This is a genomic window from Streptomyces sp. NPDC087263 (assembly GCF_044744645.1).
GTDB lineage: Bacteria > Actinomycetota > Actinomycetes > Streptomycetales > Streptomycetaceae > Streptomyces.
Window position 1 is genome coordinate 877,626 of sequence record NZ_JBIUYT010000001.1, and the last position, 47,999, is coordinate 925,624.

40 protein-coding genes and 2 tRNA genes are annotated in these 47,999 nt (G+C 69.5%); 8 read left to right on the forward strand and 34 right to left on the reverse strand.

Translation table 11 applies throughout. From position 1 onward, the window contains the following. Positions 1–142: 142 nt before the first annotated feature. Complete coding sequence (gene rpsT / locus ACIPC1_RS03905; protein ID WP_384393638.1) at positions 143–409, forward strand: 30S ribosomal protein S20; 267 nt, start codon at positions 143–145, stop codon at positions 407–409. Between the two features lie 412 nt (positions 410–821). On the opposite strand, the gene holA is transcribed toward rpsT, so the two are convergent. From holA to leuS, 8 genes are all read right to left on the reverse strand, one after another. Continuing rightward, positions 822–1,808, reverse strand: a complete 987-nt coding sequence (gene holA, locus ACIPC1_RS03910) for a DNA polymerase III subunit delta (RefSeq protein ID WP_402512967.1) — start codon at positions 1,806–1,808, stop codon at positions 822–824. Positions 1,809–1,878: 70 nt separating this feature from the next. After that, on the reverse strand, positions 1,879–2,124 hold the full coding sequence (locus ACIPC1_RS03915; protein WP_402512969.1) for a hypothetical protein: 246 nt from the start codon (positions 2,122–2,124) through the stop codon (positions 1,879–1,881). 290 nt (positions 2,125–2,414) lie between these two features. Then, entirely contained in the window at positions 2,415–3,248 is an 834-nt protein-coding gene (locus ACIPC1_RS03920; protein ID WP_402512970.1) for an arylamine N-acetyltransferase, read from the reverse strand. Between the two features lie 4 nt (positions 3,249–3,252). Beyond that, positions 3,253–5,961, reverse strand: coding sequence for a ComEC/Rec2 family competence protein (locus tag ACIPC1_RS03925; protein WP_402512972.1), 2,709 nt, complete (start codon positions 5,959–5,961; stop codon positions 3,253–3,255). 101 nt (positions 5,962–6,062) lie between these two features. Then, positions 6,063–7,130, reverse strand: a complete 1,068-nt coding sequence (locus tag ACIPC1_RS03930) for a helix-hairpin-helix domain-containing protein (RefSeq protein WP_402512974.1) — start codon at positions 7,128–7,130, stop codon at positions 6,063–6,065. 429 nt (positions 7,131–7,559) lie between these two features. Further along, the gene (locus ACIPC1_RS03935; RefSeq protein WP_402512976.1) at positions 7,560–8,405 is read right to left on the reverse strand and encodes a DegV family protein; all 846 of its coding nucleotides are present in this window, start codon (positions 8,403–8,405) and stop codon (positions 7,560–7,562) included. 72 nt (positions 8,406–8,477) lie between these two features. Then, positions 8,478–9,209 carry a hypothetical protein gene (locus ACIPC1_RS03940; RefSeq protein WP_402512977.1) on the reverse strand — a complete coding sequence of 244 codons (732 nt, stop codon included), beginning with the start codon at positions 9,207–9,209 and terminating at the stop codon, positions 8,478–8,480. A gap of 156 nt (positions 9,210–9,365) precedes the next feature. After that, the gene (leuS, locus tag ACIPC1_RS03945; RefSeq protein WP_402512978.1) at positions 9,366–12,254 is read right to left on the reverse strand and encodes a leucine--tRNA ligase; all 2,889 of its coding nucleotides are present in this window, start codon (positions 12,252–12,254) and stop codon (positions 9,366–9,368) included. A gap of 417 nt (positions 12,255–12,671) precedes the next feature. On the opposite strand from leuS, the gene ACIPC1_RS03950 reads away from it, so the two are divergent. Together ACIPC1_RS03950 and ACIPC1_RS03955 are read left to right on the forward strand one after the other, a co-directional pair. Continuing rightward, positions 12,672–13,973, forward strand: coding sequence for a cytochrome b/b6 domain-containing protein (locus tag ACIPC1_RS03950; protein ID WP_402512980.1), 1,302 nt, complete (start codon positions 12,672–12,674; stop codon positions 13,971–13,973). Continuing rightward, the gene (locus ACIPC1_RS03955) at positions 13,970–15,589 is read left to right on the forward strand and encodes an NADH-ubiquinone oxidoreductase-F iron-sulfur binding region domain-containing protein (protein WP_402512982.1); all 1,620 of its coding nucleotides are present in this window, start codon (positions 13,970–13,972) and stop codon (positions 15,587–15,589) included. Before ACIPC1_RS03950 ends, ACIPC1_RS03955 begins: the two co-directional genes overlap by 4 nt. A gap of 49 nt (positions 15,590–15,638) precedes the next feature. Here ACIPC1_RS03955 and ACIPC1_RS03960 read toward each other — a convergent pair. After that, a tRNA-Ala gene (locus ACIPC1_RS03960) sits at positions 15,639–15,711 on the reverse strand. A 148-nt stretch (positions 15,712–15,859) separates the two neighbouring features. Between ACIPC1_RS03960 and ACIPC1_RS03965 the strand changes: the two genes are divergently transcribed. Next, the gene (locus tag ACIPC1_RS03965; protein WP_402512983.1) at positions 15,860–17,041 is read left to right on the forward strand and encodes a glycosyltransferase 87 family protein; all 1,182 of its coding nucleotides are present in this window, start codon (positions 15,860–15,862) and stop codon (positions 17,039–17,041) included. On the opposite strand, the gene ACIPC1_RS03970 is transcribed toward ACIPC1_RS03965, so the two are convergent. Both ACIPC1_RS03970 and ACIPC1_RS03975 read right to left on the reverse strand, forming a co-directional pair. Next, a complete protein-coding gene (locus ACIPC1_RS03970) occupies positions 17,010–17,243 on the reverse strand; it encodes a hypothetical protein (RefSeq protein ID WP_010986886.1) in 234 nt (77 codons plus the stop codon). The two genes, ACIPC1_RS03965 and ACIPC1_RS03970, sit on opposite strands and share 32 nt — an antisense overlap. 246 nt (positions 17,244–17,489) lie before the next feature. After that, positions 17,490–18,854 (reverse strand): MFS transporter, encoded by a 1,365-nt coding sequence (locus ACIPC1_RS03975; RefSeq protein WP_402512985.1) that lies wholly within the window; start codon positions 18,852–18,854, stop codon positions 17,490–17,492. Between the two features lie 225 nt (positions 18,855–19,079). Here ACIPC1_RS03975 and ACIPC1_RS03980 point away from each other — a divergent pair, with 225 nt between their 5' ends. Further along, positions 19,080–19,937: a helix-turn-helix transcriptional regulator gene (locus ACIPC1_RS03980; RefSeq protein WP_402512986.1), complete on the forward strand. Its 858-nt coding sequence runs from the start codon at positions 19,080–19,082 to the stop codon at positions 19,935–19,937. 79 nt (positions 19,938–20,016) lie between these two features. Here ACIPC1_RS03980 and ACIPC1_RS03985 read toward each other — a convergent pair. From ACIPC1_RS03985 to ACIPC1_RS04015, 7 genes are all read right to left on the reverse strand, one after another. Continuing rightward, positions 20,017–20,089, reverse strand: a tRNA-Ala gene (locus tag ACIPC1_RS03985). Positions 20,090–20,205: 116 nt separating this feature from the next. Further along, a complete protein-coding gene (locus ACIPC1_RS03990; RefSeq protein ID WP_402512987.1) occupies positions 20,206–20,877 on the reverse strand; it encodes a histidine phosphatase family protein in 672 nt (223 codons plus the stop codon). Further along, positions 20,874–21,317 (reverse strand): ribosome silencing factor, encoded by a 444-nt coding sequence (gene rsfS / locus ACIPC1_RS03995; RefSeq protein WP_402512988.1) that lies wholly within the window; start codon positions 21,315–21,317, stop codon positions 20,874–20,876. The genes ACIPC1_RS03990 and rsfS overlap by 4 nt, the downstream gene beginning before the upstream one ends. 215 nt (positions 21,318–21,532) lie before the next feature. Beyond that, entirely contained in the window at positions 21,533–23,362 is a 1,830-nt protein-coding gene (locus tag ACIPC1_RS04000) for a LytR C-terminal domain-containing protein (RefSeq protein ID WP_402512989.1), read from the reverse strand. A 19-nt stretch (positions 23,363–23,381) separates the two neighbouring features. Continuing rightward, positions 23,382–23,945: a nicotinate-nucleotide adenylyltransferase gene (gene nadD, locus ACIPC1_RS04005; protein ID WP_384390847.1), complete on the reverse strand. Its 564-nt coding sequence runs from the start codon at positions 23,943–23,945 to the stop codon at positions 23,382–23,384. A 303-nt stretch (positions 23,946–24,248) separates the two neighbouring features. Continuing rightward, on the reverse strand, positions 24,249–24,413 hold the full coding sequence (locus ACIPC1_RS04010; RefSeq protein ID WP_366825473.1) for a hypothetical protein: 165 nt from the start codon (positions 24,411–24,413) through the stop codon (positions 24,249–24,251). Between the two features lie 356 nt (positions 24,414–24,769). Beyond that, on the reverse strand, positions 24,770–24,928 hold the full coding sequence (locus ACIPC1_RS04015; RefSeq protein WP_402512990.1) for a hypothetical protein: 159 nt from the start codon (positions 24,926–24,928) through the stop codon (positions 24,770–24,772). Positions 24,929–25,024: 96 nt separating this feature from the next. On the opposite strand from ACIPC1_RS04015, the gene ACIPC1_RS04020 reads away from it, so the two are divergent. Beyond that, a complete protein-coding gene (locus tag ACIPC1_RS04020; RefSeq protein ID WP_402512992.1) occupies positions 25,025–26,203 on the forward strand; it encodes a M48 family metallopeptidase in 1,179 nt (392 codons plus the stop codon). A 149-nt stretch (positions 26,204–26,352) separates the two neighbouring features. Here ACIPC1_RS04020 and ACIPC1_RS04025 read toward each other — a convergent pair whose 3' ends face one another. The 11 genes from ACIPC1_RS04025 to rplU form a co-directional block, all read right to left on the reverse strand. Next, positions 26,353–27,417 (reverse strand): hypothetical protein, encoded by a 1,065-nt coding sequence (locus tag ACIPC1_RS04025; RefSeq protein ID WP_402512993.1) that lies wholly within the window; start codon positions 27,415–27,417, stop codon positions 26,353–26,355. 147 nt (positions 27,418–27,564) lie between these two features. Further along, the gene (locus tag ACIPC1_RS04030; RefSeq protein WP_402512995.1) at positions 27,565–28,197 is read right to left on the reverse strand and encodes a hypothetical protein; all 633 of its coding nucleotides are present in this window, start codon (positions 28,195–28,197) and stop codon (positions 27,565–27,567) included. A 206-nt stretch (positions 28,198–28,403) separates the two neighbouring features. Next, entirely contained in the window at positions 28,404–29,690 is a 1,287-nt protein-coding gene (locus tag ACIPC1_RS04035) for a glutamate-5-semialdehyde dehydrogenase (protein WP_402512996.1), read from the reverse strand. Between the two features lie 73 nt (positions 29,691–29,763). Then, on the reverse strand, positions 29,764–30,222 hold the full coding sequence (locus ACIPC1_RS04040) for a hypothetical protein (protein WP_384390849.1): 459 nt from the start codon (positions 30,220–30,222) through the stop codon (positions 29,764–29,766). 208 nt (positions 30,223–30,430) lie between these two features. Then, on the reverse strand, positions 30,431–31,537 hold the full coding sequence (gene proB / locus ACIPC1_RS04045; protein WP_402512998.1) for a glutamate 5-kinase: 1,107 nt from the start codon (positions 31,535–31,537) through the stop codon (positions 30,431–30,433). A gap of 222 nt (positions 31,538–31,759) precedes the next feature. Then, positions 31,760–33,946 carry a hypothetical protein gene (locus ACIPC1_RS04050; RefSeq protein ID WP_402513000.1) on the reverse strand — a complete coding sequence of 729 codons (2,187 nt, stop codon included), beginning with the start codon at positions 33,944–33,946 and terminating at the stop codon, positions 31,760–31,762. 138 nt (positions 33,947–34,084) lie between these two features. Further along, the gene (locus ACIPC1_RS04055) at positions 34,085–35,584 is read right to left on the reverse strand and encodes a D-ribitol-5-phosphate cytidylyltransferase (RefSeq protein WP_402513001.1); all 1,500 of its coding nucleotides are present in this window, start codon (positions 35,582–35,584) and stop codon (positions 34,085–34,087) included. 224 nt (positions 35,585–35,808) lie between these two features. Further along, positions 35,809–36,984: a hypothetical protein gene (locus ACIPC1_RS04060; protein WP_402513003.1), complete on the reverse strand. Its 1,176-nt coding sequence runs from the start codon at positions 36,982–36,984 to the stop codon at positions 35,809–35,811. 102 nt (positions 36,985–37,086) lie between these two features. Further along, positions 37,087–38,523: a GTPase ObgE gene (gene obgE / locus ACIPC1_RS04065; protein ID WP_402513004.1), complete on the reverse strand. Its 1,437-nt coding sequence runs from the start codon at positions 38,521–38,523 to the stop codon at positions 37,087–37,089. 136 nt (positions 38,524–38,659) lie between these two features. Further along, positions 38,660–38,914 (reverse strand): 50S ribosomal protein L27, encoded by a 255-nt coding sequence (gene rpmA, locus ACIPC1_RS04070; RefSeq protein WP_028802588.1) that lies wholly within the window; start codon positions 38,912–38,914, stop codon positions 38,660–38,662. A gap of 14 nt (positions 38,915–38,928) precedes the next feature. Further along, positions 38,929–39,249 carry a 50S ribosomal protein L21 gene (gene rplU, locus ACIPC1_RS04075; RefSeq protein WP_081221565.1) on the reverse strand — a complete coding sequence of 107 codons (321 nt, stop codon included), beginning with the start codon at positions 39,247–39,249 and terminating at the stop codon, positions 38,929–38,931. A gap of 360 nt (positions 39,250–39,609) precedes the next feature. Between rplU and ACIPC1_RS04080 the strand changes: the two genes are divergently transcribed. Beyond that, positions 39,610–41,643: a glycosyltransferase family 2 protein gene (locus ACIPC1_RS04080; RefSeq protein ID WP_402513006.1), complete on the forward strand. Its 2,034-nt coding sequence runs from the start codon at positions 39,610–39,612 to the stop codon at positions 41,641–41,643. Positions 41,644–41,689: 46 nt separating this feature from the next. Further along, a complete protein-coding gene (gene rfbC, locus ACIPC1_RS04085) occupies positions 41,690–42,283 on the forward strand; it encodes a dTDP-4-dehydrorhamnose 3,5-epimerase (protein ID WP_402513008.1) in 594 nt (197 codons plus the stop codon). A 57-nt stretch (positions 42,284–42,340) separates the two neighbouring features. Here rfbC and ACIPC1_RS04090 read toward each other — a convergent pair whose 3' ends face one another. The 5 genes from ACIPC1_RS04090 to ACIPC1_RS04110 all read right to left on the reverse strand — a co-directional run bounded on the left by ACIPC1_RS04090 (position 42,341) and on the right by ACIPC1_RS04110 (position 47,761). Beyond that, complete coding sequence (locus ACIPC1_RS04090; protein ID WP_402513010.1) at positions 42,341–43,135, reverse strand: class I SAM-dependent methyltransferase; 795 nt, start codon at positions 43,133–43,135, stop codon at positions 42,341–42,343. 132 nt (positions 43,136–43,267) lie between these two features. Continuing rightward, positions 43,268–44,707 carry an FG-GAP repeat domain-containing protein gene (locus ACIPC1_RS04095; protein ID WP_402513011.1) on the reverse strand — a complete coding sequence of 480 codons (1,440 nt, stop codon included), beginning with the start codon at positions 44,705–44,707 and terminating at the stop codon, positions 43,268–43,270. 92 nt (positions 44,708–44,799) lie between these two features. Further along, positions 44,800–45,690 carry a dTDP-4-dehydrorhamnose reductase gene (gene rfbD, locus ACIPC1_RS04100; protein ID WP_402513013.1) on the reverse strand — a complete coding sequence of 297 codons (891 nt, stop codon included), beginning with the start codon at positions 45,688–45,690 and terminating at the stop codon, positions 44,800–44,802. Beyond that, positions 45,687–46,697, reverse strand: coding sequence for a dTDP-glucose 4,6-dehydratase (rfbB, locus tag ACIPC1_RS04105; protein ID WP_402513015.1), 1,011 nt, complete (start codon positions 46,695–46,697; stop codon positions 45,687–45,689). The genes rfbD and rfbB overlap by 4 nt, the downstream gene beginning before the upstream one ends. After that, entirely contained in the window at positions 46,694–47,761 is a 1,068-nt protein-coding gene (locus tag ACIPC1_RS04110; protein WP_402513016.1) for a glucose-1-phosphate thymidylyltransferase, read from the reverse strand. Before ACIPC1_RS04110 ends, rfbB begins: the two co-directional genes overlap by 4 nt. Between the last annotated feature and the right edge of the window lie 238 nt (positions 47,762–47,999).

Here is a 47,999-nt window from a genome sequence, read left to right on the forward strand (position 1 = left end):
CGACCGGTTTGGGCCGCTCGCACGAGCACTGGTAGCCTGGGTAGCTGTGTCTCATGCCCTCTCTGCACGAGGCACACCCAAGGAAATCAAACGGCGTGTGAGACGTGCTGTCTCGCGTGCCTGAACCTGTAAAGGCTCATTCGTGGCGAACATCAAGTCCCAGATCAAGCGGATCAAGACCAACGAGAAGGCTCGGCTGCGCAACAAGGCCACCAAGTCCTCTCTGAAGACCGCGATCCGCAAGGCCCGCGAGGCCGCTGCCGCCGGTGACGTCGAGAAGGCCACCGAGTACACGCGCGATGCGTCGCGCGCGCTCGACAAGGCCGTCTCGAAGGGCGTCATCCACAAGAACCAGGCCGCCAACAAGAAGTCGGCGCTTGCTTCCAAGGTCGCTTCCCTCAAGGGCTGATCCAACCCGACTTAACCGCCGGAAAGGACCCAGCGGGCCCTCTCTTCCGCTCCTGCCCGGCACCCCGGACCCACGCACGACCTGCGTTCGCCACGCGGGCGTGGTTCCAACAACGTGATCCAAGGCCCCGCTCTTCCTCCCTTCCCCGGGAGGCGAGCGGGGCTTTTGGCGTTGGAGGGAAGCGGGGCTTGGGGCGTTGAAGGGGAGCGGGCTTTGGCCATCTTTCAGCCCGCCTGGTGTTGGAGGCCTTTCAGCCCGCCTGGTGCTTGAGGCATCTTCAGCCTGTCCGGCGTTTGAGGACGAGCGCGTTCAGCGCGACAGCGGGGGGCTGGGGGCGGCAGCCCCCAGGAACAAGGGACGGGCAGGGGCGGAGGGGGCGAATAACTCCCCGGCCGACGCCAACGCCGGGCACCTACCCCCGCCGGGACCGCGCAGCCCGAGCAATCACCACAACAGCCTTCTCCAGGGCGTACTCAGGATCGTCCCCACCACCCTTGACCCCGGCGTCAGCCTCGGCAATCGCCCGCAGAGCGTCAGAAACCCCATCCGGAGTCCACCCCCGCATCTGCTGCCGAACCCGGTCGATCTTCCACGGCGGCATACCGAGCTCACGGGCAAGGTCGGCCGGCCGCCCACCCCGCGCGGACGACAACTTCCCGATCGCCCGCACCCCCTGCGCCAACGCGCTGGTGATCAGCACCGGCGCGACCCCGGTCGACAGAGACCACCGCAACGCCTCCAACGCCTCCGCCGCCCGCCCCTCCACGGCCCGATCGGCCACGGTGAAACTCGACGCCTCGGCCCGCCCGGTGTAGTACCTCCCGACAACGGCCTCGTCGATCGTCCCCTCAACATCCGCGGTCAGCTGCGACACCGCGGAAGCCAACTCCCGCAGATCACTCCCGATGGAGTCCACCAGCGCCTGACAGGCCTCAGGCGTGGCGGCCCTGCCCACCGCCCGGAACTCACTCCGCACGAACGCCAGCCGATCCGCCGGCTTCGTCATCTTGGGACACGCCACCTCCCGCGCCCCCACCTTGCGCGCGGCATCGAGCAGCCCCTTGCCCTTGGCCCCACCCGCGTGCAACAGCACCAGGGTGATCTCCTCGGCGGGCGCCCCCAGATACGCCTTCACGTCCTTGACCGTGTCGGCCGTCAGATCCTGCGCGTTGCGTACGACCACGACCTTCCGCTCGGCGAAGAGCGACGGACTCGTCAGCTCGGCAAGCGTGCCCGGCTGCAACTGGTCGGGGCTGAGGTCTCGTACGTCCGTGTCGGCGTCGGAGGCCTTGGCAGCGGCCACCACCTCCTGCACGGCACGGTCGAGCAGGAGATCCTCCTGGCCCACCGCAAGCGTGACGGGGGCGAGAGGGTCGTCATTAGCAGTCTTCCTGGCCATCCCGACAAGCATCCCACGCGCCACTGACATCGCGGCGCGAGTGCCCGGCACCCGGCACCCCCGCGGAGCGCTACGGCTCCTCGCGCCAGCCGTCCCACTCCGCCACGAACTCGTCCAGTTCCTTCGGGTCGAGCCGCGCCTCGGTGTCCCGCAGCACCACCAGCCACTGCGCGTCCTCGGCGTCGTCCTCACCGGCCAGCGCGTCCCGCACGAGCTGCGGTTCCTCATCCAACCCGAACCTGTCACCCAGTGCCTGCGCGGCCTCTTCGGCGGCGTCACGGTCGGGCAGTACCAGCACATGTCTCACATCGCTCACCCAGACATTTTCCGATACGCCGGACCCCGACCGACACCAGGCCCGACCGACACCAGGCCCACCCGGTGCCAGACACGACCGGTGCCAGACACGACCGGTGCCAGACACGACCTACGCCACGGTCAGCCGGCTCCCACGACGAAGCCGTCACGGCACACTGCCGGCCCGCGCACTCCCCTGCGCCGACGCCGCCCACGAGTGCCTCTATGGGACCCGACCCTGGGCGGGCAGCCTCCCCACCCCGCGCCGCCGGTGCGATCAGCCCGCCTCTCTCGCCTCCCTCACCTCCCTCACCTCTCCGCCTTCCGTACCTCCGGCACCTCCCCCAGCTCGATCCCGAACTGCTCGCGATAGGTCGCCAGCACCTCCTCGTCCGTGGCCAGTTCCGACACCTCCTTCGCCCCGTCAGGCGCCGTCACCGTGAAGCTCCGACCGCTGAGCGTGATCCGGCCGCCGTCCCCGGTGACCCGCGAACAGACCAACGACCGCGCGAAATGCGACGTCGGCGAGGTGCTGTGCCACCAGACCCCCGTCACGAAGTCCTTGAGCACCCGCGGCCGTACCTCCAAGCGGTACTGCACCCTGCCGTTCCGGATGACATCGAGATCCTCCCTTTCACGCGACCCTCCGGCGCCCCGCACCCCCGCTGCGTCCGGCCCTGCCTCGACGACCCGGAACATGCCCCCGGGCTCCTCCTGCTCCCCTCGCTCCCCGAACGCCAGCGGGTAGAGGCTGAGCGCCCCGAACCCGACGTCGGTCAGCCAGTCACCCCCGTCCACCGTCCGCACACGCAGCGCGAGATGGTCGTACGGAATCCCGAGCCGCGCCTCGTCGTCGTACACCCGCCCCGCCAGCAGCGTCACATCGAAGCCCAGCGCTCCCAGCAACGCCCCGAACGCTCCGTTCAGTTCGTAGCAGAAGCCACCTCTGCGCGCCCCCACCAGCTTGTCCAGCAGCCTCTTCTCCTCCAGCACGATCTCCTCACCGAGGTGAATCGACAGGTTCTCGAACGGCACCGTCTCCAGATGGCGGCGGTGAAGCTCACGCAGCGCATCGGAGGTGGGCCACGCGGGGTACTGGGCCCCGATCCTGCGGAGGTAGGCGTCGGCCTGTGCGGAATTCATGGGCTCAGTGTCTCGCCACGCTCAGGCCGCCGCCCGCACCTACGACCGCCAGCGCCCCGTCCTCGTCGGTCCGCAGCACCACGGCACCCCCGGCGCGCAGCGCCGCGACGGTGCTGGGCGCCGGATGCCCGTACGGGTTGTCCTCGCCGCACGAGATGAGCGCGAGCCGCGGGGCCACCCTGCGTATCAGGTCGGGGTCCTGGTAGGCCGAGCCATGATGGGCGACCTTGAGCACGTCCACGGCTCTCAGCTCAACTGCCGCGGGCGATCTCAACAACGCCTGCTGAGCCGGAGGTTCGAGATCGCCGAGCAGCAGCATCCGCAGTCCCGCCGACCGTACGAGCAGGGTGACACTGGCGTCGTTCGGGCCATCCGGAGTGGGGGCCGAACTCGGCGGCGGCCACAGCACCTGCCAGTCGAGACCGCCCGTGCGGCGCCGTTCCCCCGACACGGCCCGCGTCACCGGGATGTGCCGTGCCGCGGCCTCCCGTCTCACGAACTCGGCCTGGTCCGCCGGCTCTTCGAACCCGGTCGTCTCGATCGCACCCACCGAACGCCCGCGCAGCACACCTTCCAGCCCCGCCACATGATCTGCATGAAAATGCGTGAGTACGACGAGCGGAATGCGGGTGACTCCGAGCGCGCCCAGACACCGGTCCACCAGTATCGGGTCGGGCCCGGCGTCCACCACCACGGCCGTACCGGCACCCGCGGCGAGCACTGTCGCGTCTCCCTGCCCCACGTCGCACATCGCCATCCGCCAGCCGGGCGGTGGCCACCCCGTGATCACTCTGGTGAGCGGCGGCGGCTGCACCACGGCCAACAGGAACAGCACCCCGCAGACGCCAGTCAGCCACGGATACCTCAGGAGCCGACGCCCGACGAGCACCACGGCCACCACCACAAGGGCGAGCAGCAGCGCTCCCGTCCAACTGCCCGGCCAGTCCACTCCCCCGCCGGGCAGCGCCGCCCCGGTACGAGCGATGTCCGCGATCCACTGGACGGGCCAACTCGCGCACCACGCCAAAGCCTTGGCAGCAGGCATCGCCACCGAGGCCGTCGCCAGCGTCGCGAAGCCCAGCACCGTGGCCGGCGCGACCGCGAACTCCGCGAGCAGATTGCACGGCACCGCCACCAGACTCACCCTGGCCGAGAGGACCGCGACGACGGGCGCGCACACGGCCTGTGCAGCACCGGCGGCGGCGAGCGCCTCGGCCAGGCGCGGCGGCACCCGACGCCTCTGGAGCGCGGCACTCCATCGTGGCGCCAGGGTGAGCAGCGCACCGGTCGCCAGGACGGAGAGCACAAAGCCGTAACTGCGCGACAGCCAGGGGTCGTACAGCACCAGGAGCAGGACGGCCGTGGCCAGCGCGGGGATCAGCGATCTGCGGCGCCCGGTGGCGATGGCGAGCAGCGCGATCGATCCGCAGGCCGCGGCCCGCAGCACACTCGGGTCCGGTCGGCACACGATCACGAAGCCGAGCGTCAGCGCGCCGCCGAACAGCGCGGTGGCCCGTAGCGGTACGCCGAGCCGCGGTGCGAGCCCACGCCGCTCGACACGCTGGGCGAGGCCAGGTGGTCCGATGAAAAGAGCGAGCAAGATCGTGAAGTTGCCGCCACTGACCGCGAGAAGATGCGTGAGATCCGTCGCCTTGAACGCTTCGTCCAACTCCGGTGTGACCCGTGCTGTGTCCCCCACAACCAGCCCCGGAAGCAGCGCCCGCGCGTCCGCGTCCAGTCCGTCGGTCGCCTCCCGCAAGCCCGCACGCAGCCCACCCGCGAATTGCTGTGGCCCGTATGGCTCCCCCACCACCTCCGGCGGCGCACTCCCCCGCACCCGCAACACCGCCGCGATCTCGTCCCCACCCGACAGGGCGGGCGCGAGCCGCGCGGCAACCCGCAACCGCGTGGACGGCAGCAGCGAGAGCCAGGGCGAACGCTCACCGGACAGCGGAGGCGAGCCCCTTGCCGAGCCGGCGTCGACGATCATCAGCACCGGTGTACGCATCAGCACGTCGGTCCCGTCCGCCCGCATCAGCCGCCGGACCTCAGCATCGAGCAGCACTGCCGTCGGAGCCGCGTGATCTCCCCTGACCCGTGGTCGGGTGAGCCGTGCATCGGAGGTGACCTCGACCTCGACGGTCACCTGCGCGTACTGCCGTGCCAGGGCAGGAACGGGCCCCCGCCGCAGATCCGCCCCGTGCAACCCGGCGGAAGCAGCGGCCGCGGCGACACACAGCAGCACTGCGGCAACAGACACCCGGGGCCACCTATGCGTCCGCTCTCCCCGGCGCCCATCGGCGCCGGGGACCCCTTCTCGCCGTTCACCGAGCCGACGTACCCCCGGCCCGTCCCGGAACCGACGCCCCTCCAGTCCATCTCGGAACCGCCCTCCCTCCGCCCCCTCCCGGAACCGGCTTCCCTCCAACCCCTCCCGGAACCGACGCCCGTGTTGCCCTTCCCCGAAGCCGAATCGTCGTCCCGCGCGTCCCTCCTCACTGTCGCGGTGCGCCCCCCTTCGACCCGCAATAAGCAACGCCCCACCCACGACCAGGCAGACCACCGCCACGCCCGCGACCCACCCGGGCGGCCCCCCAAGCGTCACCGCTGCCGTAAGCCAGGCTGCCATCGCGGGCGGCACGAGCCGTAAGTCCGTCGGCCCTTCCTCCCGGGGATTCGAGGCTCCCAGCCGCTGGCCCGAGGCAGCATGCACAGCCCGCCGGTTCACGGCGCCGACATCAGCCTCACCGGCATCAGCACCACCCCCGGGCCCCGCACCACCAGCACCAGCGAAGCGCACAACCCTCCGCCCGCTCACGGCCGCACCAGATTCCGAAGATCGGCGAACCGGCGGTCGCCGATCCCATTGACCTCACGAAGCTCGTCCACCGAGCGGAAGCCTCCGTTCTGGGTGCGATAGTCGACGATGTGCTGGGCCAGGACGGGGCCCACGCCCGGGAGGCCGTCGAGCTGCTCCACGGTGGCCGTGGTGAGTGAGACGGGAGCGGCGGGAGCGGCACCGCCGACGGATGCGGCGCTGCCGGCCGTTCCTGATCCTCCGACGAGCGCAGGCACACCGACCGCGACCTGTTCGCCGTCCACGAGAAGGCGGGCGCGGTTGAGTCCTTCGGTATTCGTGCCCGGACGCACTCCGCCCGCGGCTCGCAGCGCGTCCTCCACGCGGGAACCGGTTCGCAGGCGTTGGAGTCCGGGGCTGCGCACCTTGCCGCTGACATCCACCACGATCACGGTCCCGGCCGCACCGACCGGGCCGGGTGACCCGGCCGCGGCATCCGGCGCCAACTCCTGCTGCTTCGCCTGTCCGGCCGCTTCGCCGAACGGAGCCGCCGCCCGTACCACCTCAGGAGCCCGCACCGACTGAGTCCGGCCGACCCAGAAGTGCTGCACGGCAAAGACCGCAGCGACGACGAGCAGCACGCTCAGGGCGACCACACTTCTGCGTTCAAGCCCGCATCGCGACTGCAACCACAACGGCATCCGCTCCCGCACGGCGGGCCCGACCCGATCCCGCCACGCCTCCGCCGCGCCACCGGAAGCAGCATCGCCACGCACACCGGCGTCAACGGCCACACCCTCGCCTGAAGCACCCCGGTCAACCGCCCACCTCACAGCGGAGGAATCACGGTTATCGGCCCACCTCACAGCAGAGGGGTCACGGTCATCCCGCCACCTCACCCAGGAGGATTCACGGTCTTCCGCCCCGCTCCCCCGCAAACCATCATGGTCACCCGGCGTGCGCCCCCGGAAGCCACCCTCGCCCCCGACCCCCCGCACCCCGGACTCACCCTCATCTTCGCCCTCACCCCTGTCCAAAACCCCACTGCCGCGCCCCTCAACCCCCCACACATCAGCGACGCCCATCCCCGCCGCAGTTCTCCCCCTCGGGGTATCCCCCACATCCCAGTCCCCCGCCCCCTCCCCCGGAGGCCCACTCCCGTTCCCGTTCCCGAACTCCTGCCGCTCTCCAGCCCTTTCGGCGAAGAGCGCCTCCGCGCGCAGGCGGAGTGCCTCGGCCGAGGCCTCGCGGCGCCGGGCGCGGCTTCGGGGACGGTGCCGGTCATGGCGACGGCGATGGCGGGTGCGGCCGTCGGAGAGGTGCCCGCGGCCCGGGCCGCTGGTCGCAGTGGCTGCGTGTGAACGTGATCGAAGTGCCATGCGGCGAGGATCCAGCACCTCGACAACTTCGCGATGATCTTGCTCAATTCCCGGGGACTAGCGCTCAGTTGTGGATAACTCCATCACCCACAGGAGCCACACCTGCCACAGAACACCGCACACGCACCTCTGGCCTCACCGGGGTGAGACAACCGCCCCCAGCAGCCCAGGCCCCGTGTGTGCACCGATCACTGCGCCGACCTCGCTGACATGCAGGTCCACGAGACCGGGCACCCGCGCCCGCAGCCGGTCCGCGAGGGCCGAGGCCCGGTCGGGTGCCGCGAGGTGGTGGACGGCGATGTCGACCTGGGCGCTGCCCGCGCGGTCGGCGACGATCTCCTCCAGGCGGGCGATCGCCTTGGACGCCGTCCGTACCTTCTCCAGGAGTTCGATACGACCGCCGTCCAATTGCAACAGCGGCTTGACCGCGAGCGCGGAGCCCAGCAGCGCCTGCGCGGCTCCGATCCGGCCGCCGCGGCGCAGATAGTCGAGGGTGTCGACGTAGAAGTACGCGGAGGTGCCGGCGGCTCGTTTCTCCGCGGCCGTGACCGCCTCGTCGATCGTGCCCCCCGCCTCCGCGGACTCCGCCGCGGCCAGCGCACAGAAGCCGAGCGCCATCGCGACCATCCCGGTGTCCACCACACGCACGGGTACCGGAGCCTCCCGCGCGGCGAGGACCGCGGCGTCGTAGGTACCCGAGAACTCGGACGACAGATGGAGGGACACGATGCCGGTGGCGCCCGACTCGGCGACCCTGCGGTAGGTCGCGGCGAAGACTTCGGGGCTGGGCCGTGACGTGGTGACGGGGCGCCGCTTCTGCAGCGCCTGGGCCAGGGAGCGGGCCGAGATCTCGGTGCCCTCTTCAAGGGCCCGGTCGCCGAGGACCACGGTCAGGGGCACCGCTGTGATGCCGTGGCGCTCCATCGTCCGCGGCGGCAGGTAGGCCGTTGAATCGGTGACGATCGCGACATGGCGGGACATGAGCTGGAGGTTACCTGCCGGGGCATGCGGTCGGCAGCCCGGCCCCTCCCACCTGCGGCTGGTGCGGCCGGATCAAGTCGTGCTCTCGGGGCGGGGCTTCTTCTGCCAGGGGTAGGCGGGCCGCTGTCCGGGCGGGGTGATCGCAGGACGTGTGGGCTCCTCGGCCATACGGGCTTCGGGGCTGTCGGGCCAGGTCTGTCGATCGGAGGAGGCCGCGTCCGGCGCCGGCGCTTCGGGCCAGGGAGCGTCGGGCTCCGGCTCCGTGGTCCAGTGCCGCAGGGCGCCGGCCTCGACGTCTATCTGTGCGCTCAGCGAGTCCAGGTCGTCGTCCGCGAACCGGTGGGCCCGGTCCCGTGCGGCCCAGCGCAGCGAGTCCGCCGAGTGTGTGATGCGCTCGGTGCGCTCGCGCAGTCCGGGCAGCAACGAGATGAGCGTGCGCCGGTCGGGCTCGGTCTCCAGGCGCTTGAGGTCCGCGTCCAGTTCCTGCCCGTGCACGCTGAGTCGTCCGAAGAGGCCCAGGGACTCCTTCAGGGACTCGTCCTCCGTCACGCCCGCGTGCAGCGCGTCCTGCGTGGCCCGCATCGAGGCGCGCAGCTTCAGCCGGAGCTGGGCCAGCTCGCCGAGCGGGCCGGGCTGGGCGAGTGTCTTGGCGCGCAGGGTGGTGTCCTCCACGGTGCGGCGGGCCTGCGCGATGGTGCGGTCCACACCTCGCTTGGCGGCACCGACCACCTTCACCGTGGCATACACGCCCAAACCCACGAACATCAGGAAGAGCAGGGTGATTACTGCGATCACGGCTTCCACCACGCTCCTCCTCCGGACAGGTCGCGGCAGCCACCGCGGCACTCTTCAACGGTAAACGCTACGGGCAGACCCGGAGTTCCAGAAGAACCCCGAACCTGCCCGTAGGGGACTACCCCGACAACCGCGCTCGAAAGCAGGCGACTGCCGTCCTTCCGGCTACGCCGGAACGATGTTCACCAGCTTCGGTGCCCGCACGATCACCTTGCGGATCCCCGCACCGCCCAGCGCGGCGACGACCTTCTCGTCGGCCAGTGCCACCTTCTCCAGCTCCTCGTCGGAGATCGACGGGGAGACCTCCAGGCGCGCCTTGACCTTGCCCTTGATCTGGACGACGCAGGTCACGGCCTCGTCCACGACATACGCCGGGTCGGCCACGGGGAAGTCCTGGTGGACGACCGAGTCGGTGTGGCCCAGCTTGCGCCACAGTTCCTCGGCGATGTGCGGGGCCAGCGGTGCGATCAGCAGCACCAGGGGTTCGGCGACCGTGCGCGACACGGCGCCGCCCGCCTTGGTCAGGTGGTTGTTCAGCTCGGTGACCTTGGCGATGGCGGTGTTGAAGCGCATGCCCTCCAGGTCCTGGCGTACGCCGTCGATGGCCTTGTGCAGAGCGCGCAGAGTGTCCTCGCCGGCCGCGGAGTCGACGACCGTGACCTCGCCGGAGACCTCGTCCACGACGTTGCGCCACAGCCGCTGCAGCAGCCGGTACTGGCCCACCACCGCGCGCGTGTCCCACGGCCGCGACACGTCCAGGGGGCCCATCGCCATCTCGTACAGGCGCAGCGTGTCCGCCCCGTACTCGGCGCAGATCTCGTCCGGAGTGACCGCGTTCTTCAGGGACTTGCCCATCTTGCCCAGCAGTCGGGAGACCTTTTCGCCCTGGTAGTAGTACGCCCCGTCGCGCTCCTCCACCTCGGCGGCGGGCACCGCGATACCCCGGCTGTCGCGGTACACGTAGGCCTGGATCATGCCCTGGTTGAACAGCTTGTGGAACGGTTCGGCCGAGGAGATGTGGCCCAGGTCGAACAGCACCTTCGACCAGAAGCGCGCGTACAGCAGGTGCAGTACGGCGTGTTCGGCGCCGCCGACGTACAGGTCGACGCCGCCGGTCGGCTGTCCCTCGCGCGGGCCCATCCAGTACTGCTCGATGGCCGGGTCGACCAGCTTCTGGTCGTTGTGCGGGTCCAGATAGCGCAGCTCGTACCAGCAGGAACCGGCCCAGTTGGGCATGGTGTTGGTCTCGCGTCGGTAGCGCTGCGGACCACGGCCGTCGCCCAGGTCCAGCGTGACGTCGACCCAGTCCTGGTTGCGGGACAGCGGCGTCTCGGGGGACGTGTTCGCGTCGTACGGGTCGAAGGTGCGCGGCGAGTAGTCGTCGACCTCGGGCAGTTCCAGCGGCAGCATCGACTCGGGCAGCGGGTGGGCGATGCCGTCCTCGTCGTAGACGATCGGGAAGGGCTCTCCCCAGTAGCGCTGACGGCTGAACAGCCAGTCACGCAGCCGGAAGTTGACGGTCCCCTCGCCGATGCCCCGGCCCGTCAGCCACTCGGTGATGCGTTCCTTGGCCTCGACGACGCCCAGGCCGTCCAGGGAGATTTCGTCGTTGGTGGAGTTGATGATTTTCGCGTCGTACGACCCGAAGGCGTTCTCCCACGACGTCGTGTCGGTGCCACGGCCGTCGGTCGGCTCGACGACACAGTGGATCGGCAGCTCGAAGGCGCGCGCGAACTCGAAGTCGCGCTGGTCGCCGGCCGGCACGGCCATGATCGCGCCGGTGCCGTAGCCCATCAGGACATAGTCGGCGATGAAGACCGGGACCTGTTCGCCGTTGACCGGGTTGGTCGCGTACGCGCCGATGAAGACGCCGGTCTTGTCCTTGGCCTCGGCCTGTCGCTCGACGTCCGACTTGGAGGCGGCCTGCGCGCGGTACGCGGCGACGGCCTCGGCCGGGCTCGCGTGACCGCCGGTCCACGCCTCGTGCGTGCCCTGGGGCCACGCGTCCGGGGTGAACTTCTCGACCAGCGGGTGCTCGGGCGCCAGCACCATGTAGGTCGCACCGAACAGGGTGTCCGGACGCGTGGTGAAGACGGTGATGCGCTCGCCGTCGATCGGGAAGTGGACGCGGGCGCCCTCGGAGCGGCCGATCCAGTTGCGCTGCTGCAGTTTGATGGCCTCGGGCCAGTCCAGTGCGTCCAGGTCGGCCAGCAGCCGGTCGGCGTACGCGGTGATGCGCATGTTCCACTGGCGCAGCTTGGCCTTGAAGACGGGGAAGTTGCCCCGCTCGGAACGGCCGTCGGCGGTGACTTCCTCGTTGGCCAGTACGGTGCCCAGGCCGGGGGACCAGTTGACGGGCGCGTCGGAGGCGTACGCCAGGCGGTACTCGCTCAGGATGTCGGCGCGCTCGGTGGCGGTCAGCTCGTTCCACGCGCGCGCGTGGCCGTCAGTTGCCGGTACGGCACGCTCGCCGCTCTCGAACTGGGCGACCAGCTCGGCGATCGGGCGGGCCTTGTCCGCCTCGTCGTCGTACCAGGAGTTGAAGATCTGCAGGAAGATCCACTGGGTCCACTTGTAGTAGTCCGGGTCGATCGTGGCGAACGACCGGCGCTTGTCGTGGCCCAGGCCCAGCGCACGCAGCTGGGACTTCATGTTGTTGATGGCCGCCTCGGTGGTGATCCGAGGGTGCTCGCCCGTCGACACGGCGTGCTGCTCCGCGGGCAGTCCGAAGGCGTCGAAGCCCAGGGTGTGCAGGACGTTGTGGCCCGTCATGCGCTGGTACCGGGCGGATACATCGGTGGCGATGTATCCCAGGGGGTGGCCGACGTGCAGGCCCGTACCGGAGGGGTACGGGAACATGTCCATGATGAACTTCTTGGGCTTGGCGACCAGCCCGGGGTCGCCCGCCAGGTCCCCACTCGGGTTCGGCGCCTCGTACGTCCCCTCGGCGTCCCAGAAGTCCTGCCAGCGTGCCTCGATCTCAGCGGCCAGCGCGGCCGTGTAGCGGTGCGGCGCGGCCACCTCGGAGGCGGCAGCGGTATTCGTCTCGCTCATGATCCTCAAAGCTCCATCGATCGTCTCTGCCAGCGGCTCAGGAAATGAAAAAACCCCTCGCACAGGAGGGGACGCCGCGCCGATGCCGACCACGATTCGTCAGTGGCCGGGACTGGTCAGCGCGGCTCGCTAAGCAGAAGGCGTACGGCACGCATGGCGTCAGGGTACCGCAGCGCCCGCGCGGGCCGCGACGACCTTCCGAGGACCGGCCGACACGCCGTGCCACTGCACAGAATCGTCACAAAAAATTGAACCGCGCTCAAATGTTACTTCGCGTAACGGACTCTAAGGGACAACACAAGGGCCCCAGCACCCTTAGATAACAACGCAATAACTCAAACGTCGCACTCGTAGGTATGGCTCGACTTAGAGTGCGGCTTCGGGACCGCTTCCCCGAACTGTTTGGGAGTAACCCCCATGACCCCTCTTCGCAAGAACAGCTCGCTCCCTCGACCGGGCCGATCGGCTTACGGGGCGCTGACGGCTGCCGCGCTGCTGCTCATACCCATGGTCGTGCTGGTCGGAGGTGACGGCCTGCGCGACTTCCTCAACTTCGGCGCCGGCGTGCTGTCGCTGGTCGCCCTCACCTGCTCCGTGGTGTGGGGAATCGTCGCCACCGACCGACTGTTCCTCAACACGCGCCAGCGGCTGATCGCGCAGGCCGTGCACAGGACGACCGCAGTGTCCTCGGTCGCCTTCCTCCTGTTGCACGTCTCGGTCAAGCTGGTGCTGGACCACACCACACTGTTCGCCGCGGTGGTCCCCTTCGGGCTCGGCGTCACGGGCACCAACGGTCTCATCGGCTTCGGCTCCCTGGCCGGCCTGCTCATGATCTTCACAGCCGTCACCGGCGCGCTGCGCGGCGCCTTCGCGTCCCCCGCGCCGGTCGCGGCCCGCTGGCGAGCCGTGCACATGCTGGCGTACCCGGCCTGGTGCTCGGCCCTGGTGCACGGCCTGTACGCGGGGCGTCCCGCCGCGACCTACGTCACGGTGCTGTACAGCCTCTGCCTGATCTTCGTGGCGGTCGCCCTGGCGTTGCGCTCGTCCTCCGGCCCCTTCAAGCGCGCCATCGCCGCGCGGATCCTCGCGATCCTCGGCGAGAACAACCGCACCGGGACCCGCTTCGCCCGCGAGGATCTGGAGGCATCCCGTGCCGCCGCCTCGGGCCAGTCGCAGCCGGGCTTCGCCCCCCGACGGTCTCCGCAGGACACGTACGCGCCCCCACAGCGCATGGCGTCCCCCGCGCAGCCGTACGAGGCCCCGTACGACCCGAACACGGCCACCGGAGGCAACGGCTTCGCGGCCGCCTACCGTGCCGTCTCCGGAGGCGGCACGCCCGGCACAAACGCCCCGGGACCCGACGCGACCGAGCGCTTCCAGGCGCCCATGGACATGCAGCCCACGCAGACGTTCCAGCCCGCCGACAACGGAAGCACGTCGGGCAGCTGGCCCATTCCCTCGCCGCCGCCGGTCGGTGCGGCGCCCCCCTCCGCCTACGACCCGCTCAACGACACGGGCTACAACATCCCCGTCTATGACAATTCGGCCACCAACGTGTACGGCACAAGTGATGTGTACGACACCGGTGAGTCAAACCAGGCCTACGGCACGTACAACGAAACGTACGACAGCGGTCCCACGACTGAAGTACTGCCGGGCGCCTTCGACGCTCCTGGCTCCGGTGAATCATGGAACGCCCCTTCCGGAGGCTTTAAGTGAACGAGGCCCTGCCCGACGTCCCGGAAGTCCGCGTCGTCGGACTTCCGCAGCTCACGTCGGGTTTCGACCTGGTTGAACGACTGGACCTCCCCATGCACCTCAAAGTGCACGGGCCGCTCGAACCCATGGGCGGCGAGCAACTCGCGGGCCTCGCCGAAGCGATCTCCCTGAAGGGCCGCGGCGGCGCGGGCTTCCCCTTCGCCAAAAAACTGCGCTCCGTCGCGGAATCGGCCATCAAGAAGGGCATCCGCCCCGTGGTCGTCGTCAACGGAAGCGAGGACGAGCCCGCCTGCCGCAAGGACACGGTGCTCATCAACCGTGCCCCGCACCTCATCCTGGACGGCGCGCTGCTGGCCGCCGAGGCCATGGGCGCCCGAACCCTCGTGATCGGCGTGACCCGTGAATCCACCCAGCGGTCCATGGAGGCCGCACTGGCCGAGCGCGGCCTGAGCAACCGGCGCGGATCGCCCCTCCGCGCGCGCGTGCAGCGCAATCCCGTACGCATGGTCACTGGAGCTGCCGCCTCACTGATCCGCTCCATCGACGGTGGCCCGGCCATCCCGCCCGGCCGCAAGGTCAGCGCGTCGCAGACCGGCGTCGGCGGCGCGCCCACGCTGCTGTCCAACGCCGAGACGTTCGCCCAACTGGCCATCGCCGCCCGCATCGGCCCCGACCGCTACCGCAACACCGGCCTGTACGACGAGCCCGGCACCGTCATGCTGACCGTCTCCGGCGCCGTCGCCCGCCCCATGGTGATCGAGGTCCCGACCGGCGTCCCACTGCGGTACGTGCTCCAGCTCGCGGGAGCCCCGCCCATGCCGCAGGGCGTGCTGACCGGCGGATACCACGGCAAGTGGCTGGACGCGGCGACCGTCAACGAGGCGATCGTCTCGCGCAACTCCCTGGACTCCGTGGGCGGTGCGCTCGGCGCCGGCGCGATTCTCCCGATCACCCAGCAGACCTGCCCGCTCGGGGAGTCACTGCGAGTGGCCCAGTGGCTTGCCGAGGAGAGCGCGGGGCAGTGCGGTCCCTGCTACCTCGGTCTGCCCGCCGCGGCCCGCGGCCTCGAGGACATCCTCAACGGCGGCGGCCCGGCCGCCCTGGAGGCCGTCAAGCAGGTCGCCAAGGCCGTGAAACGGCGCGGCGCGTGCTCGCACCCGGACGGCTCCGCGATGTTCATCGAGTCGACGCTCAAGGCCTTCACCGACGACCTGGCCGCGCATGTCCTCGGCAACGGCTGCGGAAGGCCTGTGGAGGGCGTTCTGCCGCTCTTCGAGGGCGGCCAGACCCCGAAGGGCATCCCGGGCGGCCAGAACCAGCTGGAGGCGGGTCCCCCCCGCCAGAAGATCTACGTCGACTGGACGCTGTGCCGCGGCCACGGCCTGTGCGCGGACATCCTTCCGGAGGTCTTCGAACTGGGCGCCGACGGCTTCCCCACCGTCGCGCAGGCATCGGTGCCCCGGTACGCGGAGGCGAAGGCCCTGCGTGCCGTACGACGCTGCCCGGCGCTGGCGCTGCGCCTGGAGGAGGACACCCGGTCCTCCGCTCCGGCGCGCAACAACCTGCCCGTGCTCTCCCAGGGGCGCGGCCGCCGGGCGCTCGGCAGCGGGCGCTGAACACGAAGAAGCGGGCCACCCGATCAGGGTGGCCCGCTTTCAACGTCTGTGGAGCTAAGGAGAATTGAACTCCTGACCTCCTGCATGCCATGCAGGCGCTCTACCAACTGAGCTATAGCCCCTCGTGGCCAAGCGGCAAAGCCGCATATTGACCGTGTCGCCCCGGTTTCCCTGGCGGCGACGCCAACATTACACGGTCCTCCGGGTGCTCCACCAAATCGTTTCCGTGCCGTACGGACAATACGGATATGCGGGATAGTGTCGGCCTTCGTGACCGTGATCGCCGTGCCCCGCATCCGCCGATTGCCCGTTGCCCTGGGCGCGTGCCTGCTGTCGTTCGCGGCCTTCTGGTGCGCGCAGCGGGCCGCGCACGTTTCCATGATCGACCTCATGGTGTACCGGGCGGAGGGCGAGACGGTCCGCGCGGGCGGCGACCTCTACGCACTGCGCACGACCGAGGCCCATCTGCCCACCACCTACCCGCCGTTCGCCGCACTGCTGTTCACCCCGCTGACGCTGCTGGACACGGCGAGCATGCGAGCCCTGGCAACGGCCGGAAATCTGGCCCTCCTTGTGGTGTTCGTGGCCCTCTCACTCCGAATCGCCGGGCACGCACGCGTGGAGAGCGTCTGGTGGATCTCGGCGGCGGCCGTGTGGTCCGAGCCGGTGTGGACGACACTGCGATACGGGCAGATCAATCTGCTGCTCGCCGTGCTGGTGCTGTGGGACCTGTCCCGGCGACCCGGGCACCGCTGGGCCGGGGTGGGTATCGGAATCGCGGCGGCGGTCAAACTGACACCCGCGCTGTTCACGGTGTTCCTGCTGGCCACCGGCCTTGTGGAGTACGCGAGGCGAGGCTCCGGAGGGCCGTGGTTACGGCACGCGCGCGGGGCGGCCGCCACGTTCGCCGGGGCGACGCTGCTGGCGGCGGCCGTCCTGCCGTACGACTCATGGCGCTTCTGGACCCGCATGATCTTCGAGGCGGGTCGCGTGGGGCTCGTCGAGGACACCGCGAACCAGTCCTTGCGCGGCGTCCTGGCCCGGCTGCTGCACACCACGGAGCCCGGCGCCTGGTGGGCCGCCACGGCAGCCGTGGCGGGCGCAGCGGGCCTCACCCTCGCCGTGGCCGCCGAACTGCGCGGGCAGCGGGCCTGGGCGGTGGTCGCGTGCGCTGTGACGGCTCTGCTGATCAGCCCGGTGTCTTGGTCGCACCACTGGGTGTGGTGCGTACCGATGCTCCTGCTCCTCGCGACAACCAGCCGGCCCGCCGCCCTCTGCACGGCGCCGGCCTTCTTCTCGTACGCACTGTGGTGGGTACCGCACGGCCCCGGCAGGCTCGAACTTCATCAGACCGGCATCGAGTTGACGCTGTCGGCACTCTACGTAGGCGCCGGTTCAGCTTTCCTGGCCCTCGTCGGGCTCAGGCTGTTGCGAACGAATAGAACCGTTTGAGGGTGCAGTGCTCGTCGAGGAGCCGGCCGTAGATCGGCTCGCCCTCCAGTTCGCGGTACGTCTCGATCGGGTCGCCTTTTATGATCAGCGCCCGCGCGCACTCCTCGCACCAGTATTGGTAGTCGTGGTTGACCGGTTCCATGTCGCGGACAATTGGCGTACCACTGCCGCACCAATCGCATTTTCGCCTGTGCGCACCCATCGATCAGCTCCAGCTGTGGCCGCAGGCCGTGCACACGTAGGAGATCCCTCCGTTGTCACCGAGAACCTGGGCGACATGGAGCGATCCGCAGGAAGGGCAGTCAAGGAGAGTGACTTTTCTGCGCGTCTGTGCCGCTTCGAGAAGATCGTCGACCTCCTCGAGGATGCTCGCAGGCATCGCTACTCCCTCCCGTCGGGCCGCGCCCCCTTCCGGCCGTTTGATTCTGCCACGGCCGGAGCAATACGGTCAGCGACGCCTGCGTACCAGTCCGGACACAGCACCCAGCGTGGCCGTCCCGGCCAGGGCATACGTGCACACGAGGAGCGCGTCCGCAGAGGTATACGCCCCGGAGGCCCCAAGTGACTCAAGCCGGTTCAGGAAGAGTGTGCCGAACGCCGCGACACCGATCAGCTGACCGAGCTGAGTGACCGTCGCGAGCAGACCGCTGGCGTCCGCCGCGTCCTCGGCCGGCACGGTGGCCAGGACCTTGGTGAGGGTGGGACTGAAGGCGAGCGCGAGGCCCGCACCCAACCCGGCGAACGCGACGTACAGCCAGAGGCCGCCGTCGCCCCCGGCCTTCAGCACCCGTCCGACGCCGACCACGGAGACGGCGGCGAGCGCGAACCCGGCCGGAATCAGGGCGCGTTGCCAGGACGCGGGCCAGTTGCGCCAGGTCAGACCGACCAGGCCGAAGACCACCGCGGTCGGCGCGAAGGTGAGTCCCGCGCGCAGCGCGCTGTAGCCGAGCCCGCCCTGGATGTGCAGCGTGAGCGTGAACAGGAAGCCCGCGTTGACCGCCATCACGGCCAGCAGCTGGAAGACCGCGAGGCCGACGCCGGGACGGCGCAGCACCCTCGGCGCGATCAGCGGTGCCCCGCCACGCCGGGCGAGCCTGGACTCGTACAGGCAGAACAGTGCGAAGCACACCGCGGCCGCGCCCAGCGAAAGCCAGGACCGCAGCGGCCAGTCCTCCTCCTGCCCCAGCACGAGCGGCACGGTACACAGCGAGACGGCGGCGGCGAGGAGGACGAGCCCCGGCAGGTCGAGGCCGCGTGAACGCTCAAGAGCCCGAGTGTCCTCCCGCGGCAGTACGCGCCTGCCGACGGCCAGGAGTGCGACGCCCACGGGCACGTTGACCAGGAATATCGGCCGCCAGCCGGTGCCGAACAGATCAGCGCTGACCAGGACGCCGCCCAGTACCTGCCCTGCGGCGGCACCGGTCGCGAGGACCGCCGCGTACGCGCCGAGCGCCCGGGTCCGCGCCTCTCCGGTGAAGTGGCGCTGGATCAGGCTGAGTACCTGCGGGATCATCGCGGCCGACCCGGCGCCCTGGACCAGCCGGAAGGCGATCAACTCGCCGGAGCCCTGGGCCAGTCCGCAGGCCAGCGACGCGGCTGTGAACAGTGCGAGCCCGGCCAGATAGACACGGCGGTGGCCCAGCCGGTCGCCCAACCGCGCTCCGGTGATCAGCAGCACGGCGTACGCGATGGTGTATCCGGCGACCACCAACTGCAGGGCGGCGCCGGACGCGTGGAGGTCGGAACCGATCGTGGGCACCGCGACGTTCACGATGAAGACGTCGAGCAGTGCCATGAACTGGGCCGCCAACACGACCGCGAGCAGCCGTCCGGGGCGATTGTCAGTGCCAGGGGCTTTACTGGTCGCAGGACTTGGACCTGCTGTGGGACCTGGTCCCACGGGGGTTGTCGTCGTCATGGCACCGAGCCTGACGACAGCCGGGTACGGGTAACGAGAGCCCGCCGATGCTGGTACTGACAGCACCTGGCAGCGGACGGGTCGAGCACGGACGATGGATGACGGGGGGATGTGACGCCGATGAACACGACACAGCGCCGCAGGCAGGGGCTGGCCGCCTTCCTGCGCGGCAGGCGGGCCCGGGTGACACCCGCCGACGTGGGCATGCCGCCGGGCTTCCGGCGCCGCACACCAGGACTGCGCCGCGAAGAGGTCGCGCAGCTCTCCGGTGTGGGCGTCACCTGGTACACCTGGCTGGAGCAGGGGCGTCCGATCAACGCGTCCGCGCAGGTCCTGGACGCGGTGGCGCGCACGCTGCGCCTCGACCAGCCGGAGCGCGAGCATCTGTACCACCTGGCCGAGGTGCCGTACGAGGCGGATCCCCAGACCGCCGCGGAAGCCGTGGGCCCGGAGGTACGGGCCATCCTCGAAGCCCTCGATCCGCACCCGGCGGTGGTCTACAACTCACGGTTCGACATCCTCGCCACCAACCCCGCCTATCGCGACGTGTTCTTCATGCCGGGAGCGCCCGAGACTCAGGCGCGCAACGCGCTGTGGTCTCTGTTCACGGTGCCCGAGGAGGACTGCCCGCTGGTGTTCCGGGCGCGCGAGCTGCCGGTGATGGTGGCAACACTGCGTTCGTCGTACGGAGTCCATGCCGGTGAACCCGTATGGGAGGACTTCATACGCAGGCTGTCGGAGGCCAGCCCGCTGTTCGACCGGCTGTGGCGTGACGGCGATGTGGAGCGGCCTGGTCCGCGGGTGAAGACGTTCCGGCACAGGGCGGTCGGTGAGATGCGGATGACATCCGTCTCTCTGTCGATCAACGGCATGCCCGAGTGCCGGATCGTGGTCCACCAGCCGGACGACGAGGAGACGCACCTGCGGACGGCCCGGCTCAGGGACCTACGGGCGGCACCGACAGCTGTCCAGAAATGACGGCAACGAAAAATCCCGCCCCCTGATGGGGACGGGATCCTTCACCACTGATCTTTGACAACTCAAAAGAGTTGATCTGTGGAGCTAAGGAGAATTGAACTCCTGACCTCCTGCATGCCATGCAGGCGCTCTACCAACTGAGCTATAGCCCCGTATGTTCTTCCCGCCCGGCGGGGCGAACAAGAAGAACTTTAGCCTGCGACCAGCCGGAAAGTGAAATCCGGTCCCGACGGGTCTGCGGGACCGGAGACCGGCCTGCCGTGGCCGCTCAGTCGTCGTCTCCGAGCACCGGTTCCGGCAGCGTGCCGGCGTTGTGCTCCAGGAGGCGCCAGCCCCGGGCGCCCTCCCCGAGGACGGACCAGCAGCAGTTGGAGAGGCCGCCGAGGCTCTCCCAGTGCTGGGACTCCAGACCGAGAAGGCGACCGATGGTGGTCCGGATCGTGCCGCCGTGGCTGACGACCACGAGGGTGCCTTCGTCGGGGAGTTTTTCGGCGTGCCGCAGCACCACGGGGGCGGCGCGGTCGGCGACCTCGCTCTCCAGTTCGCCTCCGCCGCGGCGCACGGACTCACCGCGCTTCCAGGCGTCGTACTCCTCGCCGTGCCGGGCGATGATCTCGTCGTGCGTCAGCCCCTGCCAGACGCCCGCGTAGGTCTCGCGCAGGGCCTCGTCGTGGGTGACGTCGAGGCCGGTGAGCACGGAGAGCTCGGCGGCCGTGTCGGCGGCGCGCTTGAGGTCCGAGGCGACGATCGCGTCGGGCTTCAGCGAGGCGAGCAGCCGGGCGGCGCGGCGGGCCTGACCGACGCCGATCTCGGTCAGCTCGACGTTCGTGGTGCCCTGGAAACGCCGCTCCACGTTCCAGGACGTCTGGCCGTGCCGCCAGAGGATGACGCGGCGGCCCCGGCCGGGCTTCTTCCCGGCCTCGGCACCCGCGGCGCTCACCGCAGCTCTCCGAGCTCGGCGACGTCCTCCACATCCTGGTGCCTGGCGTGCTCTGCGCCCTTGCCTCGGGTCGCCTTGGCGTCGGCGGGCAGGTCGAGCTCCGGGCAGTCCTTCCACAGCCGCTCCAGAGCGTAGAAGACACGCTCCTCGCTGTGCTGCACATGCACCACGATGTCGACGTAGTCGAGCAGTACCCAGCGGGCCTCGCGGTCGCCCTCGCGGCGCACCGGCTTGGTGCCGAGCTCCTTGTTCAGCCGCTCTTCGATCTCGTCGACGATCGACTTGACCTGGCGGTCGTTGGGCGCGGACGCCAGCAGGAAGGCGTCGGTGATGGAGAGTACGTCGCTGACGTCGTACGCGATGATGTCGTGCGCGAGCTTGTCGGCAGCCGCCTGTGCGGCGGTCTTGATGAGCTCGATGGAGCGGTCCGTGGCGGTCACTACGCGGCTTTCCGTCGGCGGTCAGTAATGAGTCAAGGGTCTCACGGACAGCCGACGACACCCCACGTGTTTCTCCGACCGTGCTCCGACCTGGCTCCGGGCACCCCGGGGAGGGCCGTCGCCCGCCCCCGGACGGACCTTTGTCGGCCGTCCCCGGGGCGGGCGCTCCACAGACGCTCCGCACTCCGTCCCCCAACCCACAACCCACAACCCGCCTACGACGACGAGGGCTCGTAATCCTGGCCAAGGACCACGGACACGTCCGCGTTGGAGGTGACCGTGCCCTTCTTGACCGAGCTGGTGGGCAGGCCCAAGGTCTTGGCGACCTCGACGGCGTTGTCCTTCTGGGCGTCGTCCGCGTACGTGATCTGGGACACGCTCTGGGCGGCCGCCGCCGTACCGGAGTCCAGGAAGGTGTAGCCGCCGTTGACCAGGACGACACGAGCCTTCTCGGTGGTGTCCTTGTCGCCGGTGGCGTTCTTGATGCCGACGCGGACGGCGGCACCCTCCTCGGGGCTCTTCACGGTGCCTCCGAGCACGTCCTTGACGACGCTGTCGGTGGCCTCCTCGCTCAGGGTGCCGTCCTGCTGCACGGGCAGCAGCGCCGTCTTGTAGTCGCCGCTCTTGGCGTCGTCGGCGAGCTTCGCGAGGAAGGCGCCCAGGTCCTTGTCGGTCAGCGACGGGTCGAGGATCTGCGCCAGGCTCTGCACGGTGGTCGTGGCGGCCTCCGGGTCGGAGGACAGCTTGCGCAGCACGCCCTGCATGACCTGCCCGAACCGTTCCAGCTGGGCTGTCTGCGACTCGCCGGAGGCCTTGTAGGTGGCGTAGGCGACCGCCATCTTGCCGCTGAGGGACTGGTCCGCACCCTTCTTCACGAGGGGCGCCTCGCCCGCCTTCTCCGAACCGGGGTCCGGCACCTCGGCGTTGGTGTCGACCTCGATGCTGCCGACGAGCTCGACGAGGTTGTTGAGGTACGGGGTGTCGAGGCGCCAGGTGCCCTCGATGTCGGTGCCGAGCACCGTGTCGATGGCGTCCAGGGTCCCGGCCGAACCGTCGTCGTCGACGGACTTGGCGAGCGTGGTCGTGCTGCCGTCATCGCTGGTCAGGGCAAGGGAGTTGGGCAGTAGGACGGAGGTGCCCTGCTTGATGGTGGTGTTGTTGACGAGCAGCACGGTGGAGGTGCCGCTGCCACTGGTGTTGTGCAGGTGGACGACGATCACATCGCGCTTCTGGGCGGCCACGGACGTGGCGGTGCCGGTTTTTGCGCTCGTCGACGACAGCCCGGGGAGCTTGCCCGCGTACCAGAGGTAGCCGACGCCACCGGTGGCGACCAGGGCGAGCGCCACGACCAGGCCTATGATCCGGCCGCGGGTGCGACGCTTGGCCTCCTCGCGGCGTTCGGTGCGGTTCTCGGTGAACTTCAGCCAGTCGATGACGTCTTCGGACTCGGCTTCCTGCTCCTCGACAAAGGCGAACTGCTCGGTGCGGTAGTCCCGGTCGGCCCGGGGTTCACTCTGCTCCGCGGGACCTGCCTGCTGCGGGATGTACGCGGTCTGCTCGGCAACCCGGGGCTGCTGACCGGTACTTGAGGTCTGCCCGGCCTGACCGGTTTGCCCAGCCCGCCCGACCTGCCCGGCCTGACCCGTCTGAGCCATCCGACCCGTCTGACCGGCTTCCCCGACCTGCCCGTACGGGTCGTACGCCGTCGACGTCTCGCTGGCCCCGGGTGCGCCGGCGCCGTACGGATCGTAGGAGTCGGGCGAGTTGTAGGTGGGGACAGACGGCTGTTGGCCGGTGTCATGGGACGACACCTGTTGCTGCTGACCGGTGTCATACGGCGACACTGGCGGCTGCTGGCCCGTCGCGTACGGGTCATAGCCGTAGCCGGCGCCGGCCTGCGGCTGCTGCTGTCCGTAGGTGTCGTCGTAGCCCTGCTGCTGGGGCTGCTGGGGCGACACCTGCCGGTACACAGGCTGCCCGAACTCGTCGTAACCGACGAGCTCGTACTGGTCGCCGCCCGCGTACCCGTCGTATCGGTCGTTCACCGGTGCCCCTCTCGGCTCACTAGCCGCGGTACAGCTCACGCTTGTCGATGTAGCGCACCACACCGTCCGGCACCAGATACCAGACGGGATCGCCCTTGGCGACCCTGGCACGGCAGTCTGTGGACGAGATGGCGAGTGCGGGGACCTCGACGAGCGAGACACCGCCCTCGGGAAGTCCCGGATCGGTCAACGTGTGGCCGGGCCGGGTGACCCCGATGAAGTGCGCGAGGGAGAACAGCTCTTCCGCGTACCGCCAGGTGAGGATCTGGCCGAGCGCGTCCGCGCCGGTGATGAAGAAGAGGTCCGTGTCGGGGTTGAGCGCGCGCAGGTCGCGCAGGGTGTCCGTGGTGTACGTCGGGCCGCCGCGGTCGATGTCGATGCGGCTCACCGAGAACGTGGGGTTCTCCGCGGTCGCGATGACCGTCATCAGATAGCGGTCCTCGGCCGGGGTGACCTTGCGGTCGGTCTTCTGCCACGGCTGCCCGGTCGGCACGAACACCACCTCGTCGAGGTGGAACTGCGCGGCGACCTCGCTGGCCGCCACGAGGTGCCCGTGGTGGATCGGGTCAAACGTTCCGCCCATGACGCCTAGGCGGCGCTTGCCCGGATTCAAGGGGGCGTTCCCGGGGCCGATCGTCAGACGCTTCACCACGTCAGGACTCACCGCGCCAGAACTCACCACGCCCGGGCCCACCGCGCCACCACCGACCACACCACCACCGACCGCGCTGCCGGCGATCCCGCCGTTCGCGTTGCCGTCGGCCGCGCCGCTCTCCGTGTCACTCGCCGGACCGGTAGGCATGTCCTGCTCTCCCATGCGTGCAGACCCTACCGGCCCGACCTACGAGCCCTGATCGACAGGGGTCCTCGAAGGCCCCGTTGGGGATCAGCGGTCCCGGTTGAAGCGCGTGGTGATCCACAGCAGCAGCAGCAGGACGAAGAAGGCGCCGCCGCCGGTGAGGTAGGGGCTGAGGCTCTCGTGGTTGCCGCCGTGCTCCTCGCCCTCGGCGGCGAGCGTGACCAACTGTGCGGCGGTGCTGTGGAAGCTCATCTCGGCAGACCTATCCGGTGTGGGCGGGATAAAGACGTCGGCCCATCGTAAGCGTGGGCCTCGGCCACGATCACGCCGACTCCGCCGTTGGTGCGGCACCCGGCACCCGGCACTCGAGCAACCACCGACCGCCGACGGACCGCCCACCCGTCACACCTCACCTCCACCGGCCACCCGCCACCCGAAGCAACCTCGGCCCAAGCAACGTCCACCCAAGCAACGTCGACCGCGAGGAAGACGTCAGTCAAGGAGAAGGCCAGCACCCGGCACCCGGCACCCGGCACCCGGCACCACAGCAAACACGCAGGTCGACGAGAACTTCTGGTTCACGCCGGTCGACAGGGACTTCCAGTCGTCTAGTCGTCCCGCTTGTAGCCGCGCAGCAGGAACCACGCCAGCAGGACGGAGCCCAGCACCATCACGATCAGCACGACACGGAGCAGATCGCCCGACCCCTGTCGGTCGGCGGCGTCGGCCGCCTCGGTCAGCCAGAGGGCCGCGGAAATGTGCTCCATGGGGATAGCTCCTTACGGTGTGCTGCCCCATCACCGTATCTCCGCCTACGCTGGAGCCCGCTTCGGGGGCACGGCACTCAGAGCATGGGGGAACATATGTCCGATGACAGCCACGAGCAGAGCGGGCACGAGAACGTGCCCAGCAGGCAGCGCAGGCGCTTCGAGGGGATCTCCTCGCGGGCGTACGAGCATCCGGCGGACCGCTCGGCCCTGGTGGCCCTGCGCAAGCTCAGCGGCTTCGACACGGTCTTCAAGGCGCTCAGCGGTCTCCTTCCGGAACGCAGCCTGAGGCTGCTGTTCCTGTCCGATTCGGTACGCGTCTCGGACGCCCAGTTCGCGCACCTCAACGCCATGCTGCGGGACGCCTGTTACATCCTGGACCTGGAGAAGGTCCCGCCGATGTACGTCAACCAGGACCCGCAGCCGAACGCGATGTGCATCGGCCTGGACGAGCCGATCATCGTCGTCACGACCGGCCTGGTGGAGCTGCTGGACGAGGAGGAGATGCGGGCCGTCATCGGGCATGAAGTCGGCCACGCGCTGTCCGGCCACGCGGTCTACCGCACGATCCTGCTGTTCCTGACCAACCTGGCGCTCCGGGTCGCGTGGATTCCGCTGGGCAACATCGCGATCATGGCGATCGTGACCGCGCTGCGTGAGTGGTTCCGCAAGTCGGAGCTGTCGGCGGACCGCGCCGGCCTCCTGGTCGGCCAGGATCTGCGGTCCTCGATGCGCGGCCTCATGAAGATCGCGGGCGGCAATCACCTGCACGAGATGAACGTGGACGCGTTCCTCGCACAGGCCGAGGAGTATGAAGCGGGCGGCGACCTGCGCGACTCCGTGCTCAAGATTCTCAACGTGCTGCCGCGCACCCACCCCTTCACCACGATCCGCGCCGCCGAGCTGAAGAAGTGGGCGGAGTCCCGCGACTACCAGCGGATCATGGACGGCCACTACCCGCGGCGCAACGAGGACAAGGACACCTCGGTAGCGGACTCCTTCCGGCAGTCGGCGGCGAGCTACGCCTCCGACGTGAAGAACTCCAAGGACCCGCTGATGAAGCTGGTCGGCGACATCGCGGGCGGCGCGGGCGACCTCGGAGGCCGGGTGCGGCGCGGCTTCGGCGGTTTCGCGAGCAGTTCACCGAAGGACCCGGGCGACTCGCCCAAGGACCCCAAGGCCCCCCAGGACCCCAAAGCCTCCAAGGACCAGGACGCACCGCCGTCGGCCACCGGCGACCACCCCGACGACGACCGCCCCGACGGCAACAGCTGACCGGCGACCATCGACCGGACACCGGACACCGGAGACCAGCAACCAGCCCAACGAGATACGACGACAGCCCCACAGGGCACCCAAGGGCTCAGCCCCGGCTCAAACCCGGCTCAAACCCGGGGGGCCAGCCCCGGGGTCACCCCGAACACTCACACCTTCGGCTGTGCGCTCGTCGCCAGCGATCCGCACAGCGCCGTGGCGCTGCCGGTCGCGTACGGGTCCGTACCGGCCGGGCCGCCCGCCTTCGCCGTCTGTCCCGCGAGCAGCGGGCGCAGCTGGTCGACCGAGTTCTCGGAGCAGGCGAGCGGTCCGGCCTGGACGTAGGAGACGACCAGTTCGGCCTGGTGCATGCGCAGGTCGTCGCGGTCGAAGCGGAAGTGCAGCTCGCGCCGGACGGTGAAGAGTGAGGCGTCCGCCTGCTCGTCCGAGCCGGCCGGCTTCAGCGCGTACACGAAGGTGTGGTCGGCGATGACCTCAAGGGTGTTCGAGTCGAACTCCGCGGCCTGGAGAGAGCCCTGCACCCGGATCTTGGAGTCGGCGAGCTGGACACTCGGGTCGAAGCGCACCAGCCAGCCGGTGGGGGCGTGCCGACCATCGGCGGTCGGGCGGTCGAAGCTCTGGTCGAACTGATCGAGTTGCTGCGGGTCGAGCAGGATCCGTACGGGCCGGGTGGCGCCGCCCGTGAGTACCTCCGGGTCCAGGGAGGATTCGACCAGGTAGTCCTTGACGGTGGTCAGTGCGGTGACGACCTGGCTGTCGGAGAAGTGGGCGGTGCGCCGCGAGGCGGGCAGCGTGATGCCCTCGGCGCCGATGCGGAACTGGGCGGCCGGGCTGTTCGCGTACAGGTCCTCGGGGCGGGTGGCTCCCGGTACTGCGGTCTGCGGCGCGAGCGGGATCACCGTCATCCGCAGTGGCTCGGGAGGCTGGGCGACAGGGGTCTGGTACGGGTGGCGTACGCCCATGTAGATCGCGGTTCCGAAGGCGACGGCGATCAGCAGGACGAGGATCAGCGCCTGCCGGGAGAGGCCGCGGTGGCGGGGCGGGCGGCGGCGTACGGCCGGGGCGTGATCGGCGATGCGCTCCTGCGCGGAGAACTCCTGGAGACGGGCAGCACGGACGAACGACTCGTCGAAGACGACGGATCGGTACTCGTCCTCTCCACCTGTGGAAGCACCCTCGGGTGTCCCCTCAGGTGGGTCTCCAGGCCCGCCCATACCTTCAGAGTAGGTCGCGAGGGGCTCAGGTAAACGCCCTGCTACACCACAAGTTCTGACAGGTTCTCACCAGAGTCGCCCCGGCGTTCGCCCCGGGTTCGCCCCGGTGATCACATCAGGTTCATCCGGTTGATCCATGCCGGGCCGTCACGGTGTACGAGGGACCGCCGACACCGCCGGCTGGGAATAGTCGGCCGAAGCGGAAGGACTACTGCCGGTGATCTTGTCGAGGCCCTGTTCGAGGCCGGTCGAGGCGGGCGCCGGTACCTGCTCCTGGCGGTTCGAGGACGCTCCGCGGTAGACCGCTGTGAAGGCCAGCGCGACCATGCCGATGCCCATCACCAGGGCGAGCATCCAGGCGACGGGGCGCTGCCAGCGGGTGTGCTTGCCGTAGGCCCTGCCGTACGTGCCCGGCGCGCCGTAGCGGCGCTCGAGGACCTCGGCGTCGTCCAGGTCGTCCAGATCCGGGTCATGGCCGAATTCACCGCGGCCGAACCCGTCCTCGTAGCGCTCGTCGTCGCCGCGTGCGCCCCGGGTGTGTGCCCGGCGCGCCTCGGCCTCGGAAGCCTCCGCGCGGGCCTGGGCGGCGGCCAGCAGCCGCTCCACGGCGGTCGGTTCGTGGACCGCGGCTGCCCGCACGAAGTCCTCGTCGAAGACCACGGCGGCGAACTCTTCGTCCGCACCCCCGCGGTCGCGGTCGTCGTCGGGCTCCCAGCCGTCGGGAAACGGCGAGCCCCCCACGTCCTCCGGCACGTATCCAGAGTAGACCTGGGGGGTCATTTTGGGCAGGCGGTATGGAAATTCATCCGCCTGGCGAGACGCGTCTCACGCGCCGCGCGCCCCGCCTCCACGCCGGACGCGCCACCGGCCGCACCCACGAACACACCCGTGGACGCCCCCGCCGAACCCGTACGCCCCCTCACCGCCGAACGTGTCCGTCCCCGGTGGCCACAGCCCGAATGCGTCCGTCCCCCGCCCCCGTCGCCTCAGCGCCGAATGTGCCCGTCCCCCGTGACGATGTACTTCGTGCTCGTCAGCTCCGGCAACCCCATCGGCCCCCGCGCGTGCAGCTTCTGCGTGGAGATACCGATCTCGGCGCCGAAGCCGAACTGGCCACCGTCGGTGAAGCGGGTCGAGGCGTTGACGGCGACCGTCGTGGAGTCGACCAGTTGGGTGAAGCGGCGGGCCGCCTGCTGCGAGGTGGTGACGATGGCCTCGGTGTGGCCGGAGCTCCACAGCCGGATGTGCGTCACGGCCCGGTCGAGCGAGTCCACGACGGCCGCGGCGATGTCGTACGACAGGTACTCGGTGTCCCAGTCCTCGGCCGTGGCCTCCACGACGGTGGCCCTGGAGCCCTTGGCGTAGGCGAGGACGCGCTCGTCGGCGTGCACGGTGACCCCGGCGTCCGCGAGGGCGTCCAGGGCCCGCGGCAGGAACTCGGGGGCGATGTCCTGGTGGACCAGGAGGGTCTCGGCGGAGTTGCACACGCTGGGCCGCTGCGCCTTGGAGTTGATCAGGATGGCGATCGCCATGTCGAGGTCGGCGTGCGCGTCGACGTACACATGGCAGTTGCCGGTGCCGGTCTCGATGACCGGGACGGTCGATTCCTGGACGACCGTGCGGATCAGCGAGGCGCCGCCGCGCGGGATGAGGACGTCGACCAGGCCGCGGGCGCGCATCAGCTCGCGTACGGACTCGCGGCCCTCGCCGGGGACGAGCTGGATGGCGTCGGCGGGCAGCCCGGCGCCGCCGACGGCGTCGCGCAGGACGCGGACCAGGGCGGTGTTCGACTCGAACGCCGAGGAGGAGCCGCGCAGCAGCACGGCGTTGCCGGACTTCAGACAGAGGGCGGCCGCGTCGACGGTCACGTTCGGGCGGGCTTCGTAGATGATCCCGACGACGCCGAGCGGGACGCGGACCTGGCGCAGGTCGATGCCGTTCGGGAGGGTCGAGCCGCGGACGACCTCGCCGACCGGGTCGGGCAGCGCCACGACGTCGCGCACGTCCGAGGCGATCGCGCGCACGCGCTCGGGCGTGAGCGTGAGCCGGTCGACGACGGTCTCACTGGTGCCGGCCTCGCGGGCGCGCGCGATGTCCTTGGCGTTGGCGGCGACGATCTCGCTCGTACGAACCTCCAGCGCGTCCGCGATCGCGAGCAGCGCGTCGTCCTTCTCGGCACGCGGCAGGGGCGCGAGGTCGGCGGCGGCGGACTTCGCGCGGTAGGCGGCCTGGGTGACCGGAGACATCGAGTCGTACGGCGAGAGCGTGGTCATGTCGGCAGCGTAATGCTCCGAACGGGTCTGTTCAGCCCATGTCCCAAACCCCGAGACACACGGTGAAGATGACTCAAAAGGGATGAACGCCGACAGGTGTGGCCGGCAGTGGTCCGTACCCCTCCGCGATCCGCTGGTGGTAGGTCTCGCGGTCGATGACCTCCAGGCCGACGATCTCCCAGGGCGGCAGCTTGGCGGTCTGCCGGTGCTCGCCCCACAGGCGCAGCGCGACGGCCGCCGCGTCGTGCAGGTCGCGGGCCTCTTCCCAGTAGCGGATCTCGGCGTGGTCGTTGGCGTACCGGCTGGTCAGCAGAAAGGGGTGGTCGTGGGCGAGCTGCTCAAGGCCGCGCCTGACCTCCTTCAGCGGTGCCTCGTCACCCGAGACGCTCAGCGTGACGTGCCACAGCCGGGGCTGGTCCACCGGCTTCTCGCTCCCGTACGTGTCTCCGGCCGCGACACTCGTCAGCGTCCGTTCCTCACCCACCGCACGGGAGGCGGCACCACCGCGGGACGCCGCCGCCCCAGGGCGCACTCGTCGCACGACGGCCTCCTTTACGCAATGGTGGTGATGAATCTCGGGGTCTCCCTGCAACAAAGTTGAGCAGGTGGGGCGCCGTCGCGTGGCGGTTTTACGGAACGTCCCCCGGCGGAGGACGGGCTTTCGGACGTTTATGGGGCAACTCCACGACAACTGCACGTGCGGGTGCACGACGTTCCGCACGTGCGGAACGTCACCACACCTACTGGTGGAGCAGGACGAGAGCGTCCCTGTGTACGACTTCGCGTTCGTACGCGGGTCCCAGCTCGCGCGCCAGTTCCCTGGTCGAGCGTCCGATGAGCTGGGGGATCTCCTTGGCGTCGAAGTTCACGATCCCCCGCGCGACCGCCCGCCCCGTGCTGTCGCGCAGTTCGACGGGGTCACCCGCGGTGAACTCGCCCTCGACGGACGCGATACCCGCGGGCAGCAGCGAGGTGCGCCGCTCGACGACCGCGCGCACAGCTCCGTCGTCCAGGGTGAGCGCACCCTGCGGGGTCGAGGCGTGCTGGAGCCAGAGCAGCCGGTCGGCGGAGCGGCGGCCGGTGGTGTGGAAGTAGGTGCCGGTGTCCCGGCCCGCGAGGGCGTCGGCGGCGTGCACGGCGTTGGTCAGCACCACGGGGATGCCGGCGCCGGTCGCGATCCGGGCCGCCTCGACCTTGGTGACCATGCCGCCGGTGCCGACGCCTGCCTTTTTCGCGCTGCCGATGTCGATGCCGTCGAGATCGGACGGGCCGCGTACTTCGGCGATCCGCGACGTACCGGGTTTGCCGGGGTCGCCGTCGTACACGCCGTCCACGTCGGAGAGCAGGACGAGCAGGTCGGCGCGTACGAGATGGGCGACGAGTGCGGCGAGACGGTCGTTGTCGCCGAAGCGGATCTCGTCCGTGGCGACGGTGTCGTTCTCGTTGACGATCGGCAGGGCGCCCATGGCGAGGAGCTTGTCGAGGGTGCGGGCGGCGTTGCGGTGGTGGGCACGGCGGCTGGTGTCGTCGGAGGTGAGGAGCACCTGTCCGACGCGGATGCCGTGCCGGGCGCAGGAGGCGGTGTAGCGGGCGATCAGGAGGCCCTGGCCGACGCTGGCCGCGGCCTGCTGCCGAGCGAGGTCCGTGGGGCGGCGGCGCAGCCCGAGCGGGGCGAGCCCGGCGGCGATGGCGCCGGAGGAGACGAGGACGACTTCCCGCTCACCGCCGCTGCGCGCCTTGGCGAGCACGTCGACGAGGGCGTCGACCCGGTCGGCGTCGAGGCCGCCGGCGGCGGTGGTCAGCGACGAGGACCCCACCTTGACGACGATCCGGTGAGCCTGCGCCACGGCCTGCCTTGCCCCTGCCACCTGCGTGCATCCCCTCGCGTTCGATCCGGCTGCCCCGCCCGGCAATTTACGCGAAGGGGACCGGGCATCGCGCATCGGTCCACTTCCCGGACAGGCGTCTTGTACATATTCATCCCATACGCGCGCTTCCTCGACGCAAAGGGTCCGGCTCCCGAGGGAAATCCTCGGGAGCCGGACCCAGAAGCACGCTGATCCGGCAGGTCAGTCCTTGACCGCCGCCCCGCCGGTCTCGCCGGTCGTCCCCCGGCCGGGCAGTGCGCTCGCCAGGTCCACGGCCGCGGCCGAAGCGGCCGAGGCGTCCGGGGAGGCAGCGTCCGGCTCCGGGGCGCCCGGAGCCGGGACATCCTCAGCCGAAGTGGCCGAAGTGCCGGTCTCCTGGCCGAGGTTGCGGGTCTCGGCCTTCTGCGCCAGCTGCCGCACCGCGGAGTTGAACTGTTCGATCGAGGTCGGCTTGTCCGGGCCGAGCAGATACTGCTTCAGCTCCTGGCGTTCGGCGGCCTGCGCGTCGGCCGCCGGGTCGCGCACCGCGGCGAGCAACTCGGGCAGTTCGGCAGCCGAGTTGGACAGGATCACGGCGGCACGCACCGCGGTGTTCTGCCGCTTGAACTCCTCGACGCCGAGCTCGGCGGAGTCCGTGACGGCATACGGCTTGCCGCTCGCGATGAAGTCGGAGACCACGCTGGAGATGTCGGAGACCATCGCGTCGGAGACGTTGAAGCAGTCGTACAGGCGCGGCTCGGCGCCCGCGATGACGCGGTGCTCCCAGGTTCCGGCCGAACGCCAGTACGCGTCGTCCCATTCGGCGCGCAGCCGGAGAACCTCGGCGTGCTTGGCCAGGTCGACCATGCCGTCGCGGGTGGCCTCGGCCTCGTCGCCCGCCTCGTCGCCGCCGGTCAGCTTGGCGAGGCGGGCCTCGATGCGGGTCAGCTCGGCCCGGGCCGCGCTCCGGTCGGCGCCGTCGGCGGCGAAGCGCGGGTCGGCGGCGCGCTCGGCGGCCGCCTTCACGATCAGCGCGACGATCCGCTCGTGCGCGGTCTTCGCCTGCGTGCTGACGGTGCCGGTGAAGGGGTGCGGCTTGTAGAGGACGCGGACCGGCGGGTCGGCGGCGAGCAGTTTCCGCACGATGTTCTTGCCCGCGAGCAGGAGGGAGGTGTTGCCGGGGTTGCCGTCCCAGCCCTCCCAGGTGGGCGCGTACAGGACCGTCGGCATGCCGCCGTCGGCGGATCCCTCCGGCACGCCCTGCCAGGTCTGGATCGGCGCCAGCTGCGGGCGGCCGACCTCGACGATGTCCTCGTCACGGACGCCGACATCGGCGATGGCATAGCGGTCGCGGCCCGCGCGGCCGGCGGTCCACACCTCGTCGTACGCCTTGCTGAACGGGTTGACGCTGGCGAGCTTGTCGCTGTCGCCGTGGCCGATGAAGACGTGCTTCATGGTCGGGACGCGCAGCAGGTGGATGTTCTTGCCGACGTTCGCCGCGTACAGCGCGACGCGCACCGTGGACAGGTCCATGTTCATCAGGTGCACCCCTCCGGGCACGCAGATGACCGGCACGGTGGTGGGCGCCATGAGCTCGAGGATGGCGCGTTCGCGGAGGATGATCAGCGGCCGGGTGTCCAGCTGCTCCATCGTCTCCAGCCACATGTTGACCTGGTACGCCGACTCCTTGGAGCCCGAGAAGTAGAGCACCGTCTCCGGGCGGTAGTTGCGCAGCCACGCGTCGGCCGCAGCGAGGACCTTGTCCGCGTTCGGCGGGGTGCTCTTGCCACGGACGTACGGAACGAGCACGGCGACGTAGCAGAGGGCCAGCACCAGCGTGATGCCGACGCCGACGAGCCCGTACACGGTCGAGTCGGTCGCCGCGGCGACGAGCACGCCGACGACCGCGGCCAGGTCGAGGTGGAGCATCTTCTCGGCGGACCGGTCGAGCAGGGCGTTCGGGGGCGCGTCCGGGATGCGGATGCGGGAGCCGAGGTCGACGTTGCGGGTGGCGACCGGCATCCTGCGGCGCGACCGGATCAGCGTGGCCAGCGCACTGTGCGGGGCCTGGAAGCCGAAGAAGGCCAGGAAGCCCGCGATCGCCGCGTAGAAGACGAGGCTGTCGGCCAGGTCCAGGCGCGCCAGGAGCAGCACCAGGAGCAGTTCCCGGATCAGGAACCGGATGGACAGACCGGCCCGCACCTTGCCGAGGCGGTTGATCAGGTAGCTGCCGCGCCGGTGCAGATAGTGGTCCGCCAGATACGTCACGGCGGCCGCGGCCGCGAAGGCGGGGACGCTCGGCAGCAGCGCGGCGAGCATCAGACAGGGGAAGCCCAGCATCATGAGGGCCGCCGCGGCCAGCTCGGCCGCACTGCCCACCCGGGCAACGCGAATAGCGGTGGAAATCACGAAGAAACCTGCTCTTGAGGGGTGAGTGCCGGTTTAATACCAAAAGAGGAGAGTTTGAACTTCACGGATTCAGGCCTCCATGAATGCGAGGAAAACACGCAACCACAGAGGCCTGAATTCTGAAGATCGATTAATTGATTATGCCACGCCGTCCTGACGGTCCAGGACGGCGGCCAGTGCCGCCTCGAAACCGGAGGCATTTCCGGCCTCGGCCGTCGGGTCCTGCTGACGGACGTCGATGACGTGCCCGGTGAGCTCGGAGAGCAGCACGTCGAGCGAGGTCCGCGCGACGGCCTCGGAGGAGAGCAGCGAGCCCGTGGGCTCCTGGCCGAACGCCTTGGTCCGCATGGGGGTCGCGGTGCGCTCGGGGTTGATGCAGTTGACGCGGACACCGTCGCCGGCCCACTCGTCGGACAGGGCCTGGGTGAGGTTGACCATGGCGGCCTTGGTCGAGGAGTAGAGGCTGTACTCGGCACGCCCGCGGGTGTAGCTGCTGGACGTGTAGAGGAGCAGTTGCCCCTTGGTCTCGGCCAGGTACTTGTACGAGGAGCGGGCGATCTGCACCGGCGCCAGGTAGTTGACCTTCAGCGCTTCCTCGATGGTCGCGTTATCCGTCTCGGCGAGCTTGCCGATGCGCAGCACGCCCGCGGTGTTGATGACGTAGTCGATGCGCCCGGTCTCCGCGTACGCCGTGGACAGCGCGTCGTCGACCTCCTCCGGGTTCTCGACGTGCGTGCCGGTGGTCGAGCGGCCCAGCGCGTACGCCTTGGCGCCGTAACCCTCGGCGAGTTCGGCTATGTCCTTGCCGATGCCGTACGAACCGCCGAAGACCACGACGGTCTTACCGGTGAGCAGCTCACGGTAGGCGGCCTCGTCGGCCTGCTGGGGCGCGGCGGTGGAGGCGAGCTGGAAGAGCTTGTCGGCGATGAAGACGTCGACGGGCTGCGTGACCTTCATGTTGTACTCGTCGCCCGCGACGACGTGGATCGGCACGTCCGGCAGGTACTTGAGTACGACGCTACAGTCGTCGGTGGCCTGGAAGTTGGGGTCGTTCGCGGCGACCTCGTACGCCCGGCGGATGGTGGACAGCTTGAACGCCTGGGGCGTCTGGCCGCGGCGCAGCCGGGAGCGGTCCGGGATCTCGGTGATGAACTCGCCGTCCTCGCCGTGGGTGCGGGTCACGATAATCGTGTCCGCGGACGGGATGGCGACGTCGACGGCCTGGTAGCGCTCCAGGGCGGTGACACAGTCGTCGATGACCCGCTCGGACAGCAGCGGGCGTACGGCGTCGTGGAAGAGGACGTTCGCGTCCTGGCCCTCGAGCAGGCCCTCGCCGAGGGCCGCGATGGCACGCTCGGTGGTTTCGTTCCGCGTCGAGCCGCCCTCGATGATCCTCGTCACCTTGGCGAAACCCGCCTTCGCGACGATCTTCTCGACGTCCGGCACATAGCCCGGAGCCATCAGCACGATGATGTCGTCGATCGAGTCGGCGTTCTCGAAGGTGGTCAGCGTGTGCTCGATGACCGCCTTGCCGGCGATCTTCAGCAGCTGCTTCGGAATCGACAGACCGACGCGCTGACCAGTGCCACCGGCAAGGATCACTGCGGTGGTACGGGGCTTGGCAAAGTGCTCAGACACAGGCGACCTACCTTGGGGCAACAGGGAACCTTGGAATGGTCCCACTTTCGGTTACCGCCATGCAAGGTGAGCGCCGCCTGCTGCATATGTGCGCGCAACCGGTTATTCACCTTGCATGCAGGCGCCTTCTCAGCACCCGAACCGGATTGTCCGGATTTGCTGTGAGTAACTGCACACGATTTCCGTACGTCCTTCACGCCGAGGTCGGACTCGGAGACCGCGGCTCAGGTCCGCTTCAGCCGCCTGAGCACCCGGTGGCCCAGCACCCGGACGAGTTCCCTGGACGGCGTCTGGTGAACCGTACGCGCCGGGGTTCTGCGCGCGGGTACGGTGGCCGCGGCGGCGAGCGCACCGTACAGCGCCTGGGCCGCCACCTCCGCGTCGATCCGCACGGGTACCGGCTCCGCGCTTTCCGCGGCGGGCAGGACGGACAGCAGCGCCGGATCGCCGAGGACGCGTACGCCCATGGACCCGATGCGCTCGGCCATTTCCGCGCCGATTCCCGCGGCCGCCTCCAGCGCCCACGCCGGCGTGCAGATGCGCGCGTCTCCCGGGGTGGGGCGGCAGGTGTTCTTCATATGCAGGACCGCGCCGCCGCGCACCAGCTTGGAATACAGCTCGTCGGGCAGGCCATTTCCGCGGAACTCCCTGTTGAGCTTCCGCAGCATTTCGGTTTCGGCCAGCGTGAGGGAGCGGTTGACGGTGTCCGGTTCCGGCACCAGGAGACCGCCAGGCAGACCGAGAAGGGATTCGAAGGTACGCATGAGGCCGCCCCGGTCACCGTCGTCGACCACGACGACGGTGAGGTTCTCGGCGCCGACGGCCCGTACCCATCGCTCGACGAGCCGGTCATGGCGGTGGCGCCGCCAGAAGCTCGGGTTGGGCTTCTCGTACGGGGCCTTGCGCAGCATGTGGGTGAGCCAGTCCTCGTAGCCCATGCGCAACCCGTTCTGCACGTACTGCTGCCACTGCGAGGGCATGATCTTCGCCAGCGGGCGCACGGTGATCAGGACGTGTACGCGGTCCCGGCCCAGGTCGTCGACGATCCGCGCGATGGTCTCGTCGTCCGGGGCGTCGGCGAAGAACTCGCTGCTGACCACCGAGGTGCGCTTCCCGGTGGCCCGCACCAGGTCCACGAGCCGCTGCCAGTGCTGCTCGGTGGGCCGGGTGTCGCCGATCATGGCGGGCCGGGCGCAGACCGCGAGCGCGGCTTCCATGGGGTGTCTGCTGCGGGCCGGGAAGTCGACACCGTGGCCGGCCATCGCGTCCTTCGCGGCGAACAGCGCGCCCTGGATCGAGGTGGTCCCGGTCTTGTGGGGACCTATGTGCAGCAGCCGGGTGCCCGCGGGAAGCGGCGTCGGCGCGGCCGTCATGTCAGGTGTCGAACAGTCGATCTCCATGGTAAGGGGACGTTAAGAGCAGATGCTGGGGAGGGGCTGAGAATGCCCTGGGACTCAGTTAAGTCCCAGGGCATCCGTGCGTTCGTACGTGTGCGACCCGAACTAGAACGGTTCGAAGTCGTCGTACTCCTTCTCCGTCTCGTCCCGCTCCGCCTGCTTGTCACGGCGGCGCTGGGTGGCGGGACGCGGTGCCTCCAGGCGGTGGTCCTCGCCACGGCGGCCGAGCATCTCCGCGCCGGCCATCATCGTGGGCTCCCAGTCGAAGACGACCGCGTTCTCCTCGGGGCCGATGGCGACGCCGTCGCCCGAGCGGGCGCCCGCCTTCATCAGCTCCGTCTCGACGCCGAGGCGGCTGAGGCGGTCGGCGAGGTAGCCGACGGCCTCGTCGTTGCTGAAGTCGGTCTGGCGGACCCAGCGTTCGGGCTTCTCGCCGCGGACGCGGTAGAGGCCGTCCTCCTCGCGGGCGACGGTGAAGCCGGCGTCGTCGACCGCCTTCGGGCGGATGACGACCCGGGTCGCCTCCTCCGCCGGCTTGGCGGCGCGACCCTTGGCGACCACGTCGGCGAGCGCGAAGGACAGCTCCTTGAGGCCCGTGTGGGCGACCGCGGACACCTCGAAGACGCGGTAACCGCGCGCTTCCAGCTCGGGCCGCACCATCTCGGCGAGATCCTTGCCGTCCGGTACGTCGATCTTGTTGAGGACGACCATGCGCGGCCGGTCGCCGAGGCCGCCGTACTGCTTCAGCTCCTCCTCGATGATGTCGAGGTCGGAGACGGGGTCGCGCTCGGACTCCAGCGTCGCCGTGTCCAGGACGTGCACCAGCACGCTGCACCGCTCGACATGGCGCAGGAACTCCAGGCCGAGACCCTTGCCCTGGCTGGCGCCGGGGATGAGACCGGGCACGTCGGCGATCGTGTAGACCGTCGAACCGGCCGTCACCACGCCGAGGTTGGGCACGAGGGTGGTGAAGGGGTAGTCCGCGATCTTCGGCTTGGCGGCGCTCAGCACCGAGATCAGCGAGGACTTGCCCGCGCTCGGGTAGCCGACGAGCGCCACGTCCGCGACGGTCTTCAGCTCCAGGACGATGTCCTGGAGGCCGCCCGGCACACCGAGCAGCGCGAAGCCGGGCGCCTTGCGGCGGGCCGAGGACAGCGCCGCGTTGCCGAGGCCACCGCGGCCGCCCTCGGCGGCGACGTACGTCGTGCCCTGTCCGACCAGGTCGGCGAGCACGTTGCCCGCCTTGTCCTGCACCACCGTGCCGTCCGGCACCGGCAGGACCAGGTCCTGCCCGTCCTTGCCGGACCGGTTGCCGCCCTCGCCGGGCCTGCCGCTGGTCGCCTTGCGGTGCGGGGAGTGGTGGTAGTCGAGCAGCGTGGTCACGGCCTGGTCGACGACGAGGATCACGTCACCGCCGTGGCCGCCGTTGCCGCCGTCCGGGCCACCGAGCGGCTTGAACTTCTCCCGGTGTACGGAGGCACAGCCGTGACCTCCGCTACCCGCGGCGACATGCAGCTCGACGCGGTCCACGAAGGTGGTCATGGGATGTGCCTCCAGTTACGTACGGAAAGTCTTTCGGATGCCGCGCCCCTCGTTGGGGCCACATCCATTGAAAACACGCGAAAGGCGGACCCGCTTCCCGTAGGGGAAGTGAGGTCCGCCTCGCGAAAAGTACCGGTCAGGCGACCGGAACGATGTTCACGACCTTGCGGCCACGGTGGGTACCGAACTCCACCGCACCGGCGTCAAGGGCGAACAGGGTGTCGTCCTTGCCACGGCCGACGCCGTTGCCCGGGTGGAAGTGGGTGCCGCGCTGGCGGACCAGGATCTCACCGGCGTTGACGACCTGACCGCCGAAGCGCTTCACGCCGAGCCGCTGAGCATTGGAGTCGCGACCGTTCCGAGTGGACGATGCGCCCTTCTTGTGTGCCATCTCTCCTCAGTCCCTTACTTCGCAGCCGCGGGGATCTCAGTGACCTTGATCGCCGTGTACTGCTGGCGGTGGCCCTGACGACGGCGGTAACCGGTCTTGTTCTTGTACCGAAGGATGTCGATCTTGACGCCCTTGTGGTGGTCCACGATCTCGGCCTGGACCTTGATCCCGGCGAGGACCCACGGGTCGCTGGTCACGGCTTCGCCGTCGACAACGAGCAGCGTAGAGAGCTCTACGGTGTCGCCAACCTTGGCAGTGGAAATCTTGTCAACCTCAACGATGTCGCCTACAGCAACCTTGTGCTGGCGACCACCGCTGCGCACGATGGCGTACACGCGGATCTCTCTTTCACTCGGAACCGGACCCCTGACGCCAGCCGCTCACACGGACCCGAGGGCCCGATGATCCGGATTCGGACGAGCGGCCTCCCCTGCTCGAAGAGCAGGAGGTGGGGTGCTCAGGGATGGGTGTGTACGGAGACAACACCGAGGGTCAAGGTTACGGGCCACTCCAGGCCCGGTCAAACCGGGCCCGCCCGTCCCTGCGGGGCGGCACCCGCGGACCGGGAAAGCTACCGCTTGTACCCAATACAGCTGCGGATACCCTGTGACTCCAGCCATACACGTGATGGCTACCCGCCATACACACGGTGGCCACCCCCCTCAGGGCGTCCGACAGGAGACAGGTACAAGTACATGCCGACCACCAAGGTGAGCGTCATCATCCCGGTCTACAACCCCGGAAAGTACATCAAGCCCTGCATCGACTCACTGTTGAGGCAGACCCTGTCTTCCGACGAGTTCGAGGTTCTCTTCGTTGACGACGGCTCGACCGACGAAACGCCCGCCGAACTGGACGCCCTCGCCGAGGAGCACCCGCATTTCCGGGTCATCCACATACCGAACTCCGGCTGGCCCGGGAAGCCCCGGAACATCGGGGTGAGCGAGGCCGCGGGAGAGTACGTCCAGTTCCTCGACCAGGACGACTACCTCGCCTCCGACGCCCTGCGCCGGATGTACGACATGGGGCACCGCAACGGCTCCGACATCGTCATCGGCAAGGTGGCCAGCAACTTCCGCGGTGTCCCGCACGGCGTCTTCCGCCTGGACCGGGAGAAGTGCACCCTCCAGGACGCACCGCTGTACGACAGCCTCACGCCGCACAAGATGTTCCGCACGCAGTTCCTCCACGAGAACAAGATCGCCTATCCCGAGGGAAAGCGGCGCCTGGAGGACCAGCTGTACATGATGGAGGCGTATTTCCCCGCCAAAGTCGTGTCCATTCTCGGCAGTTACACCTGCTACTACTACTCGAGGCGCGACGACGGGAACAACGCGGGATCCGCGAAGATCGTCCCGTCCGGCTATTACGGAAACCTCCGCGAGGTCCTCGACGTCGTCGTCGCCAACACCGAGCCCGGAGAATTCCGGGACCTGCTGCTCCGCCGCTTCTACCGGGTCGAAATGCTCGGCCGGCTCAGCGAGCCCTCCGTACTCAAGTACGAGCCGGACTACCTCGACGAGATGATCGACGCCATCCAGCCGCTGTCCAAGGACTTCATGGGCGACGGCGTGCACGACGGGCTCGGTGCGCTCACCCGCGTCCGGTCCACCCTGCTGCGCCGCGACGACCGTCAGGGACTGCTGAAAATCGCCCGCTTCGCCGCCTCCATCAAGGGCGCCGCCCGGCTGGAGAACGTCGCCTGGCAGCCCGACGGCAAGATGTCCATCACCACCACCGTGCGCCTGGTGCAGGGCGAGAACGGCGAACCGCTCAAGCTGCTGCGCCGCGACGGACGCCTCTTCCTGCACCCGGAGTTCACCGAGGACCTGCTGGCGGACGGCGAACTGGTCGACGTCACGGACGAGATGGACGGCTTCAAGGCCGAGATGTCCATGCGCAACCGCGAGACGGCCGTCGAGTGGTCCTGCCCCGCCGAGTTCGACGCCACCGTCGAGGACCTGGAGGACGGCGCCTGCGAGGTCGTCCTGCGCGGCACCGGCAAGGTCAACCCGCAGGGCGGCAAGGGCCGTGGCCCCGTCTCCCGCGGCTTCTGGGACATCTGGGTGCCGGTCCGCGGCCTCGGAGTGGTCCGCAAGGCCCGGCTCGGCGCCGACCGCGCGGCACACGTCGACGCCGACTGCCTGCCCGCGCTGCTCGGCTCCCCCGCCCGCCCGGTCATTCCGTACTTCACCGACCCGCACGGCAATATCACCTTCGACGTCGAGCGCCGCGCCAAGAAGATGGCGACCTACCTCGAAGGCCGCCCCGTGCTGCGGATGCCCGGCAACAAGCCGGAACTCCGGCTCGACATCTTCACCCGTGCCGCGGCCGGACCGAAGAAGGCGGAGCTGGTCCTGAGCTCCGAGGACGGCCGTACGCACACGCTGTCCGCCCAGACCCGGCACGTCGCCGGCCGCGCCCACCTCCCCCTCCCGGAGCGTGCGAAAGACGTGACGCCCGGCCTCTGGAACCTCTCGGTCAAGCTGGACGGAGCCAAGAGTGAGGCCCTTCCGCTCTGCCAGGTGACGGTCGCGGGCAACGGGCGGCTCCAGCTCGGCAGCGATCTCGCGGTCGTGGCTCCCGAGGTCGTGGCGGCGGAACTGCGCAAGCAGCGCAGGACGGTCGTACGCCGCGGTCTGCGCGCCGTCGGCGGTCCGGTGGTCCGCAGGCTCCCCGCCCCGGCCCGCAAGAAGCTCCGCAGCCTCGCGGCGAAGCTCGTCGGCTGACCGGCCGCACACCACGTACACGCACCACACTAAGGATGTGATCACCATGCGGGAGCTCAGCATCGCGGGCGCCTGGGTGCACGAACCGAAGATCTTCCCAGACGACCGCGGGAGCTTCCACGAGTGGTTCAAGGGGGCGGACTTCGCGGAGTCCACCGGCCACGGTCTGAACCTGGCCCAGGCCAACTGTTCGGTCTCCAGCCGGGGCACCCTGCGCGGCATCCACTTCGCCGACGTCCCGCCGAGCCAGGCCAAGTACGTGAAGTGCGTACGCGGCGCGGTGCTGGACGTCATCGTCGACATCCGCACCGGCTCACCCACGTACAAGCAGTGGGAAGCCGTACGACTGGACGACGCGGACCACCACTCCGTGTACCTCTCCGAGGGCCTCGGGCACGCCTTCATGGCGCTGACCGACGACGCGACCGTGGTCTACCTCTGCTCCGAGGGATACGCCCCACAGCGCGAACACGGCATCCACCCGCTCGACCCCGAACTGGGCATCGAGTGGCCCTCGGGCGTGACGCCCGTCCTGTCCGAGAAGGACGCGGCGGCGCCGACCCTGGCCGAGGCGGAGGCACAGGGCCTGCTGCCTTCGTACGCGGACTGCCAGGCCTACGCGGCCCAGCTGCGCGCCTGAGGCAATGACAGAGGGGGCCCGCGGAGCAGATCCGCGGGCCCCCTCTCTGCTGGTCGCTCAGCCGCCGAGCGCCGCGATCTTTCCACGCAGGGGAGCGAATGCCGAGCGCGAGCGGCGCAGGTTGCGGGCCCGGGTCAGGGCGGGCCAGAAGTCGGCCCCCAGCAGCGCCTCGGGCTGCACGGCGTGCTTGCGCACGAGCACCTCTTCGGGGACCGCCTGCGGGTCAGGGGTGACGTACTCCTTGATGATCTCGTCGTACGCCTCCTTGAGCACGGTGTTCTGCGGGTCGGCGCCGAAGACCACGGCGACGCCGGTCGGCGCGGTGTCGACCTCCAGCACCGTCAGGTCGGGGCGGTACTTCCGCAGGACGGTCACCAGCTTGTAGACGTCGCCCGTCCAGAACTTGGTGTGCCGGTCGCGGGCCGCCTCGTCGACGTCGCGCGGCAGCATGTCGTCGAGCACGATCACGCTCGACCAGCGCGAGTGGCGCTCCACGTTCATGAAGTCACGCAGCGCGTACTCGAAGAGGTGCATGCCGTCGATGAAGGCCAGCTCCAGCGTGGGATCGCCGCCGAGAACCCCCAGCGGGTCCTTACGGGCGAGGGCACGGAAGGGGTTGCGGCCGCGGCGCAGGTGCACCAGCGGGTCCTTGCGGGCGAAGAAGTCGTCGCTGGTGGCTTGGACCAGGTGGACGTCGCAGCTGATCGACGTCACCACCTTGAAGGCCGGGTCGATCGCCACCGACGCGACGCGCGAAAGCGCCAGACTGCGGCCGTCGTTGACGCCGATCTCCAGGTAGTTTCGCGGACGGTAGACACGGTGCAGTCCACGCAGGAGTTCATGACGGTCCACTGAAGCGGCCTTTCGACGGATTCCGGCTGTTGTTCTTGTTCCCGGCGAAGTTACTCATCTGATGGCTCGGGCGTAAGCTTTCTTGGAAGTTCATCACAAATTTACTCGCTCACGGGCGGGACAGCCCGTGGGTCACACGACTCCGAAGGTGTTCGACCTCTTGCTCTCTATCTCCGGCCCGAGGTCGAGGTCGGCCTCCTTGACCACCAGCATCGGGGCGAGCTCAACCCCGCCTGACCCGCCGCGCAACACCTGGACCTCGGGTTTCTGCGGGTCCTCGACCGCGTAGCCCGTTCCGCCCACCACCACCAGGAGTTCGGCCGCTCGGTCACCGTTCGTGTCCAGCATCCCGCCGGGGCTACCGGGTACGGCCTGCGCCTTTTCGACCGTAAGTCCGTCAGCGCTCCCCCTCAGCAGAACAACGGTGGTGACCACGTCATCCGGGTCCGAGGCGTCACCAGGGCCCGTCGTGACCGAGAACGCCACATCGGCGTATCCGTCGCCATGGACGTCACCGACCGTCACGCCGGAGCCGAATGTGCAGTATGAAAAGGGCCCTTGAACGGGCAGGCCCGCTGTCTTCTCGGTGATACGCAGAGGCTTCAGCTTCTCGCTCTGCCCGGAGGGTCCCCCGTACAGGACAGCCACTCGACTGCCACCGTCCGGGAGCACGGGCTCGCCCATGGACTCACAGGTGAGGCCTGCCACGACATCGGCGAAACCGTCCTTGTTCAGGTCCCCGGTCCTGAGTGTCTCGCCGTAGAAGTCCTTGCCCTGGTCGTCCTTCAGGCGCGGGCCCTTGACCAGCTTCCCGTCGGCGGCGCCGCGGTACACGAGGGTCGCGCGCGGGACGGGTGCCTCGTCCGCGTAGATGTGGGACCAGGTGACCAGGAGGTCGTCCTTGCCGTCCCCCGTCACGTCGCCGGCTGTGGAAGGCCTCGCGACGGGGTTCTCCGGGTCGCTCGGCGTCAGGTCGAGGGAGACGGTGCGGCGCGGTGCCCCTGCGCGGCTGAACGGCCCCAGGAGGACTCGTGCGCTGTTCTCCTCGGTCCCGGTGATGACGAGGTCGTCCTGCCCGTCACCGTCGAAATCGCCGGCGACAGGTGCGGAACCCGCGAGCCGGGCCGCTCCGGAAAGCCCCTCGGCGCTTCCCCAGACGACGAAGACCGTGTTGGTGCCCGCCTGGCTGACGAAGTCGGCCCGCCCGTCACCATCGAGGTCGGCGGTCACGCTCCTGCCGTCGGATCCGAAACCACCGACCTGGCCTGCCTTGCCGAGCCCGAGCCCGTCCTGAGTGACTACTTGCGACCCCTTGAGTGCCGGGCCCTGAGAGGATCCGCGGAGAACGACCGCGTATCCGGCGGAGTCAGTCCCGTTGACGGTCCCCGACCCGTCGCCGACCACGAGATCCCCGTACCCGTCCCCGTCGAAGTCCGACCGCACGGCCTCCCGGTGCGTCCGTCCCTGCTCCGCGTCCGTCCCGCCCGTCTTCTCGGGCCCGTCCGTCCCGCCCGTCCCGCATGCGGACAGCAGGAGAATCAGAAAGACGCCTGCAATCTGCCTTCTCTTCATGGGGACACGGACCAGCGAGCCGCGCCTTAGGTTGTACGGAAAGTGGCCGGGTCCCGCCCGAAGGCAGGACCCGGCCACCGCAGTTCGTCCGGTCAGCTCCGCTCGGCCGCCACCAGCGCCGGGAACGCCTCCGTCAGCGCTTCCGGCCAGTCCCTGATCGGCTCGATGCCCGCCGCCGCCCACCGGTCGTGGCCCAGCACGCTGTACGCGGGCCGCGGCGCAGGGCGTACGAACGCCTCACTGGTCGTCGGACGGACCCGCGCCGGGTCGGTGCCCAGAAGCCGGAAGATCTCCCGCGTGAGGCCGAACCAGGTCGTCTCGCCGCCGCTGGTGCCGTGGTAGACGCCCGCCGGTGCGGTGCCCGCGAGGGCGCCCCGGCCCAGGCGGACCAGCCGGTCGGCGAGGTCGACGGTCCAGGTCGGCTGGCCACGCTGGTCGTCGACGACGTCCAGGGTGTCCTTGACGCCCTCCAGCTTGATCATCGTGCGGACGAAGTTGCCGCCGCCCGCCCCGTACAGCCAGGCCGTACGGACCACGAAACCGCTGCCGGGAAGCGTCGAGAGGACCGCCTGCTCGCCGGCCAGTTTGGTACGGCCGTACGCGCTGCGCGGGCCGGTCGCGGCGTCCTCGGCGTACGGCTTCTCGGCGTCGCCGGGGAAGACGTAGTCCGTGGAGACATGCAGGAGTACGGCGGCCTGCTCGCGGCAGGCCTCGGCGAGGTGACGCGCGCCGTCGCCGTTGATGCGCAGCGCGTCGGCCTCGCGGGTCTCCGCGTCGTCGACAGCCGTCCACGCCGCGCAGTTGACCACGACGGCCGGGCGGTGCTCCGCGAGGACCGCCCGTACGGCGGCGGGGTCGGTGATGTCCAGGTCGGTGCGGGTGACCGCGACCGCCGGGACGCCGGCGGTCGCGAGCCGGGCCAGGACGTCCTGCGCGAGCATCCCGCCCGCGCCGGTCACCAGCCAGCTTCGGGTGTCGCTCACAGGGCCGCCCGTTCCTTCAGCGGCTCCCACCACGCGCGGTTCTCGCGGTACCACTGGACCGTCTCCGCCAGCCCCTGCTCGAAGCTCTTGCGCGGGACGTAGCCCAGCTCCTCGCGGATCTTCGTGCAGTCGACGGAGTAGCGTCGGTCGTGGCCCTTGCGGTCCTCGACGTACTCGACGCTGGTCTCCCAGTCGGCTCCGCACGCGGCGAGCAGCAGTCCGGTGAGCTCCTTGTTGGAGAGCTCGGTGCCGCCGCCGATGTTGTAGACCTCGCCCGCGCGGCCCTTGGTGCGGACCAGGTCGATGCCCTGGACGTGGTCGTCGATGTGCAGCCAGTCGCGGACGTTGCCGCCGTCGCCGTACAGCGGGACCTTCTTGCCGTCGAGGAGGTTGGTGACGAAGAGCGGGATGACCTTCTCGGGGAAGTGGTGGTGCCCGTAGTTGTTCGAGCAACGGGTGACGCGGACGTCCAGGCCGTGGGTGCGGTGGTACGACAGCGCGATCAGGTCGCTGGAGGCCTTCGCCGAGGAGTAGGGCGAGTTGGGCTCCAGCGGGTGCGTCTCGGGCCACGAGCCCTCGTCGATCGAGCCGTAGACCTCGTCCGTGGAGATGTGCACGAAGGTCTTGATGCCGGCCCGGTGTGCCGCGTCGATGAGCGTGTGGGTACCGACCACGTTCGTACGGACGAACTCGGCGCCACCGTCGATGGAACGGTCGACGTGCGACTCGGCGGCGAAGTGCACGACCTCGTCGTGCTCGGCCATCAGCTTGCCGACCAGCTCGGGGTCGCAGATGTCGCCCTGCACGAAGGCGAATCCGGGGTGCGCGCGCACCTCGTCGAGGTTGGCCGGGTTGCCCGCGTACGTCAGCTTGTCCAGGACGGTGATCGAGACATCACCGGGACCCTGCGGGCCGAGCAGCGTACGGACGTAGTGGGAGCCGATGAAACCTGCGCCGCCGGTCACCAGAATCCGGGTGGGGTGGGCGGGAGAGGAGGAGGTCGTCATGAAGAGATCTGCACCTTGCTGTGATCACCGAGCACGAGCCGGTGGGCTGCGGGGTTACGGGGGGCGGGGGTGACCTCGACATCGCGGCCGATCAGCGAGGCCTCGACACGGCGCACGCCGGTCACGGAGGAGCCGCGCAGCACGATGGAGTACTCGATCTCGCTGTCCTCGATCCGGCAGTCCTCGGAGACGGAGGTGAAAGGACCGATGTACGCGTCGCTCACCACCGTGCCGGCTCCGATGATCGCGGGTCCGACGATCCGGCTGCCGCTGACACGGGCACCCGCCTCGATGCGCACCCGGCCGATGATCTCGCTGTCCTCGTCCACGGTGCCCGCGTTCACCGGCTCCACCGTCTCCAGGACCGACCGGTTGACCTCCAGCATGTCGGTGACGTTGCCGGTGTCCTTCCAGTAGCCGGAGATCGTGGTGGAGCGGACGTCACGCTTCTCGTCGATCAGCCACTGGATGGCGTGCGTGATCTCCAGCTCGCCGCGCCAGGAGGGCTCGATGGAGCGGACGGCTTCGTGTATGGCCGAGGTGAACAGGTACACGCCGACGAGCGCCAGATCACTCTTGGGCTTCTTCGGCTTCTCCTCCAGGCCCACCACCAGGCCGTTGCCGTCGAGCTCGGCGACACCGAATGAGGTGGGGTTGGGGACCCTGGTCAGCAGGATCTGCGCGTCGGGCCGGTCGGCCCTGAACTCCTCCACCAGGCCGCTGATGCCACCGACGATGAAGTTGTCGCCGAGGTACATGACGAAGTCGTCGTCACCGAGGAAGTCCTGGGCGATGAGCACGGCGTGGGCGAGGCCCAGCGGCGCGTCCTGCGGGATGTAGGTGACCTTGATCCCGAACTGCGAACCGTCACCGACCGCCTCGCGGATCTCGTTCGCGGTGTCCCCGACGACGATGCCGACCTCGGTGACGCCGGCGTCGGCGATCGCCTCGAGGCCGTAGAAGAGCACGGGCTTGTTGGCGACCGGCACCAACTGCTTGGCCGAGGTGTGTGTGATCGGGCGGAGGCGGGTGCCCGCTCCCCCGGAGAGCACGAGAGCCTTCACGTATTGCCCCTAGAGACTATGGTTCACATGGGAAAAGAATCCCATTTTTTCTTAGTTTGATGTCAATCTCGCTCCTTATCTTAGCCCGATCGTGCATCACTGATTCACGCGTCGTTCACCTATGCGATCTGCGGATGACGGCTCTTGGGGGTGTACGACGCGGAACGGCGGTGGGGCCCCCCCGGGGGCCCCGGGGGGGCCCCCCCCGTGCCGGGGGGACACCCCCCACAAGCGGCCA

Excerpts from the sequence above, each read along its gene's own strand:
- holA (WP_402512967.1), bottom strand. The coding sequence starts at position 1,808 with ATGGCCAGGAAGACTGCTAATGACGACCCTCTCGCCCCCGTCACGCTT.
- ACIPC1_RS03920 (WP_402512970.1), bottom strand. The coding sequence starts at position 3,248 with ATGAATTCCGCACAGGCCGACGCCTACCTCCGCAGGATCGGGGCCCAG.
- ACIPC1_RS03930 (WP_402512974.1), bottom strand. The coding sequence starts at position 7,130 with ATGGGCGTCGCTGATGTGTGGGGGGTTGAGGGGCGCGGCAGTGGGGTT.
- ACIPC1_RS03935 (WP_402512976.1), bottom strand. The coding sequence starts at position 8,405 with ATGTCCCGCCATGTCGCGATCGTCACCGATTCAACGGCCTACCTGCCG.
- leuS (WP_402512978.1), bottom strand. The coding sequence starts at position 12,254 with ATGAGCGAGACGAATACCGCTGCCGCCTCCGAGGTGGCCGCGCCGCAC.
- ACIPC1_RS03950 (WP_402512980.1), top strand. The coding sequence starts at position 12,672 with ATGACCCCTCTTCGCAAGAACAGCTCGCTCCCTCGACCGGGCCGATCG.
- ACIPC1_RS03970 (WP_010986886.1), bottom strand. The coding sequence starts at position 17,243 with ATGGGTGCGCACAGGCGAAAATGCGATTGGTGCGGCAGTGGTACGCCA.
- ACIPC1_RS03980 (WP_402512986.1), top strand. The coding sequence starts at position 19,080 with ATGAACACGACACAGCGCCGCAGGCAGGGGCTGGCCGCCTTCCTGCGC.
- nadD (WP_384390847.1), bottom strand. The coding sequence starts at position 23,945 with ATGGGCGGAACGTTTGACCCGATCCACCACGGGCACCTCGTGGCGGCC.
- ACIPC1_RS04010 (WP_366825473.1), bottom strand. The coding sequence starts at position 24,413 with ATGAGCTTCCACAGCACCGCCGCACAGTTGGTCACGCTCGCCGCCGAG.
- ACIPC1_RS04015 (WP_402512990.1), bottom strand. The coding sequence starts at position 24,928 with ATGGAGCACATTTCCGCGGCCCTCTGGCTGACCGAGGCGGCCGACGCC.
- ACIPC1_RS04020 (WP_402512992.1), top strand. The coding sequence starts at position 25,025 with ATGTCCGATGACAGCCACGAGCAGAGCGGGCACGAGAACGTGCCCAGC.
- ACIPC1_RS04025 (WP_402512993.1), bottom strand. The coding sequence starts at position 27,417 with ATGGGCGGGCCTGGAGACCCACCTGAGGGGACACCCGAGGGTGCTTCC.
- ACIPC1_RS04030 (WP_402512995.1), bottom strand. The coding sequence starts at position 28,197 with ATGACCCCCCAGGTCTACTCTGGATACGTGCCGGAGGACGTGGGGGGC.
- ACIPC1_RS04035 (WP_402512996.1), bottom strand. The coding sequence starts at position 29,690 with ATGACCACGCTCTCGCCGTACGACTCGATGTCTCCGGTCACCCAGGCC.
- ACIPC1_RS04060 (WP_402513003.1), bottom strand. The coding sequence starts at position 36,984 with ATGGAGATCGACTGTTCGACACCTGACATGACGGCCGCGCCGACGCCG.
- obgE (WP_402513004.1), bottom strand. The coding sequence starts at position 38,523 with ATGACCACCTTCGTGGACCGCGTCGAGCTGCATGTCGCCGCGGGTAGC.
- rpmA (WP_028802588.1), bottom strand. The coding sequence starts at position 38,914 with ATGGCACACAAGAAGGGCGCATCGTCCACTCGGAACGGTCGCGACTCC.
- ACIPC1_RS04080 (WP_402513006.1), top strand. The coding sequence starts at position 39,610 with ATGCCGACCACCAAGGTGAGCGTCATCATCCCGGTCTACAACCCCGGA.
- rfbC (WP_402513008.1), top strand. The coding sequence starts at position 41,690 with ATGCGGGAGCTCAGCATCGCGGGCGCCTGGGTGCACGAACCGAAGATC.
- ACIPC1_RS04095 (WP_402513011.1), bottom strand. The coding sequence starts at position 44,707 with ATGAAGAGAAGGCAGATTGCAGGCGTCTTTCTGATTCTCCTGCTGTCC.
- rfbB (WP_402513015.1), bottom strand. The coding sequence starts at position 46,697 with ATGACGACCTCCTCCTCTCCCGCCCACCCCACCCGGATTCTGGTGACC.